The organism is Bartonella sp. TS82HLJMH, from assembly GCF_042193495.1.
In the GTDB taxonomy this organism is placed as follows: domain Bacteria; phylum Pseudomonadota; class Alphaproteobacteria; order Rhizobiales; family Rhizobiaceae; genus Bartonella; species Bartonella grahamii.
The window spans coordinates 115,344-173,014 of sequence record NZ_JBHILU010000001.1 but is presented as its reverse complement, the minus strand read 5'-3'; the positions used below and the strand labels follow the sequence as shown (position 1 = coordinate 173,014).

The window sequence follows — 57,671 nt, the reverse complement described above, 5'->3', positions numbered from 1 at the left end:
GTGGAAAAGAACAAGCAATTTCTGGTCAAATTGACCGTCTCTACATCACGCAAAACAGCATCATCTTTGCCGATTTTAAAACAGGAACCCCGCCAGAAAATGAAGCTGCGATTGCTTCCCATCACTGGTTGCAAATGGCTCTTTATCGAAAATTATTGCAAGCTATTCATCCCGATAAAGATATCCAGGCTCTGCTTATCTACAGTAAAGAAGCCAAAATTTTTAAACTTCCTCCAGAAAAACTTGAGGCATTTCTTAGTGAAGTTGCCTTATAAGTTATTCCTTTCCTTCAAAGTATCCTTACGCTTTTTTACTTTCATAAAATCGCTCAAACAAACACAACGCACAATCCCTGGTGTAAAAAAGTCCTTTAATAATTTATCTTTGCAATAACTTGATATGAATTGTTATCATACCAATCTATAAAGAGTGAATATAAAGGATAAATCAATGACGTGTATAAAAGTTGATAAGGACAATTTCGAAAGTGAAGTTCTAACCTCTTCCACCCCTGTTGTGGTTGATTTTTGGGCAGAATGGTGTGGCCCTTGCAAAATGATTTCTCCAATTTTGGATGAAATTTCAATGGAAATGCAAAATCAAGTTAAAATTGCTAAGGTAAATATTGATGAAAATCCGGAACTAGCTACCCAATACGGAGTACGTTCTATCCCTACATTATTAATGTTTAAAAATGGAAATATTTCATCGAATATGGTTGGCGCTACCTCTAAAGGACGTCTTTCTGAATGGATAAAAGATGGGCTTAGTTAATTCTACATATAATCACTATAAAGGAGAGAAGCTTTGTCTCTCCTGTTGATTTTTTTAAACATTCTTTTTTGCATTATATTATAATAAAAAGATAATAAAATCAAAATGTTAAATGAATTCAAGAATTCGTACTTTTATGCATGATTCAATTGACTATTTTTTATAAAAAATTGCCCTGTATGAATAATATAGGCAATTCTTTCCTTATGCGCGTCAAAAATATTGGGTGAATGATAATTTCATAAAGGTATTTTCTTCTTGAATAAGACTATAGAGATGGATAGTGCTTTCAACACATAAAAAGGCAATATCAATCTAGAAATAAGGAGATTTTTGTTTGGCGTCCTTAGCAATCATGAAAGGAGATTTTAAGAAAAAACTTTGCAAATTACTTTTCTGAAGTTCACAATTTTTAAGCAGAAAGAAGCAAGCAATTCACTACAGGTTATATAATGCTCTTCTAAAGGGTTACCACTTCAATTTAAAATTCTCTTACACTATTCTCTAGAATCAAAAGACTTTTTTTGAAGCCTTTACCAAAAATATGAAAGGCAAAAAACATTCTCTAAAATAAATTGATAAATTCCTGTAAATTAACGGATGTCCTTTGCAATTTATGTCATTGTTATATAAAAGAGTCAGTATTTCGTCTCATCTTCATGGTTGATACATCCATGAGGGGCTTCTTTATGTTGTTCATCATCTCAAATTTCGGTACGTATTGAAGTATTATCAATTAAAAAATGATGATGCCCATGCTCATGTCGATGTTTTTTAAAATATACGAATTGCAAAAGACTGTTGCAAACGTTCAATAGAATGTCGTGCTGATCTGAGTGTTACATGACGCCCATTTTCTTTATAGTGTAAGGTGAGTGCAAAAGTGGCGAGCTCTAAAAGAGCTGTATTTCTTTCTGGCCATTCAACAAGTAAAATATTTTTCTCACGAGCTTCATGAAGCCCTAATTCATCAATTTCTTCTGCCATAGAAAGGCGGTAAAGATCAGCATGAATAATTTCAAACTGTGGAAGTTGATAGCTTTGCACAAGAGTAAAAGTAGGGCTTGGAACATCCATAGTGTTATCATTCGCAAGTGTTTGGATGATTGTACGTGCAATAGTTGATTTTCCAGTTCCAAGATCTCCTTGCAACGTTACAAGATCCCCCGGCTTTAAAGAAAGGGTTAAATGTTGTGCAAAAAGCTTTGTTGCCTCTTCATTTTCAAGAAAAAAACTAAAATTCATTAAGAGTTCCATGAAATGGATGAAAAACTTTTGTTATAATAAAGATTAAAATTAAAAAATCTTATCTCCTTTGGGAAGTGGGAAAAAACATTTAACTGTTGTTCCTTTTCCAGAACCGGTAAGAATCTCAACATGTCCACCGTGTAGTTCAACGAAACTCTTCACAAGGGAAAGGCCAAGACCCGCTCCTGCACGCCCGCCATGGTGTGAATGAGAAGAAAAACGTTTAAAAATACGATCAAGGACGTCTTTTGGAATATCAGAGCCTTCATTGTGAACGCTAAAGACAATATTATCATCTTGTTCATCGACGCAAAATTCAATAGTGCTCGCCTCCGTTGCGAAATTAATAGCATTACTCAGCACATTCACAAAAATTTGATGCAAGCGTTTTTCGTCAGCAGAAATGGAATTTAAGGAAGGAGAAATTTGTTGTAAAAGCGTAATATGGCGTCCATTAAGGCGATCTTCTATACGTGCTACTGCTTGTATCATAGCATCTGCAATATTAACTGATTTTATTTCCAACTCCATAATGCCTGCATCAAGGGTAGCAAGATCAAGAATATCGTTAACAATATTTAAAAGAGTTCCTGATTCTGAATGAATATGCCCAAGATATTCTTGTTGACGTTTATTGATAGAGCCGAAAATTTGATCACGTAAAATATCCGAAAATCCAATAATATTGGTGAGAGGTGTACGCAATTCATAGGAAACATGTTGGACAAATTCATTACGCAAACGATCAGCACTTTCTAATGCTTCATTTCTTTCTTGAAGAGCACGCGCAACATGAACAGTATCTGTAACATTCACAAAAGTAAGCATCGTTTGTCCATCGGGAAGAGGAACCAGAGTATAGTCAATAATCATATCATTTTTAAGATCTATACGACCTGAATATGTTTCACGTTTTTCAGCAAAACCGGTAATGAATTTGGTAAATTGATCCCATTCTTGTCCTAAGGTTAAGGCTGAACAATGGCTTTGTAACTGTGTAATATGGGTCCCTTCGACAAGTAAATTATAAGGAAGGGACCACAATTTCGACAAGGCAGGATTCGATAAACGAAGGCGCCCATCAGTACCAAAAACAACCACGCCTTCGGAAAGTTTATCAAGTGTTTCACCTTGTATTTTAATAAGTGTATTATAACGGCGTTCAAGATCAATTTTTTCTGTAAGGTTTTCGTAAAGCCAAGTGACACCTCCTTGTGGATGGGGGTTTGAGACAACACGCACCGTACGCCCATCTGGAAGATTCCAAATTTGTTGGTTCGATTCTGTTTGTCGATAGGCTTTAAAAAGTTCTTCTTTCCACGCGCGCCAATCGGGGTGTTCAGCAATGAGCCCTTTTTCACGTAGACGTTCAAGAAATAATGTATGGCTTGGTTCACTTTCTAAAAAGGAAGTCTCCAACGGCCATAAAATTTTAAAAGCATGATTACAGAATTTTAATTTTTGGTTTGTATCAAAAATAGCTACAGCTGTTGAAATTTGGTCAAGTGTTTCACAATGGCTTTGAAGAACATAACTTAATTCATGAGCAAGATTTTCATATGCGCTGTCATCACGCGCAAAAGCTGCCATCCCTTCGGCTGTTGTAATACGTGTGAGATGAAAACGATGTCGTTCTCCATCAATAACTGTGTGAACATGTTCTTGAAAAATTGTTTCTGTTTCATCTGTTTTGCGTTGTGTATTTTCATTGAAAAGATCCCCCACTTCATCACTGCCTTCACGAAAATCTGTCATTTCTCTAAAGGCGCGATTGATAAAACAAACTTTTCCTTCACAATCTTTTATCCATACGGGCTCTTGAATAAGATCAAGAAGATTACGCTGCATTCTCAGTTCAGTAAGAAGGCGGGCGATATCTTTCTGTAAACGAGCATTTTCACTCTGTTGTTTTGAGATATCTTGAAAACGAGCAATAGCGACTGTTCCTGCGATGACTCCTGTAACTTGCAGCAGTACATTGTTTGTGGTGGTGATAGAAAGATCAAAAGGGTGACATTTACAAAGTAGTTGAGTCAATGCATAATCAAGTTCTCGCAGAGAATTTTCTTCAACCCAGAGCTCAAAACGCTGAAAATCTTTCTGGTCGATTCCTGTTTTTTGCAATGCAGAAAGGGCACCAACGATACGGGGTAAGGTTGTTGGATTTTCCCAAATAAGAAGGAATTGCTCGGTTTCTTCCAGAAGCCATTCATAATATTTAAGTTTTTCAGAAAAATTTGCCTGAATTATCTTCAAAGGCTTCTGTGCAGTTTTTTTTGCACGCATAATAACAGCTAGGCACGTGAGAAGTGAAGCACAAGAAATTCCTCCACACAGCGCTAAAAGCAGCCATGGACCATCTAGTAAAGTGAAGAAAAATGGTAGATAACCTTCCAGTGGCTGAGCAACAGCGCATGTTGGAGAAAAAAAGAAAAAAAGGCAAAATATATACGCATAGATTCGAATCATTTTTTGAGCTTTTTCTTTGGGGTTATAGTCACCAAAGCTGCGCACGACATCTTTCCCTTTTTTAACCCAAGGAAATGTTTAGTAACGGTAATGGTTTGATTTATAAGGTCCTTGTGGTGTGACTCCAATATAAGCGGCTTGTTCTTCTGATAAAACACTTAATTTTATTCCTAACCGATCAAGATGTAGACGTGCAACTTTTTCATCAAGATGTTTAGGCAAAACAGTGACTTCATTTGTATAGTGTTCTGCACGGGTAAAAAGTTCAATTTGCGCTAAAACTTGATTAGTAAACGAGGCTGACATGACAAAAGAGGGATGCCCAGTCGCATTCCCGAGGTTTAACAAACGCCCTTCAGAGAGCAAAATGATGCGTTTTCCATCGGGAAAGGTGATCATATCAACTTGTGGTTTAATATTTGTCCATGGCAAATTTCTAAGGGCTGCGACTTGGATTTCGTTATCAAAATGACCAATATTTCCAAGAATACACATATCCTTTACTTGTCGCATATGGTCTAAACGAACAACATCTTTATTGCCTGTTGTCGTGATGATAATATCAGCACTGGAAGCAGCATCATCCAAATTAACAACTTCATAGCCATCCATAGCTGCTTGAAGAGCGCAAATAGGATCAATTTCTGTTACTTTAACACGAGCCCCAGCACCAGAAAGAGATGCTGCTGAACCTTTTCCTACGTCACCATAACCACAGACAATGGCAGTTTTACCAGCGATCATCACGTCTGTTCCACGTCGAATACCATCGACCAATGATTCTTTACATCCATATTTATTATCAAACTTTGATTTAGTGACGCTATCATTGACATTAATGGCAGGAAAAGGCAAAAGCCCTTCTTTTTGTAACTGATAAAGACGGTTTACACCTGTTGTGGTTTCTTCGCTTACACCTTTAATTGCTGCGCGCTGTCGTGTAAAAAATCCTGGTGTTGCATCCATACGCTTTTGTATTTGTTTGAAAAAAATTTCTTCTTCTTCTGTTTTGGGATGCGATAGGATATCTTTATTTTGTTCTGCACGACTTCCCATTAAAATATAGTTTGTGGCATCAGCGCCATCATCTAAAATAAGATTGGAAGGATTACCATCTGGCCATTGGAAAATTGCATCTATATAAGTCCAATATTCTTCCAATGTTTCACCCTTAACGGCGAATACAGGAATACCAGTTGCGGCGATAGCTGCTGCTGCATGGTCTTGTGTAGAAAAAATATTGCTAGAGCTCCACCGTATATTGGCGCCAATCGCTTTTAATGTTTCAATTAAAACAGCTGTTTGAATTGTCATGTGCAATGAGCCAGAAATACGCGCTCCGCGCAAAGGTTGATTAGAGGAAAACTCCTTACGACAAGCCATCAAACCAGGCATCTCAGTTTCAGCAATATCAAGTTCTTTACGACCATAAGCGGCAAGTGTAATATCTTTGACAACAAAATCTTGAGCTGCCATTCTTTATTCCTTTAAAATAAGTTTTTCCAAGACGGTAGGAGAAATTAAAAAAAAATGCAAGACAAGAAGAGGACTTCTTTATGTGAAAAAGCTCTTTTAAAATCTTCATAAATTTGTGCAACAAATATGCATTTATGAATCTGAGTAATGATGTTACTGACAGAATAAGAGATCTTCATGATAAGTCTTATTATATAAACAAAACTCTATCCTTTTCACGTAACTTTAAAGCTTTTAAAAATATCCAAAGAGAATACCTTTTAAATAATAAAAATTGTGCATTGCTTCACAGTTTTTATATCAATTTTTTATGGGATAATATTAAAGTAGTGTACTTGTATTCTACTCGCTTATGCGGTTGTTGAAAAAGGAAGTATTACCTTACTTTAATCTCATTATTAAGCTTTCTACCAAAATAATATAATTGCAAAGCCATAGGTTATCATATTTATGAACAGGCAATTCAGAATCAGTTCTTTAGGATTCCAATGTTGCATCTGCTCTTGGATAAAGACAGTTTATAAGAAGTGCTTTTCTCCTGTTTTCAACGATTTTTATCAAAATAATATAGATATCCGATTAAACATTTTTTGTGATACTGAATAGAGCATTTAAAATGCAAAAACATTACTCTATTGAGCACTCTGATTTTAGAACCGCTAACAACGAGCTATGAGTTATAAATCAAATAATTAACTCAGTTTTGGAAAAATTTATTCTAGACGAATAAGTTTTGCGAAAATTGACCATGTGGACGAAATCGCCAAAGATAACTTGGCAAGAATGCAGCCATTGCTCTGGGGGTAATTCCCACACCTTCTAGAGTATATCCATTCTCTATAGCCTCTTTAGAAACAATGTTATCCATTTGTAAAAAACGTATCTGATTGGCTGTTACGATTGTTGGTAAAAAAGGCAATTTACCGATAGTTCCCAAAATTCCTCCAATCAATAGACCAGCAGAAAGGGGCATGGATAGGATTGTTTTTTTACGGTGAATAATTTTGAGTATATTTTCAAGAGTATTTTGGAAAGTGATAATCTGGGGACCACCAAGATCATAATTTTTTCCCCAAGCAACCTGTCCATCTAAAGTGCGCGCGATAAACTCAGCAACGTCACCAACATACACGGGTTGCAATTTGCTTTTCCCACCCCCAAAAAGAGGCATAATTGGTAAAAAACGTGACAAATCTGCTAAAGTGTTAAAGAAACAATCCTCTGGTCCAAAGATAACGGATGGACGGATAATAATTGCTTGAGGATGCTTGTTATGAATGATTTGTTCACCCATAAACTTAACACGTGCATAAAGACATGAAGCATTCTCGTTAGCCACAAGTGTTGACATATAGATGAGTGGAATAGCAGCTTGTGCTGTTAATTCAGCAACATTGTAAGCACCATCAATTTGTGTGTTTTTAAAATTCGATTGATTTGCTTGTTTTAAGCTACCAGGCAAAAATACTGCCGCATCAGCTCCAAGCAACGCGCGTGCAACAGAGGCACGATGCTTGATATCCGTTTTAAGCATTTGGGTTTGTCCTACTTCTCCTATTTGGAGCATATAATAAGCTTTTTGTGGACAACGAACAGCGATACGAACGCGATATCCCCGCTTAGTCAAAGTTTCAACGACATGTCGTCCTACAAAACCAGATCCGCCAAAAACAGTAATAAGTTTAGGATGTTGATAAAGTGCACAATCAAGTTGCATGATTAAAAAGTCTATCTTTCAAAGCTTTAAAATAATCAATTTCTAGCATGGAGGTGTTTTATTGTCACGTAAAATATCGCCCGCAAGATAAAGGGAACCACTAATAAGGACAATTGCCTCTTTATATTCGGCTCTAATCTTATGCAAAGCATCTTGTAGATGTGCTTGTGGAGTAGAAAAGATTCCTGCTTTTTGCGCTGATTCAGCTAATTTTATTGGAGAGATACTGGCATTATTGTTAATCAGCGGTATCGTATATATTTTATCGACAAGGTTCGCTAAGGAACGAAAATAACCGACAGCATCTTTGGTATTGAGCATGCCAGCAATCATAATAATGGGACGATCTGTTTTTTTTCTCCATTGTGTAAGTTCTGCCGCAATAACTTTTCCAGCAGCAGGATTGTGACCACCGTCTAACCATAAATCAATATTAGGAGACAGTTGATCAACCAAATGTCCTTGGATAAGATGTTGCATCCGTGCGGGCCAATAGATATTTTTCAAAGCGTCATTTATAGTTTGTTCTGAAAGTTGAAAACCCGCTTGACAAACTGCTTCAAGAGATGCGCCAGCATTGGCAACTTGGTGGTCTCCAATAAGGTTAGGAAGTGAAAGATCCATGAGACCTTGATTGTTTTGAAAAACCATACGTCCATGTTCTTTATAACTTTGATAATCTTGATCAAATAGAGAATAAGGTGCTTTATTTTTATCGGCAAGGGGTATTAAAGTAGCAAGAGTTTCTTCATAATTTTGCTTCCCGATGACTACTGGAACATTTGGTTTGATAATTCCCCCCTTTTGAAAAGCGATTTGAGCAATTGTGTTTCCAAGAAAGTTCTCATGATCATAATCAATGGGCATAATAAGCGATACAGCTGGTTTGTTAATGACATTGGTAGCATCAAAACGCCCTCCCAACCCAACTTCTAAAATGACAACATCAGCTGGATGTGTACTAAACAGTATAAAGGCAGCGGCTGTAAAAATTTCAAAAATAGTAATCGGCTCTTGACGATTTACTTTTATAATTTCACGGATTGTCTCAGCCAATTGGTTTTCTGTAACAAGTTGACCACCTCCTTTTTGACCTAACCGGCAGCGTTCATTCCAGTTGACGAGATGAGGTGAGCTATAGACATGAACGCAGTATCCTGCACTTTCTAAAAGAGCACGGCAAATCGCTGAGGCAGATCCTTTGCCATTTGTTCCAGCGATGTGAATAATAGGGGCAAGTTTTAAATGTGGATTACCAAGACGCTCTAAAAGGTGAATAATACGCTCTAAAGAAAGATCAAATTTTTTCGGATAATTTTTTAGTAAATCATCCACCACCCTTTGTATTTGGCTTTGTTGCATAAATTTAAACTGCTTTTGCTGTAGAAAGCGATGTTTGAGAGTCTGTTGGGGATGGATCGGAAGGGTTAAAAACAGCAGGGCGTTTCATCATCAAACGTAAAAGACGCGCAATTGTTGTTTTCATTTCTAAACGTGATACAACCATATCAATCATACCATGTTCGAGCAGATATTCACTACTTTGAAAACCTTCTGGTAGGGTTTCGCGTATAGTTTGTTGAATCACACGTGGACCAGCAAAACCAATCATAGCGCCAGGTTCAGCAATGTGAATATCACCAAGCATGGCGTAAGAAGCAGTAACACCACCGGTGGTTGGATTAGTCAGCACAACAATATAGGGAAGTTTTGCTTCTTTCAACATTTCAATCGCTACGGTTGTACGAGGCATTTGCATCAACGAGAGTGTTCCTTCTTGCATGCGTGCGCCACCAGAAGCAGAAAAAAGAACTAGCGGGCGCCTTTCGGCAATGGCAGTATCAAAAGCTTTAATAATAGCTTCTCCTGAAGCCATACCGAGTGATCCACCCATAAAGGCAAAATCTTGAACGGTTGCAATGATTGGTAAGCCTTCAATCGTACCACGTGCACTTAAAATATTGTCATCAACACCAAGTTTAGAACGATAATCTTTTAACCGGTCAATATAGCGTTTTTCGTCACGAAATTTTAAAGGATCTGTTACAACTTTTGGATTTTCAAGAGCTGTATAAACACCATCATCAAAAAAATGCATGAGACGATTTTTAGCGCTGATACGCATATGATGGCCAGAATTAGGAGCTACAAATTGATTAGCTTCCAGATCTTTATGGAAGATCATTTCACCACTGGTAGGATCTTTAATCCATAGATTTTCTGGAATTTCACGGCGCCCCAATATAGAGTTAATTTTAGGACGAACATAATTTGTAATCCAGTTCATCTTTATAACCTTCCTTTAAATATTACACATCTTTCGCATGATTTGAAAGAATATGAACCTAAGCAGTCACATTTGCTTTACCGGTGGAACAAAGGAGTCTATTTAATACTTTTATCAGTGTACGTATAGCTTGTTTTTTTAATTTTTAATTTTCCAATATCATAACAATCATATCTATGAAGAGTATATCCTATAACAAATTTGTCGTAAGTTTAAGAACTTACATGTTTTTATTTTTTTACTTTGGTATTAAAATTCACTCCTTGCGATGGTTAACAAACCCCTTATTTTTTGATAAAAATGAATATCCAATTAATCATTCGTATCGACAGTTTTGAAGAAAAGAAACCTTATAATATAAGGCGTTAACAAGGCTAAAATAATCCATTTAAGATAATGTATATGATAACACCATATTAGCGAAACGCTAACATCAGAGCAAGATTTTTTTCAAAAGGTTTCTTTAAAGCGCGCGCTTTTCACAATTAAAATAGAATACCCTCAAAAATGCTATTATACTACTCATTCATGTACTTGTTTTACACAGACATTTTTCAATAATCTCCGAAACTCTTTTATGACGGTGCTCAGAAGAGTATATACTCTCCATGAATGGTATAAAATACATTATGCTCTCCATTTTTACTGAAATAGAAGGTATAAATCGATACCATCATACTCTTTTCAAGTTTTTAATGTGACGATAATGTTTGCATTGAGAGGATTCATAAAAGATATTTCACGCCTTTTTGAAAGTACTTTTATCCACACACCACCTTCGTTTATGACATATTAACAAACGATTTCAATTGATCCAATATGAATAGGATTAAAAAGAGAAAGCCTCATGATATTTAGGTTTTTTACTCATGTTGTGAAATGATAAATTATCGTTGTAAATCAATATATTACTTTAATGAAAGATAAAGCATAAAATTTTATATTATGCTTTCTTTGGTTGGCAAGTTTTATTAGCCTTAAAGTCAAGTAACATTATTTTTGTGTAATGTGTTCCATGGTCTTTTGGGAAAGCATTTTGTGTAAATATGTCATAAAGGCGGCTGCAAAAAGCGGTGTTGCTAAATTAAGAATTGGAATCGAAACAAAAAGCGCTATCAATAATCCTGCACCAAAAACCGTTGTGTAATGAGTATGTAAAAAAGCACGTGCATTTTGCTCTGTTCGAAAACGATAAGCAGCAAACAAGAAATATTCATGACCAAGCAAATAACCATTAATAACATAAAAAGCGATTAAATTAATACCTGGTATGAAGAATAAAATAAAAGCAATTCCATTACCAAGAAGGCTTAAAATAACAAATTTAAAGGAAATGATAAGAGAACGCCGAAACGGCAAAGCTTGTCCAATAGGCTCGTTTGGGTAATCCTCTTTTTCAATGATTTCAGCAACAGAGTCAATGAAAAAACCACCAATCATAGCTGCGATTGGTGCAATCAAAAACGCCAACAAAAGAGCCAAACCAAGATTAAAAATGATAAGCATGCTAAAACCAATCCATCCCGCCCAACTAGGGATTCCAGGAAGAAACTGAGCAATCCAGGGCCAAAAGTAAGACACAAAAAGTTGGTGCACACATAACCATAAAATGGCGAGAATGAAAAAAGTAATCCCCAATGCTTTCAGTATCATAATACTATATTGCGAGGTCAGAAGACGTTGTAAAGCACGATAGGCAGCAGTAAAAATCATAGATTAATAAACTAAGGAAAGAAGCAAAAAAACAAGAAATATATTTAAAGAATGTGCAGTGTAATTTTTTCTTTTTTGAATTACAAGATTTCTTTTCAAGAACATTATAAAAAACGACTAAAGTTTCTTTGTTTAAAATAAAGTTTGAATAAATAGAAATTTTGATTTTTAAAAATCAAGAAGAATTTAAAAAGCAGCTGTTGTAGAAGAAATTTTAATATTTTTGTACAGAGTGTAGGTTATTGCGTTTATATGATATATGTGAAAAATTAAGGAATAAGAACTATTTTGGAGGAAAGTTGTTTACTTCTATTTATTCAGTAGAGTTGTATAACTTCATTTATCTACGTGCTTAATTGTTTTGCACAATGCCCAATACTCTGTACTTCTCTACTATTTGGCGGCATGCTTTTGCCTCTCGCTTTTATTCAAAACATATTGAGTTCAATGGAATAGGAGTAACGTAGTAGCTCGTAGATATTCTGATTTGAGCAACAGAATGATTAATATGATAGAAGTGAAAAAATAAGCTTAGGCGATTGACCGTTCATATCCCATGGAAGGGCAATTGCTTGAGAAGAAGCAAAAAGTGGGAGACGCCACTGATGATTAAAAATGATGAGATTTTGAATTTTAAAAGCTATAAGTGCAATGAAGTAAGAATTCATTGAAGTGCTTTTCGTACAAGCGGTGCACTGTATCAAATATTTTTTAGATAATAACACCACTAATTTATGAAGAGAATTGATCATTTTCAACTTGAATAAGAATCCAAAATATAGAGATATTCTTTAATTTCAAAGCCTCTATTCAACATCAAAAAATTATTTACTTGCACATTATACGCGAGACCAATGTGTGGATACAAAGCTTTCGATAAAGGAATAAAAATACTTCTCATAAAACATCACAATGTGCGGATATCATGGATCAAATTCTAGTCTTTGCGGTCTTGGTATGTTAGAGAGAGGACACACACATTTAATTTTAAAGACCGATCACTGAGGAAAATAATAAAGGCGTCAGTTTCATAAACTTATAGACAGTGGTGCAATGAATTTTGTCTACACTCTTTATGAACGTCAGTGTGAGATATGCTTCAAATTGTATCGAGATGTTATAATACATTGATTTATACATTGTTTTTCATAGTGAATAAGAGCTCCAAATAAAGTTGTCATATTTTCTCATTAACTGCTCTCATCATGAAACAATCAAAATCATGTATTTGCACATCATAAATAGGACCAATATGGGGATAAAAACATTGAAGAGAGAAAATGCTTTTATAAATTTTATCCAATGCAAGAGCTTTCTCAAAATTGATGATAGGCAAAGTGAATGATAGCTTGTTTTTTATAAGCTGGGGAGACAGTGGTGCAATAGATCCTACTTTTTATGAAGGCTATGGGTGAAATGGAATTTTTTCAAGAAACATTTCCCAACGCTCGTCACACTTATTTCGCAACAGTTCCTGTGAATAGTATAAGGGTAAAGCTCTCGTGAATAAATAAAACTTATAGAGCACCACTATCTTTATGCTTAATAAAAGAGCACGCTGGAGCCATCATCCTCAGTATTGCTCGACAGCCCTTTGTTCTTGAGACGGTCCATTATAAGCGTTTTTAGTTCTTTCTTAAACGTTTTGTATTCATACGGCTATCCTTGTTTACAACGTGCAAGAAAATGGTTTTTATTGATTCAACATGAGGGAGATTTGAAATGAGAGAATCTTACGATATTCGGGATTCTAATTTAATATGAACAACGCTAGATTATCATTATAAATCAAAATATTGTATACTAATCGAGATAGATAGGCACCTATTGTTAGTTCTATTTTATAAGGTGTTTTAATATGAATGCATTTGAAGAGTTATTATTTGAAATGGGGTATATTTTCCTCATGAGGAGTAGGTGTCTGGGGGGCAAAAAATGATACAATCATGTTCGCTAATTTTTGCGCTACGTGTTGTTTACTCATATGGGGCCATTGTTCAACTTTTTCTCTACTCACGAGATAAACTTGATTTGTATCAGCACCCATGACATTTGTGCCATCTAGTTGAAGAGAAATATCATTAGCAAGAATGAAATCAGCTCCTTTTTCAACACATTTTTTTTGCGCATTGGCAATGATATCACATGTTTCAGCAGCAAAACCAATGACCAATGAGGGGCGATTTGGAGCGTGTCCAATCGTTGCTAAAATGTCAGGATTTTCGATCATATGAAGGGATGGTGGTATTTTATGAGCATTCTTTTTAATTTTATGTAAAGACTGCGTTTGACTGCGCCAATCACAAACAGCGGCAACGAAGATGGCACCATCAGCAGGCAATGCGGCTTGAACGGCTTGTAACATCTGTTGTGCTGTTTCAACATGAATGGTTTTTACTTCTTGTGGGTCTGCAAGATTAACAGGTCCACAAATAAGTGTTACTTTTGCACCCAAATGCGCAAGAGCGGTTGCGATGGCATGACCTTGTTTGCCTGAAGACCGATTAGCAAGATAACGCACCGGATCAATTGGTTCATGGGTAGGGCCAGAGGTAACGATGAAATGGCGGTCAGAGAGAGGTTTTTCATGCACATTCAAAAGAGCCTCTATGGTAGCGACAATCGTTAAAGGTTCACTCATGCGCCCATATCCTATCTCGTCACGTTCAGCCATATTTCCGATTTCTGGTCCAATGATATGAACGCCATCTGCGCGCAGTTGTGCAACATTGCGAATAGTGGCTGGATGCGCCCACATGGACGGATTCATAGCGGGTGCAATTAAGAGTGGACAGCGTGCCGCTAAAAGGATGCAATCAGCCAGATCATCTCCTATACCATTGGCTATTTTTGCAATGCGATTGGCTGTAGCAGGGGCTAAAATAATAAGGTCAGCATTACGTGCTAATCGGATATGTCCAATATCGTGTTCTTCTTCGCGTGAAAATAAATCAGTATATACAGTATCACCGCTTAAAGCTTCAGCGGCTAAAGGCGTAATAAATTTTTGTGCTGCTTTTGTCATTACAACTTTTAAGTGTGCTCCACGTTCTTGTAAACGGCGAATCAAATCAAGTGCTTTATAGGATGCAATACTTCCCCCAATAATAAGAAGGAGTAATTTTGATTTCAATGATTGCACTTCAATAGCGCTAGTATGAGAGAGTTGTGTGGTGAGAGGAGTGGGATTACTTAAAAGGCGTCGGACTTCTTCTTCCATAGAAATACCATTTTGCGCGGCGCGTATGCGCAAAGCTTCTTTGGTTTCAGGAGACAGGTTACGAATAGTAATACTGGCCATAAAATACTTCCAAGAAATAAAATGATTGCAATGATTTCATTATTGATATTTTTAGCATATTAAGGAAATTAGAAAAGATGAAAAAAGTAAAAAGTGAGACAAACGCAACAAAGCGCAATGATGAAAAGGCTATAACGACCATAACGGTTTCTACGACTTTGTTCGATAGCAAGTTGTTTGAGGGTGGCAGGAGAAAGATTAAAACCTGTTTTTCTCATTTGATCGAAATCTTCTTCTATCCGTTGGAAATTTTGAACCAATTGTGGTGTTTTGCGTGCCAGCGAAAGGAGAGCTTGCGCTCCTTCACTAAAGTCTTTTGCAACGCCTACGGGTCCTAAATTTTTACTAATCCATTCTTTGACAACAGGTTCAGAAGCTTTCCACATATTAAAAGTGGGGTCTAATGTGCGGGCAACACCTTCCACGACAACCATCGTTTTTTGCAGCAATAAAAGTTCAGGTCGTGTTTGCATGTCAAATAATTCAGTGACTTCAAACAATAAAGTGAGCAATTTAGCCATGGAAATGCTTTGTGCTGATTGTCCGTGTATTGGTTCGCCAATAGCGCGGTTGGCTTGCGCAAAGCTTTCAATATTATGGTATGAAGGAACATAACCTGCCTCAAAATGGGCGCGTGCAACCCGGTGGTAATCGCGGGTAATAAAGCCGTAAAGAATTTCAGCAAGGAAATGCTTTTCTTTTTTACCAAGCCTTCCTGTAATGCCTAGATCAACAGCAACAATACATCCTTTTGCATCTACAAATAAATTACCAGGATGCATATCGGCGTGAAAAAAACCATCACGCAATGTATGACGAAGAAAAGATTGAATAAGCGTAATGGCAAGCGCCTGCAAATCAAAACCTGCTTCTTTGAGTTTGGAAATTTCAGATATTCTGATACCATCAATCCATTCCATTGTGAGAACATTACGTCCTGTCCGTTCCCAGTCAATACGTGGAACCCGAAAGCCTGTATCATGTTGAATATTTTCAGCCATTTCAGATATAGCTGCTGCTTCTAACCGTAAATCCATTTCAAGGCGTGTTGTTTGTGCTAAAGTATCCACCACACGAACAGGACGAAGCCTTCGAGAGGCAGGGATATAGCGCTCTTGTAAGTGAGCAATGAGATAGAATCCTCTAAGATCTTTAGAAAAACGTGCTCTGATATTAGGACGAATAACTTTTACAGCACATTTTTTCTTATGACCAGTTTCATCACTGTATTCAGCTGGGTGAACTTGAGCAATAGAAGCGGCAGCAATGGGGGGATAAAAATTTATGAATAAATCATCAATAGAGCGACCGAGAGAACTTTCAATTTGAGCAACAGCGGCAGTGCAAGAAAATGTTTGGACACGATCTTGTAGTTGTGACAAATCTTCCGCAATATCACGTCCAACAATATCAGGTCTTGTGGCAAGAAATTGACCAAGTTTTATGTAAGAGGGTCCAAGCTTATTAATGGCATACGAAATATTTTCAGATCGCTGTTTTTTTTTCGTTTTGCGTCGTGCTAATGCACTCGCTATACGATGACATAGCGCTGGAAATCCTTGAAGATCATCATGAGGAAGAGCACTTAAAACACCTTCACGTGTTAAAACCCATCCTGCACGCATCAATTGAAAGTAAGGGGAAATTTGCACCATTTTTAAATTTTCCAACCTGAATGCAGCGCTGCAATCGCACCGGTGAGATTGCGGTACGATATCCGCGAAAATCCCGCATGCTTAATCATATGGGCAAAATCATCTTGCTTAGGAAATTTGCGGATAGATTCAACCAAATAACGATAAGCATCGCCATCATTTGCAATAAATTGACCCAGCTTAGGGATAGCATGGAAAGACCAAAGATCATAAATTTTATCCAGCAGAGGCATCTCAACATTTGAAAATTCTAAACATAAGAAACGTCCACCGGGCTTTAAAACACGAAAAGCTTCTCTAAGAGCTTGATCAATATGAGGAACATTGCGAATTCCAAAAGCAATAGTGTAAGCGTCAAAGCTTTGATCTTCAAAAGGTAGATTTTCTGCATTGGCTTCAACAAAATCAATCAGAGGGGCAAGACCATTTTTTTTTGCGCGTTTTTTGCCAACGCTGAGCATTGAGCCATTAATATCAAGCACTGTAGCATGGGCTTTTTGGCGTGAAGCATTAAGAATACGAAAAGCAATATCACCTGTACCGCCAGCGACATCAAGAACTTTCCAATGAGAAAGTGCTGGTGGGGAAAGCCAAGCAATCATGGAATTTTTCCACACACGGTGTAGCCCTAAGGATAAGATATCATTCATCTTGTCATAATTTTCAGCAACAGAATGAAACACACCATCCACCATGGATTGTTTTTGTGTTTCATCTACTCTTGTAAAACCAAAAGAGTGCTCCATGCCACCTTTGGCTCCTACACGTTCTGTTTTAACTGCCATGTGTATGACCTTCCTTACTTTTTTATCGTAAATGAAATAGAGAGAGAATGTTCAAATACGAAAAAACAACGTATAAAACTGCGACATTTACACAGCTAAAAACAGAAGAGTACCTCTAGATATCAAGATTGGCAACGCTTAAGGCATTGTCTTGAATAAAAATACGTCTAGGTTCAACTTCATCCCCCATAAGACGAGAAAAGAGTGAATCTGCATCGGTTGCATCATTAATTTTTACTTGTAAAAGAGAACGTGCATTAGGATCAAGCGTTGTTTCCCAAAGCTGTTCAGCATTCATTTCCCCAAGACCTTTATAACGTTGAAGAGTAATACCTTTTTTACCATTTGTAAAAATGCTCTCTAAGAGGCTCATAGGACCAAAAATACGCTCTGTTTTATCTTTGCGACGTAAAAGAACAGGAGGATGATATATGTCGATAAAATTTTGGGAAATGCGATCAATTTGGCGTGCGTCAGTTGAATTTATAAGTCCAACATCAAGTGTAACAATATCTTTAACACCACGCAAAATACGCTCAAAACATAAGTTTCCATCTGCTGTATATTGTCCACTCCAACCTTGTTCCATATCATCAGCAATCAGATTAAGGCGGTGTGCTATAGTATCTGCTATTTTTTGCGCTTTTTCTTGTGTTGCAAAGACTTCAAGATTAAAAGCGCCAACAATTGCTGCTTGTTCAACAATATTACGGTCATAACGGGTATGAAGACCATTTAAAAGTTGACGTAATATACGAGCATCTTTAGCGAGTTGATACAAATCAGCCCCTGCACGAACTTCTCCCGTTGAAAGCTCAAGCGTTGTTTCTTCTAAACCAGTATCGATCAAGAATTCTTCAAATGCTGCTTCATTTTTAATATATTGGGAAGATTTTCCACGCGATACTTTATAAAGAGGAGGCTGAGCAATATAAAGATGTCCACGTTCAATCAACTCGGGCATTTGTCTAAAAAAGAAAGTGAGCAGAAGAGTACGAATATGGGCTCCATCAACGTCCGCATCTGTCATGATAATAATCTTATGATAACGTAATTTATCCGGTGAAAATTCATCTTTACCGATAGACGTTCCAAGAGCTGTAATAAGTGTTCCAATCATATCAGATGAAAGCATGCGGTCGAAACGTGCTCGTTCAACATTGAGAATTTTACCACGAAGGGGTAAAATTGCTTGATTTTGACGTGAGCGCCCACTTTTTGCTGAACCGCCAGCCGAATCCCCCTCGACAATAAAGATTTCTGATTTTGCAGGATCACGTTCTTGGCAATCGGCAAGCTTTCCTGGCAGAGAAGTGATATCAAGCGCCCCTTTTCGTCTTGTGAGTTCACGTGCTTTGCGTGCTGCTTCACGTGCTGTTGCAGCTTCTACCACTTTACTAATGAGAAGTTTTGCTTCATGAGGATGTTCTTCCAGCCATACTGAAAGACCTTCATTGACCAAATTTTCAACAATAGGGCGCACTTCAGAAGAGACTAACTTATCCTTTGTTTGTGAAGAAAATTTTGGATCAGGAACCTTGACAGAAAGAATAGCTGTTAATCCTTCACGGCAATCATCACCGGTTAAGTTCACTTTTTCTTTTTTAGCAATACCTGAAGATTCAGCATAGCCATTAATTTGGCGCGTAAGGGCACTTCTAAAACCTATCAAATGAGTTCCACCGTCACGCTGAGGAATATTATTGGTAAAACACAAGATCTTCTCATGATAGGAATCATTCCACCATAGGGCAACATCAACGCTCATACCATCCTTTTCACTTGCAATGTAAATAGGATTATCAAGCAGAGCTTTTTTTGATTGATCAATATATTTGACAAACTCCGTTAATCCGCCTTCATAATGTAATTCAACTGATTTAGTATCAGCATGACGCTCGTCAACAAGGAGAATATAAACCCCAGAATTTAGAAAGGCTAATTCTCGTAAACGGCGCTCCAAGGTTTCAAAATCAAACTCAACCATAGTAAAAGTTTCAGAACTTGGTAAAAATCTGATTTCTGTTCCACTTTCTCTATCGCAATCGCCAATAACTTTTAATGGAGCATCAGCCACTCCGTGGGTAAATGATATTTCATGAATTTTACCATTCCGTCTGATTTGCAATTTAAGCCAAACGGATAATGCATTCACAACTGAGACGCCAACACCGTGTAACCCACCTGAAACTTTATAAGAGTTTTGATCAAACTTTCCGCCGGCATGAAGCTGTGTCATAATAACTTCAGCCGCAGAAACACCTTCTGTTGGGTGGATATCTGTCGGAATTCCACGTCCATTATCACGAACAGAACAAGAACCATCAGCATGGAGTGTGACGTTTACAAGAGTAGCATGACCGGCTAAAGCTTCATCGATAGCATTGTCTACAACTTCATAGACCATATGGTGTAAACCCGATCCATCATCAGTATCACCGATATACATACCAGGACGTTTACGTACAGCATCAAGACCTTTAAGGACTTTGATAGAAGAAGCGCCATAATCATCACTTTGTGCCGCTAAGGTTATTTCATCACTCATAAGTTAGTCCATTCCTGTGTTCAATTTACAATATTTTATCTGCTTTTTTAAGCTCAATGTTCTGATCAGTTATTTATGGAATAACCACATTAAACATTTACCGTATATCAGAACTAGATTCAATATCTGTCGATATATAATGGAGAGAATGATGAAATGAGATTGTACTGTTATATCACAAAACTCCGTCATTTAGGGCGGTGATATAAGGAAAGTAAGCACTGCCTTGATACATTAAGTATTTTTAAAGTGCGTGGTGAATATTCGGAGCAGGGTTTATTTGTATAACCTTTAGTTAAGTTAAGCGCATGAGTGGATAGCTCCGAGGAATTAGTCAAGAGAAGCAGGACTGTCTAGACGTCAACCGCTAGTAGGAATCCTTTTCCTTTGAGGGTGGGGATGAGGTCAATTAAGCTTTACAATAATGATGCTATTTATTTTGTTATTTTTGCATATGCGTAATGTTCCAAAATTAGTTATGCATTTTTGTGTTAGACTAACAAAGGTCTTACTTGTTTTATCCATAAATCAATTTTCAATTCTAATGCTGCCGTATACTTAAAACAAAGGTTACGAGCTCTCTAAGCAGCTCAATCTTTTGTATGTTAGATTGAGGCGAAAATATTGTGTATATTGGTTTCATCTTTAAAATGTGGAAAATATAAGGCGTAAATGTAAAAACACGTTTCCACTATCATTCTTTTATTCAGTTTTACAACTTTTAAAAACGTCTACGGCGATGTTTTTAAATAATGAGGGTGATGACGCATTGTCTTACGCTTTTGATTTTCTCATTCCTATAATGGAGGTTACGTCCCTTATTTAAAACAAAACACCATTGCACTGTTATTCACGCGCTTTTTTAAGAAATAGCTCTCAATGTTCCTAAACTCATTTTACAATGATGTTTGAATAGCATAACGCAAAATACCCTGTGAGTACTACAAGATTCATGTACCTCATTTTCCCATATTAACAATAAGGCGCAAACCAGCATCATCATTTTATTTTCCAGTTCTTAAATGTTGATGCAACCTGAATGTTGAGAAAACCCTCAGCATTTGAAGGATATTTTTACTCTTTTCTTTAATAGTATTTATATACTCCCTCTGGTTGTGATACGCAAGAAAATGGTTTTGATATTTTTCAATATAAATAGATTTGAAATAAAGTTTTTTATTCAATACATAAATAATAAATTATCATTACAAATCAGTATCTTAATATTTTAAGATATGTGGGATTTTTTGATAAAATAGAGTGTGCCACTACAGTATGTATAGCTTATTTCTTATATCTAAAAAATCAAATCGCCTTTCTCTAAAATTACTTTTTATATATTCATTTGGGAAAATTAACACCAAAAGCTTAGGCATTTTCAATGGTTTTTAAAAATAGCAAGAATTTTATTTATTAAACGCCAGATATTTTGGTGAAGAGCGTTAGATAATAATTAAGAAGAGTTGCATCTTAGTTTTGAAAAATAGGGGAGAGATTTTGAAAATAAAAAAATCTATATATGTAAAATATCTTCAATTTTTTTTACGGTACTTTTTATTCAATAATCCATACAATATTTTTATTTGTATTTTATTTGTAGCAGGGGGGGGGCTGTTTTTCTCTTACGCAGAAGCTAAAAGGTTGCCTTCTTTTTTTGATTCGCATGAACATTTGGTACAACCTGATACAACGGATATTCTTCGTTTGCGTTTTGTAACAACTTTTGATTTTCCTCCTTTTAATTTCCTTGATCAAACGGGGCATCTGGCAGGTTATAATATCGATTTATTGCGCGCTATTTGCTCAAAATTAAAATTAGAGAAGCTTTGTGAAGTAGAAGTAATTCCTTGGAAAGAGCTTGTAGAACATGTTAAAAATGGTGGTGCAGAAGTCATTATTGCGGGTTTAAAAGAAACAAATAAAACCCAGCAAGATCTTGTTTTTACAAAGTCATATTTGCGCTTTCCAGCGCGATTTGTTGCTTCTCGACTTTTAAATCTCGATGAGCCAATAAGCGATCAATTGGTACATTTAACCAGTGGTGTTTTGTCTAAAAGTATTCACGAAAAGCTCTTTCATCATTATTTTCCTAAAGCAAAATGGCAAGGATTTAAAAAGAGAGAAGAACTCTATAAAGCATTACAAGAGCGTAAAATTGACCTTATTTTTGATGATGGATTTGCTTTATCGTTGTGGTTCAAAAAACAAAAATCTGTCGATTGCTGTCATTTTGTTGGGGGGGCATATATGGCGCCACAGTTATTGGGACAAGGAATGCAGCTTGCTGTTGCAAAAAAGAATGAAAAATTGGTTGATATACTCAATTATGCGCTGAAATCTCTAGAAGAGGATGGTAAACTTACAGAACTTTATTTGCGGTATTTTCCAATAAGTTTTTATTGATGAATAGTTTTTTAATTAAGAGCTGTTAATCTTTCTGTGCCTATTCGATAGGAAATAGCTTCTGCGAGATGATAGCGTGAAAGATTATCTGATTCGTCAAGATCAGCAATTGTGCGTGCAACTTTGAGAATGCGATGATAAGCGCGTGCAGAGAGGTGCATTTTTTCACTTACATCTCGTAAGAGTATGGTCGCACTTTTATCAGGAATGGCAATCTGTTCTATAATTTTGGCAGGGCAATCGCCATTGGTGCGAATATGATCAAACCCCATTGTTGCAAAACGTTTAGCTTGAATGGTACGGCATCGTGCGACGCGTTTGGCAACATCGCAGCTTTTTTCTGATTGTTCTGGTTGCATAAGGTCCATAGCTGTCAAAGCAGGGACATCGATCCGTAAATCAATTCGGTCAAGCAGAGGACCAGAAATACGGGACTGATAATCGATTTGACAGCGTATTCCTTTAGCGCAAACATGGTCTTTTTCGCCTGCCATACCACAACGGCAAGGATTCATTGCGGCAATGAGTTGAAAGCGAGCAGGATAGCTAATATGGTGATTAGCGCGGGCGATAACCGATTCCCCACTTTCTAAGGGTTGACGAAGAGAATCAAGAACCTGCGGAGAAAATTCAGGCAATTCATCAAGGAATAACACACCATTATGGGCAAGGGAGACCTCTCCCGGTCGTCCTTTAAGTCCCCCACCAATCATTGCAGCCATGGAAGCAGAATGATGTGGGGAACGAAAGGGGCAATGAAGTGAAATGGTATTATGAACCGTTTCTCCTGTAATAGAAGCAATCAGAGAGACATCTAAAAGCTCACGGCTATCAAGGGGTGGCAAAATGGAAGGTAAGCGTTGCGCTAACATAGATTTCCCAGCACCAGGAGGTCCTACAAACAAAAGGTTATGGCGTCCAGCAGCACAAACTTCTAAGGCACGTTTGGCTGTTTTCTGTCCTTTGATTTCGCAAAGATCTGGAAGTTCAGTTTCGATAGTATATTGGCGCGGTTGTGGACGTTTTTGAATTTGGGCTCCTTTGAAATGGTTGACTATAGTGAGCAGAGTCTCTGGGGCAAGAATATTTATTTCTGCATTTGCCCAAGCAGCTTCAGGCCCACATTGGAAGGGACAAATCAGTCCTTTATCGAGTGATAACGCTGTCATGGCAGCTGGTAAAACACCATTAACAGCGGTAAGTGAACCATCCAGTGATAATTCTCCTAAAATGATATAGTCTTGTGCTACTTCAGGAGGGAGGATTCCCATAGCAAGCATTAAGCCTACAGCGATTGGCAAATCATAATGCGAGCCTTCTTTAGGCAAATCAGCTGGTGCAAGATTAATCGTAATCCGTTTAGTAGGCATAGAAAGTCCACAAGCATGGAGGGCTGCTTGCACACGTTCACGGCTTTCTGCAACTGCCTTATCAGCTAATCCAACAATAGCCATTCCTATTTTACCAGACGAAATCATAACCTGTACATCGACAGGGACTGCTTCTAGACCGCGAAAAGCAACAGTTGTAACACGTGCGATCATTTATTTATTTTCCCCCTTTAGACTTTGTAGAGACAATCATATCTATGCATAAAAATCAAGAAGCTTCTCTATGGTTTTTTTTATAGAGAGATCTATATACAAAGGCAGTTTTTTAGCGTTCTCATGGAAAGTTATTTGTACAAATTTAACCATGATAGTATGGGACGCAATAAAACATTTATAATAAGCTAAATAAATATGTTAAGAAAAAAAGAATGAGGCTGTTCGTGTTATACAACAGTGCAGAATTTTATGAAAATATAAGGGGAGGGTGACGTTATGTATCGCAGAGTGTTATTTGATGTGATAAAACGTGTAAAATGTGCAAAGTAATTATATTTACCTTTCTTATTTTTATATTATTTAAAGTATAGTAGATGCAAAGTGTATTATAAGGTATCTGATTTTATGGTATACCAGACAAGAATTTTGTTAAAATCAGGGACTGTACGCTGTGTATTTATAGGTTTGTGTTTCGCTTTTGCTTTTCCACAGCCACTTGCTGCATTTGATTTTTTCGACATACCTTTTTTTGGTCAAAAGAAAACAAATTCTCCTTCAAATTATGCTAAAAGTACAGAGAGATTCTATAAAGTTGATGTTGTTGCACCGCCAGGCGCGCCATTAGAAGGTATAAAAATAGTTAAATCTGTTTCTTCTCTTGTTGCTGATAAAGAGAAAGCATCCGCCAGTTCTTCTGGTTTGCTAGCCAAGGCGCGTTCAGATTATCGAGCGATTCTTTCTGCTCTTTATGCTGATGGACGCTACGGTGGTGTTATTAGTATTAAAATTAATGGCTTAGAAGTCGCTGATTTAAGTCCGGTAACTCAGCTTCCAGCACAATCCAATATTGTTATTACAATTAATGCCGGTCCACAATATGTTTTTAGTATTGCAGATATCGATAAAGTAGCTCCGTTTGAAAAACGTAAAGCGCATAAAATGCCCACAATTGAAGAATTGGGCTATAAAGTTGGGGCTATTGCTAAATCTGAAACCATTTTGAAAGCAGAAAAATGGGCGATAGAAGGATGGCGTCAACAAGGTTATGCCAAAGCTAAAATTATGAAGAGTGAGGTCGTGGCTGATCATGCTGCGTTGCGTGTTGAAGGACGGATTGTTGTTGATCTTGGAAAAAAGGCTCATTATGGTCCTTTAAGTGTGCGTAATATAAGTAAGAAACCACGTGTAGATTCAGCTTATATCGCATGGATGACCGGATTGAAGCTAGGTCAGAAATACGATTCCGATGCGTTAGCTAAGGCAAATGAACGTCTTGCGCGCCTCGGTGTTTTTCGTGCTATCAATATACGTGAGGCTGATACCATTAATCTAGATGGCAGTTTACCTCTTGCACTTGTTGTACAAGAACGTAAACCGCGTCGTTTTGGTGTAGGCGGTAGCTATTCAACATTAGATGGCGCTGGTTTTGAAGCTTATTGGATGCATAACAATCTTTTTGGTCATGCAGAGGTTCTTAAAATTGAAACAAAAGTAAATGGTGTTGGTAGCAATAAAAAGCAATCGTATAATTTTAAAAATTTTGATTATCTTTTCGGTGGCACGTTTATAAAGCCTGGTGTACTTACGCCAGATACAGATCTCAGGTCAGAATTAAAAATACAACAAGATGTTCTAGAAAATTATACGACAAAAGCCATCAAAGGAAGATTAGGTATTACGCATATTTTCAATGGTAATCTATCGGGACGGGCTGCTGTAGAAGTTTCAAATGGTTATTCACGTGATATTTATTTTGGGAGCCGTAATTTTACAACAATAGGTTTCCCTAGCGGTTTGATTTACGATAGTCGTAATAATAAGTTTAATGCAACAAAAGGTTTATATGGTGAAGTTTTCATTGAACCTTTTTATGAGATGCGTTTTAGCAACTTTGTTGCAAAAGTAACAGTAGAAGGTCGTTCTTATTGGGCGTTGGATGAAGGGGATCGTTTTGTTTTTGCTACTCGGGCAAAGCTTGGTACAATTCTTGGGAATGATACAGCACAAATCCCCGCGAATACGCTTTTTTTTGCTGGTGGTGGGGGCTCTGTTCGTGGTTATGCTTATCGTAATATTGGTATCAAAACAGAAAATGATGCGGTTGTTGGTGGACGGGCGGTTGTTGAGGGATCGGCAGAGTTGCGTGTTTCTTTAAATGATAAAATAGGGTTTGTCGGTTTTCTTGATGGAGGTTTAGTAGGGGAAAAGGCGAATTTTGATTTTTCTCAAAAAATTAAATGGGGAGCCGGTATAGGAGGTCGTTATATGACGGGTCTTGGTCCTTTACGCGTTGATTTAGCTTTTCCTTTAAAGAGAGAGAAGGGTGATCCTCGCATTGGTTTTTATGTGGGTATAGGGCAAGCATTTTAATGAAAAAAGGTGTACATTTATCAGCTTTCTTCTTTGTATTTTTGTTTTTTTGGGTGGGTGGTTTTGTTTTTGCGCAAAGAGGAGATACTCTTCCCTCTAGCAAAATGAAAACAGATGATCGCTCATGGTTTGTTTCTTTAATTGAACGAAAGCTTTCAGCGCCCAATCGTCAAGTTCGTTTACACAATATGCAAGGGACACTGTCTTCTCAAACATCAATTGATGTTATTACTGTCAGTGATAAAAAAGGGGTTTGGCTTAAAATTACCAATGCTAAAATGGATTGGAATCGTCTAGCGTTGCTGAGAGGGCGGATGGATATTAACCAGCTTTCGGCAGAACAGGTTACATTTTTACGCAAACCGCAAGGCAATTCTTCTTTTGTTTCTTCCCTTGAGACGGGTAAGTTCTCTTTACCAAAATTGCCGCTTGCTCTTTCTATCAATACGCTTACAGCTCAACATGTGATATTTGAACAGAATCTTTTTGGTTTTTCTGCTGATATGTCCTTAAAAGGCAATTTCACTTTGGCGAGTGGTAATTTTGATGTCGATATAGCGGCGCATCGTTTAGATGCACCGGGTTCTTTTTCTGTTCTCACCAAGATATCTGATAGTAATCGTACAGCTCAAATTGATATTTCTGCTAACGAACCACAAAATGGTATTTTGGCGAATATTTTTAACATTGAACAACGTCCAGCATTAAATCTCGTCGTGAAAGGTGATGGTACTTTTGATGATTTGGTTATCAAACTTTCTTTAGAGTCCGATCATCATTCTATTTTAGATGGTAATGTTATTCTTGCAAGTGTTCCAGAAGGACACAGTTTTTCTACGAAACTAGAGGGAACACTGAGCCCTTTAATACCTTCTCAATATCGTAGTCTCTTCGAATCTGATATAATATTAAAAGCAAAGGCAAGAAGAACAAAAGAAGGTGTGACACACCTTGATCAGATAGTTATTCAGAGCAAAGCAATGAATGTTATAGCCAATGCTGAAATAACGGCAGATGGATTTTTGCGGCGGCTTTTTGTTGATGGTAAAATGGCTCTTGATAACGAACAGGAGTCTGTTCATTTGCCTGTATCAGAAGTGCCAAAATCTGCCAATACTCTTGCTTTGAACATTGACTATGGTAGCGAAGGGCAACAATCTTGGAATGGGCGGTTGGTTGTAGGTCATTTAAGCAATAAAAATATTTATATTCGCGATGCAATTTTTGATATGGGAGGAGTAAGCGAAAATCTTGATAATGCAGCTTCTCGTCATGTTGGTGTTCAGGTTAAAGGAACGCTTCAAGGGGTTAAAAAGATTAAGGGAGCGTTAGTAGAAAATTTAAGTCAAGCAGTTCATGTGCATCTAGATACGGATATTGTTTCGAATAAACCAATTTTGATTCATGATCTGAGTGTTACGGCTCAGGGTTTTTCTTCTTGGTTAAAAGGGACAATGGAGAATTTTGTTTTTAAAGGCGATCTCGGTTTAAAAGCTCAAACATTAACTCCTTTGGAAGTGTTCAGTAAACAATCACTTTCTGGTAGTGCAGATATTAAAGCCAAAGGAACGATCAATTTATTGAGTGGCATTTTTGATCTCCAATTATCAGGAATGGCTGACGATATGAAAATAGGCGTGCAGCCTTTTGATCGTTTATTCAAAGGAAACATCACTCTTTCAGGTGGTGCTACTCGAAATGCGAAGGATTTCATTTTTCGTCATTTTAATTTGAAAAATCAATATACAAACATAAAGGCTAATGGTTATTTTTCAGATGAAAGCGCTAAAATGGATCTATCTGCTGAAATATCTGATTTGTCCAAATTAGATCCAAAGATAAGTGGTGCGCTTACAATTAAAAGTACGGTGAGAGGGCGCAATAGCCATATAAAACTAAATACATGTGCCCATATTGCTGAAGCATTAATCGTAGGGAAGAAACTTCAAAACACAACATTTAACATAGATGCACTTGTAGATAATACAGCACCAGTTACTGCTTTAACGGGGGTGGTAAAAGGTGAAGGGATTTTTGCTAAGAAACCTTTGCATTTATCGGCCTCTTTTAAAGATTCTCATAAAATTCGAAAACTTGAAAATATCGATATTAGAGGGGGAAGTGCAAAAATAACGGGTGCTCTTTCTCAACAACTTGGCGGTTTTTTGAAAGGAGCGCTGCATATTGATGCCGATGATATTTCCGTACTTTCAGCGTTATTTTTGCAGGATGGTAGTGGGAAAGTAAACGGAGATTTTATTTTTGATGAACAAAATGGCAGACAAAAAACCAATGTGAAGGCGCATGTTAACCATTTGAATTTTTCCAAGAATAAAATAAAAAAATTGGCAATAGATGCTGACATATTCGATCCTTTTGGCATGACACAGTTTGAAGGAGTTATCAATGCAGAACATATTCAAACACCTTTGATAATGGTCAATCGTTTAAATGCTCACGCTGATAGAAATAATGGACAAACGGTTTTTACTGTCCAAGCAATGTTGCATGATACTCTCAATGCACAGTTTTCTGGTCGTTTAATGGTTGAGGAACTTCCAGACAGTATAAAACGAGAAGTGCAAATTGAAACGGTGGATCTAAAGCAACACACTTTTCATGCAACATTGCTGAAACCATCCATAATTGCTTTTGATAAAGATGGAATGACAATCAATGAATTAGGAATTGCAATAAATGGAGGCAACATCATCCTAGCAGGGAATATTCAAGATACCCTAAATTTGCAACTTACAATGAATGCGCTTCCTGCTACTTTAGTTAATCTGTGGAAAGCCGATCTTGGAGCAGCAGGGAGTGTAACAGGGCATGTTATGATTCGTGGTCATTTTAAAAAACCTGATATAACTTACGATATAAAAGGTGAGGGACTGACAACCGTTGCTTTTCAAGATAAAAAAATTATGCCTTTTTCTTTTTCTGCTACGGGGAAAACCTTAGATCAAAATCTTACTTTGAATGCAAATTTAACAGGAGAAGGAGTACAAGCACAAGCTCAAGGACGTGTATCTCTAGAGAAAAATAAGCTTGATCTTCGTATTAATTTACAAAATTTATCTGCACGTTTGGCAAATGGTTTTATTGCAGGACAAGCGCTTGATGGGACAATGATAGGCAAAGTTGATATTGGTGGAACAATGAAGGATCCATCTGCTCATTTTGAGCTTTCTAGTCAAAATTTAACCGCTATGACGCATAAAGGACCGATGTCAATCAATATAAATACTCGTGGTTCTTATAAAAAATCGACTTTTCATATTGAAAATATGATAGCTACTGGAGATAAAGGATTAGATCTTTCTATCCATGGGCCTGTATCTCTTAATGGTTCAGAGGCAAAATTAAATGTTAAAGGGGTAATGCCTCTTGATTTTGTTAATCTTTTATTAGCCAAGCGTGGTGCACATATAACGGGTACAGCAAGAATTGATACAGCTCTTAATGGGGCATTATCAAAGCCACAATTGATAGGAAATATTTCTATAGGCGACGGTAGTTTTTTTGATTCACAAACAAATGTAGGGTTGAATAATATAACGCTTGAAGGCAAATTGAACGGTGATCACATCCTTATAGAGAAAGCTTCAGCTTCTTCGTTTGAGGGGGGAAGAATTTCTGCTTCAGGTCGTATCTCTAATGGTCTAGAGACAAATTTGATATTTCATCTTGATAATGCCAATTATAATGATGGTTCTATGATTCTGGCAACATTATCAGGTGAGATGACAATGACAGGTCATTTTTTAAATGATCTTGTTCTTGGTGGTGATATCATCGTTGAAAAAGCTGAAGTTTTTGTTCCTGATCATTTTAAAAGTTCCAAGTTTCTTGATGTTAGAAATAAGAATTTAACTAAATTGATTCAAACAACACTTGAACGTGCTGATGTTAAGAACATGGACAAAAGCAAAAGCCGTATAGTTACACAAGAATCTTCATCTGTCGTGCTATCAAATATGCGTATTACAGCACGCAATCAATTTTTTGTACGCGGAAAAGGATTAGATGCTGAATTGGGAGGACGTATTAATCTAGCTGGTCCATTGAATGATGTGCATCCAGTTGGTGAATTTAGAATGATTCGTGGACGTTTTGATATTCTTTCGCAACGTCTTAATTTTGATCAAGGACAAGCGAGTTTTAGCGGTAATCTTAATCCTACGGTTTATTTTGTAACCAACAATAACAGTGGTGATATTCAAGTCACTGTAACTGTAAGTGGGACGATTGATAATCTTGATATTAATTTTTCTTCACAACCGAATTTGCCTCAGGATGAAATTTTGGCGCGTTTGATTTTTAATCGCTCTATTAATGAATTATCACCATTTCAGATTGCTCAACTTGCAGCAGCAGCCGCTGATCTTGCAGGTGCTTCTAATACATCTTTGTTGAATACTTTACGAACTAAAATTGGGCTTGATGATCTGGATGTTATTGTTAATGAGAAGGGTAATACGGGCTTACGTATTGGACGCTACATACACAATAATATTTATTTGGGCTTTGAAGCAGCGTCCGATGGAACGACGAAAGGAACAATTAATTTAGATATTTCGCGTCATCTCAAAGCTAAAGGTGCCATAGGAAATGAACAAAATTCTAGTATTGGTCTCTTTTATGAAAGAGATTATTAAAGATTGAATTTTAAAAAACAATTTCTTCGTTTTTTGTCTCTCATTTCTAAATCTGAGGAAGGAGAGATAGACTAGAAATCCTATAAAAGAAGAAGCTTTTTTTGAAGCGTGAAGAAATATATCTAAAACACTCGATTTTTGTTTATGCTATTCTCTAAAGGAGCAAAATCTTCACGGAAGATAGTATGTTATTTTGCTGTTATATATTTATTTAGAGAAATACCTTACCTTGTTCTCAAACTCATCTCGTACTGTTGCCTAAAGAATGTAATGTATGCAATATTGATTTATAAAGATAATTTATCTTTGTTCAACTTGAATTAGAACTTTGAATATCGTATGGTTCTCTCATTGCGCATTTCTCTCATGTTGAATCAATCAAAACCATTCGGTTTGCATGTTACAAGCGGGGAATCCTGTGTGGATAAAACTATTAAGAAATGACTAAAAATGCCTCTTATGAATTATCTCGAGAGCTAAGAGCTGTCGCAACATTAGGGGTTGGCAAAATAGTGTGAATAGTGCCAGCTTGTTACTCCATAAGCGTAAAGATGGGGGGCTTAATGGATTTATCGTTATACAATTCACAAACGTTATGGCGAAATGGTCTTGGAGAGGACTTTGAGAGAGGTCTCTTTAAAACAAGCACCTGAATTTGCAACACAATGGCATTCTGTTTTTACGTGAAGGACGTGATTCCATTAAAGAAAGCGATAAACAAAAGCGTAAGACAAGTGTAGAATTTATAAAATATCGATTTTATTTTCAAACGCATTTAAAGCAATATTTTTTAATAATAAAAATTACCTATTATTTTAGATTATTGTTTACTGTGTTTTTGAATGAGATCACTTTTCTTATGAATGAATCCCCCCCAAACAGAACACTCCAAAATATAACACTATTGTGTTGCAAATTCATGTGCTTGTTTTAAAGAAACATTTCTCAGTGTGCGCTTGAGCCTATTTCACAAGCAACCTTATGAAATGATATAAAGTACTTCTTATGAATAGTATAAAATCCATACTACCATTGTTAATAAAGGTATAAGTATTTATTAAAGATATAAGCTGGCATTATCATTCTATTTTCCAGCTTCTCATGTTGCCGACAATCTTTTCACATTGAAAATGTAGAGGTATTTTTATTGCTTATCTTAAGAGTTTTCATGCATATCCAATATCTCTTATGACGTACAACAAGTGCTTTTGATTGATTCATCATAAATATAAAGAAAATTTGCAATAAGCAAATTACATCATATCTTTTATTTAAGATATAAAGTAATAAATTATGATTATAAATCAAAGTATTAAAATGCAGGTCAAAAGATATTTTTGTAAAAATATTATCAGAGTTATATGTCATATTTTTTCTATTTAGGTGGTTAAAAGAAAGAGGAATGTCATTTTTTCTTCATCCGTTTTTTTCATATTGAAATCATAGCCTTATATAAGCACTAACGTTGTGCATTTATAAACTCTTCAAAAAGTTAAGATATTGGAAGAATATCACTTTAGTTTCAGATGTAGAAAAAACAGCAAAGCTTGCTTTAAAGCAGTCTACAATAGTAAGAAAGTTTTATAATAAATCCTCTCTTATTTTTTCAATGTTTTTCTTTTACGCTGAGTGTATCTATAATTTGCAGTACAATTTATAATTGTCAGCCTATCCTGTTACCATAAAAGACCGACATTTGAGGTTTGGTGATATAAAGCATGTAATTTTGACAAAGTATTTTGAAAGCACGTGGTGAATATTTAGTGTAAGCCTTGTACAAGTGAATCACATAAGTTGTTATCAAGTGGAACGAACTCAATAAAAATATGGATCGTTTACAGATCAGATTGGGTAGAATCTTTGTCCTTTAATAATGTGTGGAGAAAAAATTGTCAGTGTAGGGATAAACACGGATAAAGGTTGTATTAATCCAGATACATCATCATAATTCACGGCAATTTTTTTAAACCTTTATGCTCTCTCTTTTAGGCTTCACAACATTTATGAATATTTCAACACTTATTTGAGGAAGGGAAGGAGTTTTTAAAGTTTCATTTTTAAAGCCAATTGCATTCAACAAAATAGCGAGTAAAGTTTTCATCTAAATCCAAGAAGTTTATTTTCAATAAACCATAAATTCTTTGCCAATTTTTGATTGAAGCAATACTTTTGCTTGGTAACAAGCCTTTTTTATAAATGGAGCATTATCTTCTATCCATTTTTATTTCAAATCTTATTTAAGGATCTAGAAATTAGGAGGTATGTTTTTGAACTGGATATTATGAAGTTTTTTATAAAGCCCATGTTCTTTTGCTAGCAATTCTTTCTGAGTACCTTGTTCAATCAGTTGTCCATTTTGTATGACCACAATTTTATGAGCACGAGCAATCGTTGAAAGGCGATGAGCAATAATGATTGTTGTGCGTCCTTTGGTAAGGTGGTGAATGGCTTCATTAATTTGTGCTTCGGTGTGTGAATCAAGCGCACTCGTTGCTTCATCAAGAATCAGAATTTCGCTATCGTGAATCATTGCTCTAGCGATAGCGAGCCGTTGTTTTTGCCCCCCTGAAAGGTTACAGCCATTATCACCTATCTGTGTATCATAACCATTTGGCAAACTCATAATAAAGTCATGAGCATTTGCTGCTTTTGCTGCTTCGATAATTTCGTCATCACTAGCCCCTTCTTTTCCAAGCCCGATATTATATTTAACAGTTCCTTGAAAGAGAAAAGTATCCTGTCCTACATAGGCCATCAGATTTCTTAGAGAGCGAAATGTTGTGTAGCGAATGTCTTGATCATTAATCAATATGCGTCCTTTTGTGGGGTCATAGAGGCGCATAATAAGGTTGATAAGGGTTGACTTTCCCGAACCGGATGGTCCTACCAATGCTGTCATTTTTCCGGCTTCTATTTCTAGGTTTATGTCTTTCAATATCATTTTGTTATTAGTGTATGCAAAAGAAACATTTTCGAAACGAATAGTTCCTTGCGTTTTACTCAGATCTTTAGCTTCTTTATGTTCTATAACTGTAAGGGGACAATCGAGTATTTCAAACATCGTACGGATATTAACCAAGCCAGATTCAATTTTGACACGTACATTTGCTAGTCTTTTTGCAGGTTCATAAGCTAAAAGTAAAGCAACAATAAAGGACATAAATTCACCTTGAACACCTGCGCGTTGGGTTGCAAGATAACCGGAAAAACAAATAATACCTGCAATGGCAACACCCGTGAGTGTTTCCATAATCGGATTGGTAATAGCTTCGAGTATTGCAATATTGTTTGTTTGTTTTTCAACATCACAAATGGCTTTGTTCATCCGTTTTTTCATGACTTCTTCTAGTGAAAAGGCCTTGATGATTCGAATACCAACAGCCGTTTCCTGTACGATTTTGATAATTTCACCAAGTGAAAGGAGCTCTTTTTCCATCAGGCGGCGAACGCGTTTTAAAGCCATTCGAACGCCTAAAAAAGCGAGTGGTCCTACGATTAAAGTAATGGAGATTAACACAAAGTTTTGAATGAACATGACAAGCAACAGACCACTAACGGAAAGCAAATCACGTACAAAAGTTGTGATAATAGTATCAATTATATTACGTACAGCTGTCGCATTATGAGTTACACGAACAAGAAGATCAGATGAAGTGTTATTATGATAAAAAGAAACTCCTTGTTCCATAAGTCGTGCAAAAATTTTACGCTGTTGTTCAGCAATGATACTATTTCCTGCTTTGTTTAGAAAGTAAGTTTGGGAAAAAGTTGCGACTCCTTTGAGAATAAAGATAAAAGCAATGAAGCTAGAAATCAAAACAATCATAGGAAAATCTTGTGCACCAATAATCTGATTAACAACATCCCGCATAATCCATGCACTGGTTGCTGTGGTACAAGAAATGATGATCATTGAGAAGATAGCCGCACTATACCAACGCATATGTTTACGAAAATTTTCTCGCAAAAGGCGGATAATAAGATGTTTATCAAAAGAAGAAATTTGTTTTCTAGCCATGAAGTGCTTCTATATTCTCCATTATTTTATGCAAGATTGAAACATTCTTAATTAAAAAGCTCCTTAACCTTTTTTACAAAAATAGCCTTTTCTTTCAAGGTTCATCATATCAATTTCACGACGGCGAGAGTGAAAAATGTAGCGCAAAGTTTCTGTGAAAGGTATAACGAAAATTTGTTGTTCATCATTATTTTTAATTTTTAATAAAAGGTAACGGCGAGTTTCACCATTGTATTTACCAATTTCCATATTGTGATAGCCTTTGGCACTTGAAATGGCTCACAAAAAACATTTCTGCTCTTCTAATAATTTTTATGTATCATCTCCGTTTGTGATGTGTAAGCAAACAATTTTGCTGCATTGCATGATAAGAGAGCTTGAAATAAGAAGACCTTACGATGTTTGAACTTTCTCATTTAATATGCAAAATAACGAATTCTTCTTATAAATCGATAAAGCATTATTAAACTTTTAAAAGGATTTATACACATTTATAAAACCTTAAAAGCACCACAAAAACTCTATGTGGTGCCTCTAAATAATACCATACGCTCATTTTAACGAGTTGCATGCTGATGAGTTGCACGCAAATATTATTCCAATGCAAAACTATTTAGGTGCTATCACCATCATCATTTGCCGGCCTTCAAGCTTTGGCTCCAATTCGATTTTGGCAATTTCACTTGTATCTTCTTTCACACGCTGAAGAAGCTTTAATCCAAGATCTTGGTGAGCCATCTCACGACCACGAAAACGCAAAGTAATCTTTACTTTATCACCATGATCAATAAAGCGATGAACAGCTTTGAGTTTGACTCCATAATCATGGACATCAACATTTGGGCGCATCTTAATCTCTTTGATTTCTATGACTTTTTGCTTCTTACGTGTTTCAGCAGCTTTTTTTTGGGTTTGATATTTTAATTTGCCCAAATCGATGATTTTACATACAGGTGGCTCCGCATTTGGTACAATTTCAACCAAATCAAGTCCCGCATCTGCAGCCATAGCAAGAGCCTCTTGTATCGCAACAACTCCCTGATGTTGTCCCTCATCATTGATAAGCTGAACATGAGGTACTCGGATATCCTGATTTGAACGTGGTCCGTCTTTTTGGGTAGGTGTCATTTTAAATGGTTTACGAATGGTTTATGCTCCTTAATTTTGATTCAACTACAGTTAATTTAATATACAATTATGCGCCTAAAAACAACTATAATTCGCGCCTTTTTCATTATTTGATTTATTACTTTTTGGAATGATTTAGATTATAAAAGTTTTTTTCTTAATTTAAAGAAATTGTTTTATGGAGGATAAAGAATTATGGATCAAAATATTCCTTGTCAGTTTTTTTCGTTTGAGAACACCGCACTTGCAGTACGCTATCGCAAGGGACGGCAATCTCCAGGGTTGGTTTGGCTTCATGGCTATCTATCCGATATGTCAGGGGATAAGGCGATGTTGGTTGATAGTTTTGCTCAGAAGAATGATTTGTCTTGTTTACGTTTTGATTACTCTGGACATGGAGAATCAGGTGGTGATTTTTTTCAAGGAACGATTTCACGCTGGGTTAAAGAAAGTTTAGCGGTTTTTGAAACTTATTGTGAGGGTCCACAAATTTTGATTGGCACCTCTATGGGCGGGTGGATTGCGCTCAAGCTTGCTATGATGCTAGCACAGAAAAATAAGAAGCTTGCTGGCATGGTCTTGATTGCGCCAGCTCCTGATTTTACACAAACATTGATAGAATCAGGGTTGGGTCGAAAGGGGTGGAAAATTTTAGAAGAAACAGAGCATATTGAACGATCTGCGATTAGTTATACGGAGCCGGTTCCCTTTACAAAAGTATTTATTGAAGATGGCAGAGACAACTGCGTCATGAGGGGATGTATAGATGTTGGATGTCCAATCCATATTCTACAAGGGATGGAAGATGTGGAGATACCCTATCAGCATACATTGGCTTTACTGGATCATTTGCCTCTCCATGATGTAACATTGACACTTGTTCGTGATGCTGATCATCGCTTTTCTCGTCCGCAAGATTTGGATTGCCTCGAAACGGTATTGAAGTCATTGATTGACCGGATTAATTAATGCGGGAGAAGGGTCAAATTCATTGATGATGAAGATATAATGTATGAGCATTTCTAAACAGCATTTTATTTTTTCTGATCGCTCTGTACCTGTACAGGTGCGGGAAAATAAATGCGCGCGCCGTCTTACCTTACGTATTGATGCGAGCGGACAGAGGATTTGTGTAACAACACCACCAGCGATAAGTCTCTGTACAATTCAAGGTTTTATTGAAAAGCATCGGTCTTGGATTGAGGAACGTCTTGCTCGTGTAAAAATCTCTCATGAAAATGCTTATCTCAAAGAGGGAGCGACGATTCCTTTATTGGGTGTTTGCCATTCCATAAAGCATAGAGAAGGACGTGGGGTGACGGAAATTATTGCAGGAGATGCAGAACAAGAACCTCAAATTATCGTTTATGGTCAATTAGAATACCTCCCAAGACGCATTGCTGACATTTTGAAAAAACAAGCAGCACGTATTATAACACCTTTGGTGGTACATTATGCCCATAAAGTAGAGAGTAAAGTCAAATCAATTTGTTATAAAGATACGAGAAGTCGTTGGGGGTCATGTTCAATAGATAAGCGTCTTTCTTTTTCTTGGCGCCTTGTTATGGCACCAAAAGAAGTTGTGGAATATGTTGTTGCTCATGAGGTTTCTCATCTTGTTGAAATGAATCATGGTCCAAGATTTTGGGCTCTTTGTGAAGAACTATGTCCTGATAGTAAAACGTATCGTGCTTGGTTGAAGGAAAATGCTCATAGATTGCAAGCAATTAATTTTGATTCATATAATTTAAAGGCGTAAAAAACTTTCCAATGAAGGCAATATTTAACGGAACTTTTTATTGAGTGTTTTGTTGAGTGTGTACTTGCTCATGCATAATGAGGAAGCCATTGAAGCTCTCAGCACGATTGTTCTCCCCAGCTTGGTTTGCTGAGTGTCTTCAATGTTTTTGCTTTATCTTTTTTGTAATTCGGCGTAATAACCTTAAGTTCCGATGATTTATAAAAAATGGGAAGGGGAACTTATGCCTATTCTTACAGATCCACTTCAGCTATTACAGAGACTTATCCGTTGTCCTTCTGTTACACCTTATGAAGCAGGAGCTTTATCAACTTTGGAACAATTTTTGAAAAAAATGGGATTTCATGTTGAACGCCCTATTTTTACGGATAAAAATACAGATAATGTTGAAAATCTTTATGCAAAAATGGGAAATGAAGGACCCCATCTTATGTTTGCAGGTCATACAGATGTCGTACCACCAGGTGCATTGGATGAATGGACCTATTCACCTTTTGAAGCTGTCATAGATCAGGGGAAATTATATGGGCGGGGTGCTGTTGATATGAAGGGCGGAATCGCTTGTTTTATTGCGGCGCTAGCGCGAGTTCTTGAGAAACGGTCCATTAAAGGAATGGTAAGTTTTTTGATTACCGGTGATGAAGAGGGACCTGCTGTTAATGGTACCATCAAACTTCTCAAATGGGCAGAAAAAAAAGGCGAAAAATGGACTGCGGCTCTTGTGGGGGAACCAACAAGTGTAAAAACTGTTGGGGATGTCATCAAAATTGGTCGCCGCGGATCGCTTTCTGGTATCATTACTGTGAGAGGTCGCCAAGGTCATGTTGCTTTTCCAGAGCGGGCTGCTAATCCCTTGCCTTTAGCAAGTAAGCTTATTCAAGCATTGACACAAACTGCTTTAGATAAAGGGACAGAGGATTTTCAACCCAGTAATTTAGAGCTAACAAGCATCGATACCGGTAATTTAGCGGTCAATGTTATCCCAGCGCAGACCACAGTTCATTTTAATATACGCTACAATAATCTTTGGACAAAAGAAACACTGATGGAGGAAATTAAAAAGCGTCTTGCTTTGGTGCAATCAAAAAACAATGATGATCAATATCCCTTTTATCAGCTTGAATGGATTCCAAGTTTAGGGGATGTTTTTTTGACCAAAAATGATAGACTCATTCAAACTTTATCCAATGCTATTAAAAGTGTAACAGGGAATATACCAGAATGTTCCACTTCTGGTGGTACTTCAGATGCGCGATTTATTAAGGATTATTGCCCAGTGGTTGAATTTGGCTTACCAGGGCGAACGATGCATATGGTAGATGAGTGTGTAGCTCTTGATGCAGTAGAAACGCTCACTACTATTTATGAGCGTTTTATTGTCGATTTTTTTGCATGAAGAAATGATTGCTGGTTCAAAAATACCTTTATCTTATTGTGCCATAAGATATTGCCATTTGAGGTGTGGTAATATGAGACACGTAAGACTTAATATATTAAGTGGGTTTAGAATAAGTGATGAATATTCTTAAGTTGTGATTCTTGCCTGTAGAGTCTTTAGTTAAGTAAATTACATAACTGGAAAGCCAAGTGGGACCTGCTTTAAGAAGTAGAACTGTTTACAGACCATATTGGGTTAAAAATATTCGTTCTTAAAGTGTAGAAAGGAAGTCAATACGCAATCATATATGGAAAACAGTGAATATTATATCATAATTGTGTTATGACAGGGTGAAGCTATAGAGACACACAAAAACATGCTGCTATTGTAAAAAATTCGTACAACATAAATGCACTCATTCACAGCTCATGCCTTAATATGGTTTCTGCACTCTCATAAAAGGTACTTTTTGTTTCAATTAGCCTCTCTTGGAGTAAAGCCCATAGAAATGCGCTTTAAGTTTGTTTTATTTCATATATTTTCCCCTTCTTTTTTGTCCCCAAAAACTTCCATTGCAAAATCATTACGAGATAGAAGGTGAGCTTATTTAATCAGCTGTAATATTGGTTATGATAAAGATACACAGAAATTCTTTAGTAGTAGTACGTTTAATTCTTTAGCCAAGGAGTGTCCTAGTATTATTCTCAATTTTTTAATAAAATAACCTTAAAGGACGCGTACAGATACTCATAAGCATGTACGCAAGTAAGATCATATGGGATTAATATCGTTTTGCTTTCTAACAAAGTAATCTCGATTCATATCTGGTATATTTGCCATTTGAGTGCATTATTTGTTTAATAAAGCCCATGATTTTGCTGTGATCTATAAATCAATACCAATCATACAGCCGCGTATCTCAAATAAATATTGGTTCGGTATTTTTTGCGACAACAGCTTTTATATGCCAGAATAGAATAAAAGTATTGTGTATCTATTTTTTGTAATCTCTGAAACAGACATACAACCACAACCTGATTGAGGGAAAATATAAAGGTATAAAGGTGAAAATCAACGTGCTTTTTTACTCGGTTTTACGGTTTTCAAAATTATCTAGAGTAATATCATTTTTAAATGATTAGAGATTGATACATGGTTTCATGCTTATTTCTTTAGTTCTTTAAATGGTGCCACGATTTTATAAAGAACAATACATTATCGTATTATGCATTCACGTACTTGTAGCAATTTTCTCAATACTTGTCACATTCGTGCCACTACGGTGCTTATGAATAGTGTAGTATAAAATTTTCCGTGAAGTGTATAAAGTCTACAGTTCCTAACCATCTTTACGTTTATGAAAAAGAAAGTTAGACCACCATACACTTTCTAGCTCAAAATATTGTGATAGCTTTTATCCATACGCTTCTCTACTTTTAAGGTGTAAGGAAATGGTGGTAACTAATTTACTATAAATAGTTTTGAAATGAGAGAATCTCACGATATTCTAATCTGGCCTTTTTTATGAAAAATGATGATTATGATTAAAATAAGTATGTTGTTATAAAAACTTTAGTTTGCGAGTTGGCTGATGATGTGATCAAGAACAATACGTCCTTTGGTTGTCGCTTTTAAGCGTTGGTTATCCACCATTTCTATCAATTCTTGGTGTTGTAAATCGATCAGTTTTTCCATTGGGATGCGTTTAGGACTTAAGGTTTCATAGCGTATAAGTTCTAAGCCTTCGCAAAGACGTAATCCCATAAGGAGCATTTCATTTGCCTGTTGTTCAGTGGTTAAATATTCCGTTTCAATACAGCCATGTCCTGTTGTTTCTACCAAATTAAGCCACTGTTCTGGATGCTTTTCATTTATTGTGACATAACGTTTGCGGTTTTCAAGGTGTGATGACAATGTTTTTGAACAGGCAGAGGAATGATTCGGTGTGTGCTCAATGAAACGTCCATGTGCTCCTGGACCAAATCCTGCATATTGGTGATAACGCCAGTAAAGAAGATTGTGTGCTGATTCAGCACCGGGTATTGCATGATTTGAGATTTCATAGGCAGGAAGTCCATGCAGTGCTGTTATTTCTTGGGTAAGATGATACAGATCTGCTGCTAGCTCTGATGGGGGAAGGATAAGTCTTCCTGCATCATGAAGCCGTTTAAAGGCAGTTCCTTCTTCGATTGTCAATTGATAAAGAGAAAGATGGTCCGCTGCCAAATCAATTGCTTGTACGAGTTCAGATTTCCATTGTTCAAGGGTTTGTTCGGGGCGGGCATAAATGAGATCAAAGGATAAACGTGGAAAAATTTGCCGTGCTAAAACAATGGCACAAAGAGCTTGTTCCACATTATGGAGTCGACCAAGTTTGCGCAATGCTTTATCACTGAGCGCTTGTATCCCTAGAGATAAGCGGTTAACACCTGCCGCACGGTATCCACGAAAGCGCTCTGCCTCCACACTGGATGGATTAGCTTCTAATGTAATTTCAACTTTATCATCGACTACCCATTTTTTTGCAAGTGCTTGCAATAGGGCATCGACAGTTTGCGGCTCCATAAGAGAAGGGGTTCCTCCACCAATAAAAATACTTGTAATATGGCGTGGGCCTATTTTGTGGTGTTGCGTTTCTATTTCGCGCTTAAAGGCGGTGACAAAACGTGGTTGATCAACACCATGGATGCGAACATGCGAATTAAAGTCACAATAAGGACATTTAGCTGCACAAAAGGGCCAATGAATGTAAATGCCAAAAGGTTCATTCATGAAAATGCTAAAAGGTTTTCTGCCAAAAGTTTGAAAGCACGTGCACGATGTGAAAGAGGGGGATCATTACGTTTCCAGTTGTGTTTTTGCTCTGTTGACATTTCTCCAAAGGTATTTTCATACCCATCTGGTAAAAAAATAGGATCAAAACCAAAGCCTTTGTCTCCCCGTGGAGGCCAAATGAATGTTCCTTCAACGCATCCGCGGAAGTAATCTGCATGAGCATCAGGCCATGCAATGCAAATGACGGATATAAAACGGCATTTTCGTTGGCTTTTTTCTCGCGCTCCGACTTTTTGGAGTTCATTTTCTATTTTTTTCATAGCTTTTAGAAAATTACGTGTGCCATCGGCTTGAATTGCCCAATCAGCGGTATAAACGCCTGGCGCACCTTCCAATGCATCTACCTCTAAGCCTGAATCATCAGAAAGAGCAGGAAGTCCTGTCTTTTTTGCTGCTGAAAAAGCTTTAATATAAGCATTTTCTTCAAATGTTTTTCCCGTTTCTTTTGGTTCTGGCAAGTCCAGTTCTTTTGCTGATTGTATTATTAAACCGAAAGGCGTAATTAAAGTAGTGATTTCATGTAATTTGCTGGTGTTATGTGTAGCAATGACAAGTTTTCTATCTGCTATGCTTCTCATATAGATTTCTCCAAAAATGAAAGGGGAACTATTTTTGTGCTAAAACTAGCTTAAATACTCATATACACACATTCTGCTTAATTTTACATGATATGGTTATTTTACACGTTTTATGATAGTTTTATTCCAATAAAATTTTTTATCTTGTATGAAGATAACCTTGCAAAGATATGAAAGACATGTTTATAATAGCATTTTAATGGTAAATTTTCAATTTCCTGCTTGCTCTAAAGGGTAAAATTTTCTATTTACAGTGGTTTTTAAATAATCTAGATTCTCTTGGCAAGTCCCTACAGCAGACCACTTTACAGATCATCTCTTATCTTAAATATTTCTCACACACTCTAACAAAAAATACCTCTTGCGTAATTTATCAATCATCACTCTGAAAGGTAGCATTTTACGACTCAATAGGATAATATATTTTTATACTACTTTAGACTATTTGACCAAACCTTGGCAAAACTTATATAAGAGATGAGGATTTTAAAAGTAGTGAAACAATTGTGATGAAGCACAAAACTATTGATAATGAACTAAAATATCTTGATGAACGTTCGCGTGATATTTTTCGCCATATTGTCGAAGCTTATCTTAATGATGGTGAACCTGTAGGGTCACGCAATCTTTCGCGGCTTTTACGACAGACATTATCGCCTGCGACGATTCGCAATGTGATGAGTGATCTTGAACATCTCGGTTTGATTTATGCACCACATGTTTCTGCGGGTCGAATGCCGACACAATCAGGTTTACGTTTTTTTGTTGATGCATTTATGGAAGCGGGTGATTTGCCAAACGAAGAGCGAGAAAATATTGAAATGCAAGTCAAAGAGGCTGGTCATGCACAATCGGTTGAACATTTTCTTGTTCAAGCAAGCCGAGTTCTTTCAGATCTTTCACGTGGGGCAGGGCTTGTTTTAGCAACAAAACAAGAAGGAACATTGAAACATATTGAATTTGTGCGCCTTGATAGGGAGTACGCTCTTGCCGTTTTGGTGACTCAACAAGGTGAAGTTGAAAATCGTATTGTTCATTTGCCAGAAGGGGTTACCCATGCACAATTGACGGAAGCAACGAATTTTCTCAATGCCCATATCCAAGGGCGTACATTGAGTGAAGCTAAAGGGGAAATTGCCCGCTTATGCGCAGAAACACAGGCAGCACTTGATGATTTATCGCATCATCTTGTTGAAACGGGATTAGCTCTTTGGGGAGGAGAAGGTGCTGATCATAAAATACACCTCATTGTTCGCGGGCGTAGCAATTTACTTGAAGATGTGAAAGCAGAAGAAGATTTAGAACGGTTACGCCATTTGTTTGATGATCTTGAAACGCGTGAGAGTATGGCACAGCTTCTCGATTTAACGGATGAAGGTTCTGGGGTTCGAATTTTTATTGGTTCAGAAAATAAGTTATTTTCACTTTCTGGTTCTTCTTTAGTTGTAGCACCTTATCGTGATTCACAACAAAGAGTCATTGGTGCTTTAGGCGTTATTGGTCCTACACGGCTTAATTATGCAAGGATTGTGCCCATGGTTGATTATACAGCTCAACTTGTGTCACAGTTATTGCGTTAAAATGATGCAGGTAAGTATTTGTACTATAAAAGCTCATTGTATTATATACATCGATACCCCTTGATTTTTGTCTGTAGAATTTCGATATCGAGAATAACGAATCTTATGAAGGAATAAAATTTTTATGTCTGATGAAAAAAACAAATTTACTGACGCTTCATTTGAAAATTGTGATTTAAAAAATCCAGCTGATCGTAATACACTTAAACAGGCAGCCGATGAATTTTTAAAAACACATAAAACAGAGGAACATGAAGACGTTGAAAAAGAAAGCAATGAAGTGAGTGATCTTTTAGCGTCTTTGCAGGATGAAAATAAAGAACTGAAAGATCAGCTTTTACGTCTTGTTGCAGATATGGAAAATCTTCGACGCCGTACTATGCGAGATGTGGCGGATGCAAAGGCTTATTCCATTGCTAATTTTGCACGGGATATGTTATCGGTTTCTGACAATCTCAATCGTGCTTTAGAAGCTATTCCAGAAGGGGCAAAGGAGAGTGATGCTGGTTTGAAATCATTGGCAGAAGGCGTTGAAATGACTGAACGTGCCATGATGGCAGCATTAGAACGTCATGGGGTGCAAAAAATTCATCCAGAGGGACAAAAATTTGATCCTCATTTTCATCAAGCGATGTTTGAAATTCCTAATGCCGATGTTCCAGATAACACTGTTCAACAAGTTGTTCAGGCAGGTTACATTATCGGTGAGCGTGTTTTACGTCCAGCGATAGTTGGTGTAGCTAAAGGGGGAGCAAAAGAAGCTTCTGTTGAAGCTGATTCGGTATAAATGTTTCAACAGAAACATCTGTAACGCGAGATAACAGCATTACAACATATACCGCTTCAAATTTTGAAGCAGTTCATCAAAAAGGTTTTAAAAGGGTGTAAAAACACCCTTTATTTTTGAAGTAGCCAAGTGCCTTTTACAATATAAGGAGCATTGCTTTCAGGAGATGGTGATAACAGTAAAACGAATCGGTCAACCTCAAAAGGAAGAAATGAAAAATCACCTCGAGAAGATAGATAAGCAGGAAGATCTTCAGGTCTAATATCGAGTAACCGTGCAAGAGTGATATGAGGCATAAATTGTTTTTCATCAGGAGCTAATTTCAAGCGGCTCCGGATTTTTTGCATCTGTTCGTGTAAAAGATTAAGAGTTTCACAAGGTTCAATGCGGACAACAAGAGAGTGGGGAGCATCTTTTGAACCAAAAACTTCAAAACCTCTCGTTTTTAGCGCAAAAGGTGGAAGCTTTATTGCTTCAAAGGCACAAATAATCTCATCTGCTACAGAGTTCTCAATTGCACCAAAAAAAGATAAAGTGATGTGGAAGTTTTGCGGGTTAATCCACTGCGCATTTGGCAAGCCATTTTGCAGCGATATGAGAGCATTTGTTGCTTCTTGTGGAATTTGAAGTGCACTAAACAAACGTTGCATGTTATCTCCTTATAATTAGAAAACATCACTACGAGCGCAATGATGTATGAATGAATAATGGATTGCTCTACTAGGAATGAGTCAATCATATAGAAAAAGAAGAGCTAAAAAATGGCTAGCATAATTATAAATTGAATTTATAAAGCTTATAAATCTGAAATAATGCTCATAAAAACCATGTTTGCATGAAGTTATTGCAAAGATATCGAGTTAGAGTATCACTCATGCCTTCATTATCAATTCCATAAACACAGCCTAAATAAAGCAAGTCGATAGATTTTTGATTGTGGGGTCATCTTTACAGCGGTCAAAAAGAGATTCAAAGCCACTTTAAGCATATCTCTATAAACATTTAATTATGTGTTTTAAACGTGGCGACAGCCATTAATGTTTAACAAACATGCAAATTCATCAAATAACAATGGAAAAGAAAACTCATACAGATATTATGTATAACACAATTGCTACAAGTATTTATACCTACGATAAATCCAAGGCCAATTTAAACGAATATGAACTCAGATATTATTAAGAAAAAACGAAGAAGTTAACAAAATAATTATTAGAAGAAGTCTCTTTTTATCTTAGGGATGATCACACTTCTTTTTTTGTGAGAAGTTTTAGTTCTCTTCTCCAAAGTTATTATTGATAAGCTTTTCAAGAGCATTAAGAGCATCTGTTGCTTCTGGTCCTGAAACACGAATGGTGAGGTTGCAACCGGATGAAGCCGCTAGCATCATAAGTCCCATAATTGATGATCCGCCAACGATTTTTCCATCCTTTTCAACTTCAACAGTAACATTAAAATTGTCAACAGTTTGTACAAATTTTGCAGAAGCACGTGCATGCAACCCACGTTTATTACAGATATTGAAATGACGACTTATACATGGGAGGGTATCTTTGGAAAACATTGGTATTTTATTATCCGCTATAAAATCATACTTGGTACATTAATATATTTACGTCCTGCTTCTTGTGCTATTCTTAACGCGTCTGATAATGAAATATCAGGACATTTGCGAATAGAAATCAGTTTAATAAGCATGGGCAAATTAACACCCGCAATCATTTCAACGCGTCCTTTTTCAATAGCAGGAATAGCTATATTTGATGGTGTTCCACCGAACACATCTGTTAATATGATTACGCCATGATCCGTATCTGTATCAGTCACTGCGGCTATAATATCACCCCGGCGCTGATCTATATCGTCATCAGGATAAACGCATATTGTTGCGAACTTTTCTTGCGCTCCAACAACATGTTCCACAGCATGTAAAAATTCAACAGCCAGCTCACCGTGCGTTACAAGCACGAGTCCAATCATTTACGCAAACTCCTGTTAACTAATAAGATCCGACCATATTGGTGGGAAAGACATTTTACAAGGCTTTGTCTTGCTGCCAAGAAAAATTTGCAAAAAAAAGGCAAAAATTGTGATTTTTTTATCTTTAGAAAAAATTAGACAGATTTTTGCCATATTTTTCTAAACAAAAATGCTTCAATAGCTTGACAAATGGCTGTACAATCGGCTTCACGAAGAGAGGGAAGTTTTAAAAGAGGAATATGCAAATCTTCAAATTGAAAAGTTTTATTTGTGGAAAAACGTTCATATTCCGGACCGAGAAAAATAACGCAATCGATAGTTGTGTGCTTTTCAAATTCTATCATATAAAGACCAACGCCACGAATCTCGATACCGCCCTCTAAATTATCAGGAGTGTATCCGTGAAGTTTTCCATTTTCCGCACGCAACATTGTATAATCATCACTGATAAACTTCGCTTCACGTTTTGACCACTCAGCACGGTCGAGCAAAGAAAGGGTAAGGGTTGATTTTCCTGATCCCGATGGACCTATAATTAACAGCCCCTTACCGCCCAATTGAAGGCAATTTGCGTGGAGTATTTCACATTCTGTTGTCATGCATTTTACTTTGGATAAAAGATTTATTTAGCGAGGGGAAGCATAATAATAAAACGTGCACCAGTTTTACACTTTCCAAGTGTAAGATCAATAATATTTTCGGCTGTAATTGTCCCATTATGAGCCTCGATGATTTGCCGACTAATAGAAAGGCCAAGTCCAGAGTTTTGTCCAAAAGCATCTTCGTTTGGTCGATCTGTATAAAAACGCTCAAAAATACGTTCAATATTTTCTGAACGAATACCTGGGCCATTATCTTCAATGGTTAAAATAAGGGTTGAAGCATGACTTTTCATAGTAATGCAAATTTTGCCACGATTCCGAGGAATAAAAGAACGTGCATTTTCAAGAAGGTTTGAAATCACTTGCCCTAAACGGAGTTCATGTCCCAATACAAGATAGGCTTTTCCATGAGGACGTGGGACAATATTAAGGCTTATATCAATGGTTTGCGTATTACGATACACTTCCTGAACAGCATGAACAAGACTTTCCAAAAGCGGTGTCATATCAACAATCTCTGCGGTTTCTCGTGCAAGCTCTGCGTCGAGCCGCGATGCATCAGAAATATCTGTAATCAACCGATCAAGACGGCGCACATCATGTTGAATAATTTCAAGCAATTTCTCTTGTGCTTCTTCATTTTTAGCCAGAGGGAGAGTTTCAACAGCACTGCGTAGGGAGGTGAGAGGATTTTTTAATTCGTGGCTTACATCAGCAGCAAAGCGCTCAATGGCTTCAATACGCATATAAAGGGCATTAGTCATATCACGAATAGAGGTTGAAAGGTGGCCAATTTCATCTTCACGCATTGAAAAATCAGGAATTTCTACACGCTGATTATTGCCATTACGCACTCGATTAGCCGAGGCAGATAATTTACTTAATGGATGGGCAATCGTATGGGCCAAAAAGAGAGAAAGAACCAAAAGTACGCTGCCTACAACGGCAAAAACTTTAAAGATAACCAGTCTTTCACCTTTTACAATGTTATCAATATCAGAACCAGTGGTTGAAAGAAGAAGAGCTCCAACCACTGCGCGATAGCGTTGTACAGGAACAGCAACAGAAACAATTAATTGACCTTGTCTGTTGCGTCTTTTAGCCGTAGCAAGAGATCCGTTTAATGCGCGGTACACTTCTGGATAAGCAATACCACTGGTTTTTGTTTGTTCTCTGTCAAGAGCAATACCTTTGCCATAAAATGTGCTTGAATACCATGAAGTAAGGCGATCCCACATGCTTTGTTCTGTTTTAAGTGGGGGTAAATCATAACTAAAAACTTCTCCACTAGAATAAAGAACGCGCGAATCAAGAAGGAGAGTAGCATCACGATCATAGATACGTGCTCTTGTCGTTTTAGGGGTGATGAGACGCCGTAAAAGAGGGGCAACTTGCTCAGGGTTAATAGGGAAATCCCAAGAATCGGTTGATTGAGGGGCGGGTGTAACGCTTTCACCAGTTTGTAACTCTAAGAGTTTTTGGGGGTCAATGAGGATAGAATTTGTATCTACTGTTGCAGAAGCAGCAATAGCTCCAGCAATAATTTTTCCTTGGGTACATAAACTTTTAATTTTTGCTTCAATTAAACCATCGCGAAATTGGTTAAGGTATAAAATGCCTGTAACTAAAACAGCAAGGGCAGCAATATTTAATATAACAATACGACGTGTGAGGCTGGAAAAAAGCAATTGTCTAAAGAGACGTTGTGTTCGAAGATGCAAACGGGCAAACATAAGAAATGGCGTTGAGGATGTACCATTAACAGTTGTTTTTTGTAAAGTTTCCAGTTGAGAATTGTCTGTCATCGATTTGATGGCCGTTCAAATTTTTGCGACAAAGTAGTTTTATACCTCGTGGAAACGATAACCTACACCATAAAGTGTTTCAATCATTGCAAAATCATCATCCACTTGTTTAAACTTTTTACGCAGACGTTTAATGTGACTATCAATGGTGCGATCATCTACGTAGACTTGATCACTATAGGCAGCATCCATTAAAGCATCACGACTTTTTACAACTCCTGGTCTTTGTGCTAAGGTTTGCAGAATCAAAAACTCCGTAACGGTTAAAATAACAGGTTTATCTTTCCATGTACAGGTGTGGCGTTCTTGATCCATTACAAGATCTCCACGTTTGAGAGAAGAGGTGGAAGAAGTTCCTGTAGAAAGCGGTTGGTTACGTGCATTAGAACGGCGCAAAATAGCTTTCACGCGTTCAATAAGAAGACGTTGGGAGAAAGGTTTAGTAATAAAATCATCAGCTCCCATTTTGAGACCAAATAATTCATCAATTTCATCATCTTTAGAGGTGAGAAAAATAACTGGAAGATCAGATTTTTGACGTAAACGACGCAAGAGTTCCATCCCATCCATTCGGGGCATTTTAATATCAAAAATAGCTAAGTGTGGAGGGTGAAGTGTGAGACCCTTGAGTGCAGATGCTCCATCTGTATAGCTTTCAACCCGATAGCCTTCTGTCTCAAGCGCAAAAGATAAAGATGTCAAAATATTGCGATCATCATCAACAAGTACAATCGTTTGCGTGATTGTTGGTGTATCTTTCATGGTTTCTTAGACCTTTCTATTGCTGTGGTAGCAAATTACCCACACTTATTTATATGGGAGTTCATATTTTTTTTGCAAAACAAATATGATACAAATTGTAGCAAAGTAAAAAACCTTTTGTCATTACTGTAAAATCTTGTTTTGCTTTCATAATTTATAATGTTTCTACGTCTATTAAGATCCCTTCATTTGAGAGAAAATTTTCATAAAGGCTTTTTTAACAAGGTTTATTACAAAGTTTATTATTGTATTTGTCTCATAATTGAACAGATGTAGTTTTGATTGTTGAAGTTTAGAAAATCTGCCTATGTGTTTTAAGAGCAAAGAAAAGAATGTGGCAATATATGCACAAAAATTTGTTTCTGCTACACGAAAGGAGGTCGTAATGGGATTTTTTAATTTTATTAAAACTGTAGGGGAAAAGTTAGATATTGGGGACCATGACCCAAAAGAAAAAGATTTTAAGAGAGCATTTGATCATTTTCAACTCGGTACAGAAAAAGTCAATATTCAAGTTGAAGACGGTAAAGCTATTTTAAGCGGTGAAGTTCCAGACAGGGAAACACTTGAAAAAGCACTGCTGGTTGTTGGCAATTCACAAGGTATCTCTTCTGTAGATGTTGATCAATTAAAGGTTACAAATACAACGCCTAGAAAACCTTCTCGCTTATATGAGGTTAAATCTGGTGATAATCTTTGGAAAATTGCTGAAGAGGTTTATGGAAAAGGGCAAGGTAATAAAAACACATTTATTTTTGAAGCCAATAAGCCAATGCTAAAATCTCCCGATAAAATTTATCCTGGACAAGTTTTACGTATTCCTGAAATTGACCATAGTTAATTCATTAAAGGGGAGAATTTGTTACTGATGGCATTAAACAGAAAAAGAAGAAGCGTACAAAAATTTCACGCTTCTTCTTAAAAGTGTGTATTATAAAACAAGGAGCCTAGTGCCTATGAGAGGATTTAGAAGGTGATGGTGCTTTCATAGCGTTTACAGAGAAATCAACATCAATCGTTCCTGCTTTCTCAAATGTCAATTGTGCGCTAATTTTATCACCTAACTTGAATGGTTGTGAAAGCCCCATAAACATAATATGATCACCGCCAGGCTTAAGCGTGATTTCGCCATTTCCCGGAATTTCAATGCCATTGTGCATTTTTTCCATTTTCATAATATCATTAACGACAGCCATAGAGTGTATCTCTGTTGTTTTTACTCCGTTTGTGGAAATAGAAATCAAACGGTCTGGGGTATTACTGTGATTAATAATGTAGAGATAACCGCTACCAACTCTTATACCTTCAGGTGTTTCGCGTGTCCAAGGATTGAGAATTTCTATGTCGCCAAGTTTATATTGCTGAGCACTTGCTGGCAGGGTTACACTAGCAAAGAGAAGAGCACACACGATATTTATGATAAGCTTTTTGTATGAATATTGTGTATGTATTATATTCTTAAAGATAAGATTTGTTATTTTCTTAATAATAGATGTCATCATTGATTTACCCTCCTTCATAAGATTCTCACTTTGAATAGCTTTTTATTTTAGCAGAGCTTTTATTTAAAATAAAAGAAAGAAATGCTAAAATGAAATTGATTTGAATATGAGAATAAAAATCATAGAATTCTTGGATTTTAAAGGAAGACAATAAAGTTTACAATGACAACACACCTCTCAATGCTTCCGTATTCACCTCATAATAGTATTTGTAAATGGTATAAAATCTATGATGCACTACTATTTTACTTAATAAAGATATAATACAGAACAATTATAAACCACTTTACCAATTTTTAATATTACGACATCTCTTGGTATTTTAAAGCGTTTATACAGAGGCATTTTTATATATTTTCAAAGTTCAAAATTATATAGTTAAGAAAAAACGCTTTAGGTGAGTTTAAAGCATATCTTTCAAATAGCAGTAAACAATGAGAGCGTTAAAAGGAGAATTTTTGAAAGGATATCGATAGATAATACTTCTACTGATATGAGCATTAGATATGATGACTATTTTAGTCCAAGGAAAATTTATAATATTCGTGATATAAATTATTCGCCTTTTAAAAAGCTTTTACGTGAGTATCATTTTATTAATGATGAGAAGATCAAGAGCGAGAGTGCAATCACTCTTTTGTTCTTTTAATTTTTATAGAAAGATATATTTATTGAGAATTGCAAGAAAAATATATTATAATCTCAAGTCTCTCATAAATATGGTATTTATGGGTCATTAGAGCGCCTATTTTAAAATAAATTTTTTATTTTGGAGATGTTTCTCTCATTATTCTCTTGTAGCAATAAAAGCCTGTTCTTATATACGAGGCAACAAGGCTTATTGCGACTTGCAATTTATTATTATTTTATGTTGCTTGAAGCAATATATGGGTTTTGAGTGTTATGAGGAGCTGTCTTAAAAAGATGCTTTATGAAGGTTGAGGTAGCTTGCTGAATGGAGATTATAATATGGCAAAAGTAATTGGTATTGATTTGGGGACAACGAACTCTTGTGTGGCTGTTATGGATGGCAAAAACGCAAAGGTTATCGAGAACTCAGAAGGAGCACGAACAACACCTTCCGTTGTTGCCTTTACTGATGGGGGAGAGCGGCTTGTTGGACAGCCTGCTAAACGGCAGGCGGTAACAAATCCTGAAGGGACAGTTTTTGCAGTTAAACGTTTGATAGGACGTCGTTTTGATGATCCTATGGTTGAAAAAGATAAAGCGCTTGTGCCTTATAAAATTGTTAAAGGTGACAATGGTGATGCATGGGTTGAAGAAGCGGGGAAAAAATATTCTCCATCGCAAATTTCGGCTATGATTTTGCAAAAGATGAAGGAAACAGCTGAATCTTATCTGGGTGAAAAAGTTGAACAAGCGGTTATTACTGTTCCGGCTTATTTTAATGATGCGCAACGTCAAGCGACTAAAGATGCGGGTAAAATTGCTGGACTTGAAGTTTTACGGATTATTAATGAGCCGACTGCTGCTGCTTTAGCTTACGGTTTGGATAAAAAAGACGGAAAAACAATTGCTGTTTACGACCTTGGTGGTGGTACATTTGATATTTCAGTACTTGAAATTGGAGATGGCGTTTTTGAAGTTAAATCAACTAATGGAGATACGTTTTTAGGGGGTGAAGACTTTGACATGCGCTTGGTTGGTTATTTTGCAGATGAATTCAAAAAAGAGCAAGGAATTGATCTGAAAAATGATAAATTAGCTTTACAGCGCTTAAAAGAAGCGGCAGAAAAAGCAAAAATTGAGCTTTCTTCGTCACAGCAAACAGAAATCAATTTACCATTTATCACGGCAGATCAATCAGGTCCCAAGCACTTAACAATGAAATTGACTCGAGCAAAGTTTGAATCTCTAGTTGACGATTTAGTGCAGCGCACCATCGAGCCTTGTAAAGCTGCGTTAAAAGATGCTGGATTAAAGGCCGGTGAGATTGACGAAGTTGTTTTAGTGGGTGGTATGACACGTATGCCCAAGATTCAGCAAGTCGTGCAAAGCTTCTTTGGTAAGGATCCACACAAAGGCGTTAATCCTGATGAAGTTGTTGCAATGGGTGCTGCCATTCAAGGGGGGGTATTGCAAGGCGATGTCAAAGACGTGTTGCTTCTAGATGTAACACCTTTATCCTTGGGGATCGAAACCTTGGGTGGTGTTTTTACACGTCTCATTGAGCGCAATACCACTATCCCAACGAAAAAATCTCAAGTTTTTTCAACAGCTGATGATAACCAGAGTGCTGTGACTATTCGTGTTTTCCAAGGTGAACGGGAAATGGCGAGTGATAATAAGTTATTGGCTCAATTTGATCTTGTTGGTATTCCTCCAGCACCACGTGGTATACCTCAAATTGAAGTTACTTTTGATATTGATGCGAATGGTATTGTTAATGTTTCGGCCAAAGATAAGGGAACTGGTAAAGAGCATCAAATTCGTATTCAGGCATCAGGTGGTTTAAGTGATGCTGATATTGAAAAAATGGTACAGGATGCGGAAGAGCATGCAGCTGAGGATAAAAAACGCCGTGAAGGTGTTGAAGCTAGAAATCAAGCGGAAGCTCTTATTCATTCAACTGAAAAATCACTCAGTGAATATGGCGATAAAGTATCAGCTGAAGAAAAAGGACAGATTGAAACAGCGATATCTGATTTGAAATCTGCGCTTGAAGGCAGTGATACTGAAGAAGTAACAACAAAGATGCAAAAATTAGCTGAAGTCAGTATGAAGCTTGGACAGGCTATGTATGAAGCTTCACAAGCAGCGAGCGCTGACACTGAAACAGAAGCAAAGAATGACGATGTTGTTGATGCTGATTTTGAAGAAGTTAATGATAAGAAGAAATAGTGTCAGCATATGTGTTGATTAATTTATAAACCCGGCCTTTGAAATATAAGGCTGGGCTTTATTATTTGAGTGAGTTGCAACTTTGTTGCTAAAAATATAAATTAAAAGCAATCTTATCCATAAAGATGGATGACAGAGAAATTATCAGGAATACATGATGAAGGTTGACTATTATGAAATTCTTGGCGTGACTCGTGAATGTGATGATAAAAAGTTGAAATCTGCTTTTCGTAAGTTGGCAATGCAATATCATCCTGATCGCAACGCCGGGGATAAAGAGGCAGAGCGAAAATTCAAAGAAATTGGCGAAGCCTACGAAGTCCTTAAAGATCCCCAAAAGCGTGCTGCTTATGATCGATTTGGTCATGCGGCTTTTGAAAATAGCGGTAGTCAAGGAGGAGCAAATCCCTTTGGAGGTTTTGCTTCTGGTGGTGGCTTTGCTGATATTTTTGAAGATTTTTTTGGCGAAATTATGGGAGGTGCGCACCGTAAGCGTGGTGATGGTCGCGAACGTGGTGCAGATCTGAGTTATAATATGGAAATAACCTTAGAAGAGGTATTTTCAGGAAAAACTGCAGAAATTACTATTCCCAGTTCCGTTACGTGCGATGTTTGTGAAGGATCAGGAGCGAGAAAGGGCTCTAAGCCGCAAGTTTGTGGAACATGTCATGGATCTGGTCGTGTGCGTGCTGCACAAGGTTTCTTTTCTATTGAGCGAACATGTCCTTCATGTCATGGACGTGGTGAAGCTATTACAGATCCATGCCCAAAATGTCAGGGGACACGACGCATAGAGAAAAAACGTTCATTGAGCGTGAATGTTCCAGCTGGTATTGAAGATGGAACGCGTATTCGCCTTTCTGGTGAGGGTGATGCTGGTATTCGTGGTGGCCCCAATGGTGATCTTTATATTTTTCTTTCCGTTAAACCGCATGAATTTTTTCAGCGAGAAGGAGCAGATCTTCACTGTCGCGTTCCCATTTCAATGGTAACAGCTGCTTTAGGAGGAGAGTTTGAAGTTTCCGATCTTGATGGTGTTAAAGCGCGTGTTAAGATCCCAGAAGGGACACAAAATGGACGTCAGTTCCGCCTTAAGGGCAAGGGTATGCCCATGTTGCGTCGGCAGCAAGCAAGGGGTGACCTTTACATCCATATCACGATTGAGACACCACAGAAATTAACGCAAGAGCAACGTGAACTATTGCAAAAATTTGAAAAACTTTCAAATCATGAGAACTCACCGCAATCACATGGCTTTTTTTCACGTATGAAAGAATTTTTTGAAAATATTTCTGGTTAAATATGTGAATGTTCTCAGAATAGATTAGAAAAAACTTTTGGAAGGTTATTTTAATTAAGCTTTCTATAGTCTTATCATCTGTGAAAAGCATTTTTTTCTTGAAAAGAAAAGAGAGAAACGATTAATTTAGGGTAAGTGCCTGCCGCTGATAGTTTTTTACATTTCACGAGTTTTATGGATAAGTCTTATTTTTGAGTATCTATGATATTTTAAAAAGGGCTTATCCATACAAGAGGAACGCAATTGAGTGACTAATTTCCAGTGTCATGATAACTGCCTTTATGCATTCAGCATTTTTTGTATTTATTGTTTTACTCAAAATGCCTTTTTAAAAGCCCTATACTAAAACTGTCAAATAGGGTAGTAGCCTACCAAGAAGTAGCTAAATAAGCTATTAGACAATCCATCTTTTTGAAATAAAATATCAATTCCTCATAACCAATTTTATTTTTGGCATTTTTGATAGTCTTAAAAATTTCTTGGATAAGGTTACAGTGCTAAGTCAATCTACTTCTTATCTTGGTGATCTGTTAATTTTATTATTATAAGAAAATTTTGTTTTTACCTTACAAAATCAATGGTTGTATATATTCTTATTCATTGTTAAGTATCCATAAGCGTAAACTAACGAGTCGAATGTACGGCATAACTTTAAAATTTTTTCAGAACTTTGCTTTTCAATTTTATACATAAAATCATAAAATAATAACGTTTTGTACGCCTGTTTTGTTTAATTTTTCGCTGTCAATTTTTTGAGGAAGTTGTTTTCTTATTTCATTTCGTTATTACTTTTCCTAAATTCCACTAAGAGATGGTAAAAAGTGATGAGGAGGCTCTATTAATGGATGATGCTAAAAACGGTGCTGTAGATGTTTTAGAAAAACAAGCAGCATTTTTATCGTCTGCTTTACCATATATGCAAAAATACGAAAATGAAACGGTTGTGGTAAAATATGGTGGTCATGCTATGGGTAATCCTGCCTTGGGGCGAGCGTTTGCGCGTGATATTGCTCTATTAAAGCAATCGGGGATTAACCCTGTTGTTGTTCATGGTGGAGGACCTCAAATTGCTGAAATTTTGATGAAAATGGGGATTGAATCACGATTTGAAAACGGTTTACGGGTAACCGACGAGCGGATCGTTGAAGTCGTTGAAATGGTTTTGGCCGGTTCCATAAACAAAGAAATTGTTGCTCTCATCAATGCAGAGGGTGAATGGGCAATAGGATTATGTGGCAAGGACGGCAATATGGTTTTTGCCGAAAAGGCTTATAAAACTGTCATTGATCCTGATTCGAATATTGAACGTGTTTTAGATTTGGGATTTGTTGGTGAGCCTATTGAAGTTGATCGCACATTGCTGGATCTTTTAGCATGTTCTGAAATGATACCAGTTCTTGCTCCTGTGGCTCCAGGACGCGATGGAAAAACCTATAATATTAATGCTGATATTTTTGCTGGGGCTATTGCTGGTGCATTAGAGGCTAAACGCCTTTTATTTCTTACTGATGTTCCTGGTGTTTTGGATAAACAGGGCCAACTTTTAAAAGAATTGACAGTTTTTGAAGCAGAGAAACTTATCAAAAATGGGACAATTTCAGGAGGCATGATTCCAAAAGTAGAGACTTGTATAAAAGCCCTTCAAAATGGTGTGGAAGGTGTTGTCATTTTAAATGGTAAAACTCCTCATTCTGTTTTACTAGAACTGTTTACCGAACAGGGAGTTGGAACGCTTATTGTTTCATAAATTGTGCGGAAAATTGGAGGAGAAAGTCTTTCATGACAAATATAAAACAGCTTAAATATCCTTTATTAAGTAAGCCAGAATTGGCAATATTTGCTGC

The 57,671-nt window shown here is 36.8% G+C and carries 39 protein-coding genes (2 of these 39 cut by a window edge); 15 read left to right on the top strand and 24 right to left on the bottom strand.

The features are described from left to right. Together addA and trxA are read left to right on the top strand one after the other, a co-directional pair. Positions 1-275: the final stretch of a double-strand break repair helicase AddA gene (gene addA / locus ACFIKO_RS00615; RefSeq protein ID WP_375673055.1), read on the top strand. 3,202 nt of this gene lie to the left of the window's left edge; 275 of the gene's 3,477 nt are visible here — the last part of the coding sequence; its start codon lies beyond the left edge, outside the window; it ends in the stop codon at positions 273-275. A 175-nt stretch (positions 276-450) separates the two neighbouring features. Further along, positions 451-774 carry a thioredoxin gene (gene trxA / locus ACFIKO_RS00610; RefSeq protein WP_375619210.1) on the top strand — a complete coding sequence of 108 codons (324 nt, stop codon included), beginning with the start codon at positions 451-453 and terminating at the stop codon, positions 772-774. A 774-nt stretch (positions 775-1,548) separates the two neighbouring features. Here trxA and tsaE read toward each other — a convergent pair. The 11 genes from tsaE to gyrB all read right to left on the bottom strand — a co-directional run bounded on the left by tsaE (position 1,549) and on the right by gyrB (position 19,973). Next, the gene (gene tsaE / locus ACFIKO_RS00605) at positions 1,549-2,019 is read right to left on the bottom strand and encodes a tRNA (adenosine(37)-N6)-threonylcarbamoyltransferase complex ATPase subunit type 1 TsaE (RefSeq protein ID WP_375619211.1); all 471 of its coding nucleotides are present in this window, start codon (positions 2,017-2,019) and stop codon (positions 1,549-1,551) included. 51 nt (positions 2,020-2,070) lie between these two features. Next, positions 2,071-4,536: a PAS-domain containing protein gene (locus tag ACFIKO_RS00600; RefSeq protein ID WP_375673054.1), complete on the bottom strand. Its 2,466-nt coding sequence runs from the start codon at positions 4,534-4,536 to the stop codon at positions 2,071-2,073. A gap of 33 nt (positions 4,537-4,569) precedes the next feature. Continuing rightward, positions 4,570-5,967 carry an adenosylhomocysteinase gene (gene ahcY / locus ACFIKO_RS00595; protein WP_375673053.1) on the bottom strand — a complete coding sequence of 466 codons (1,398 nt, stop codon included), beginning with the start codon at positions 5,965-5,967 and terminating at the stop codon, positions 4,570-4,572. Positions 5,968-6,685: 718 nt separating this feature from the next. Beyond that, positions 6,686-7,684: a complex I NDUFA9 subunit family protein gene (locus ACFIKO_RS00590; protein WP_375619214.1), complete on the bottom strand. Its 999-nt coding sequence runs from the start codon at positions 7,682-7,684 to the stop codon at positions 6,686-6,688. A gap of 42 nt (positions 7,685-7,726) precedes the next feature. Next, positions 7,727-9,046, bottom strand: a complete 1,320-nt coding sequence (locus tag ACFIKO_RS00585; protein WP_375673052.1) for a bifunctional folylpolyglutamate synthase/dihydrofolate synthase — start codon at positions 9,044-9,046, stop codon at positions 7,727-7,729. Between the two features lie 4 nt (positions 9,047-9,050). Further along, positions 9,051-9,971, bottom strand: a complete 921-nt coding sequence (gene accD, locus ACFIKO_RS00580) for an acetyl-CoA carboxylase, carboxyltransferase subunit beta (protein WP_375619216.1) — start codon at positions 9,969-9,971, stop codon at positions 9,051-9,053. Positions 9,972-10,964: 993 nt separating this feature from the next. Further along, complete coding sequence (locus ACFIKO_RS00575; protein WP_375619217.1) at positions 10,965-11,684, bottom strand: sulfate transporter family protein; 720 nt, start codon at positions 11,682-11,684, stop codon at positions 10,965-10,967. 1,879 nt (positions 11,685-13,563) lie between these two features. Continuing rightward, positions 13,564-14,985, bottom strand: a complete 1,422-nt coding sequence (gene coaBC, locus ACFIKO_RS00570) for a bifunctional phosphopantothenoylcysteine decarboxylase/phosphopantothenate--cysteine ligase CoaBC (RefSeq protein WP_375673051.1) — start codon at positions 14,983-14,985, stop codon at positions 13,564-13,566. A gap of 68 nt (positions 14,986-15,053) precedes the next feature. Continuing rightward, positions 15,054-16,640 carry a 2-polyprenylphenol 6-hydroxylase gene (gene ubiB / locus ACFIKO_RS00565; RefSeq protein ID WP_375673050.1) on the bottom strand — a complete coding sequence of 529 codons (1,587 nt, stop codon included), beginning with the start codon at positions 16,638-16,640 and terminating at the stop codon, positions 15,054-15,056. A 2-nt stretch (positions 16,641-16,642) separates the two neighbouring features. After that, entirely contained in the window at positions 16,643-17,425 is a 783-nt protein-coding gene (gene ubiE, locus ACFIKO_RS00560) for a bifunctional demethylmenaquinone methyltransferase/2-methoxy-6-polyprenyl-1,4-benzoquinol methylase UbiE (protein WP_375619220.1), read from the bottom strand. A 115-nt stretch (positions 17,426-17,540) separates the two neighbouring features. Then, a complete protein-coding gene (gene gyrB / locus ACFIKO_RS00555) occupies positions 17,541-19,973 on the bottom strand; it encodes a DNA topoisomerase (ATP-hydrolyzing) subunit B (RefSeq protein WP_375673049.1) in 2,433 nt (810 codons plus the stop codon). Positions 19,974-21,470: 1,497 nt separating this feature from the next. Here gyrB and ACFIKO_RS00550 point away from each other — a divergent pair. Beyond that, positions 21,471-22,376, top strand: a complete 906-nt coding sequence (locus ACFIKO_RS00550; RefSeq protein ID WP_375619222.1) for a transporter substrate-binding domain-containing protein — start codon at positions 21,471-21,473, stop codon at positions 22,374-22,376. A gap of 11 nt (positions 22,377-22,387) precedes the next feature. On the opposite strand, the gene ACFIKO_RS00545 is transcribed toward ACFIKO_RS00550, so the two are convergent. After that, positions 22,388-23,920, bottom strand: coding sequence for a YifB family Mg chelatase-like AAA ATPase (locus tag ACFIKO_RS00545; protein WP_375673048.1), 1,533 nt, complete (start codon positions 23,918-23,920; stop codon positions 22,388-22,390). A gap of 408 nt (positions 23,921-24,328) precedes the next feature. On the opposite strand from ACFIKO_RS00545, the gene ACFIKO_RS00540 reads away from it, so the two are divergent. Both ACFIKO_RS00540 and ACFIKO_RS00535 read left to right on the top strand, forming a co-directional pair. After that, complete coding sequence (locus ACFIKO_RS00540; protein WP_375619224.1) at positions 24,329-26,293, top strand: autotransporter assembly complex family protein; 1,965 nt, start codon at positions 24,329-24,331, stop codon at positions 26,291-26,293. Continuing rightward, the gene (locus ACFIKO_RS00535) at positions 26,293-30,951 is read left to right on the top strand and encodes a translocation/assembly module TamB domain-containing protein (RefSeq protein ID WP_375673047.1); all 4,659 of its coding nucleotides are present in this window, start codon (positions 26,293-26,295) and stop codon (positions 30,949-30,951) included. The genes ACFIKO_RS00540 and ACFIKO_RS00535 overlap by 1 nt, the downstream gene beginning before the upstream one ends. A gap of 2,245 nt (positions 30,952-33,196) precedes the next feature. Here the strand turns inward: ACFIKO_RS00535 and ACFIKO_RS00530 are convergent. From ACFIKO_RS00530 to infC, 3 genes are all read right to left on the bottom strand, one after another. After that, complete coding sequence (locus ACFIKO_RS00530; protein ID WP_375673046.1) at positions 33,197-34,969, bottom strand: ABC transporter ATP-binding protein; 1,773 nt, start codon at positions 34,967-34,969, stop codon at positions 33,197-33,199. Positions 34,970-35,032: 63 nt separating this feature from the next. Further along, positions 35,033-35,218 carry a hypothetical protein gene (locus tag ACFIKO_RS00525; RefSeq protein WP_375619227.1) on the bottom strand — a complete coding sequence of 62 codons (186 nt, stop codon included), beginning with the start codon at positions 35,216-35,218 and terminating at the stop codon, positions 35,033-35,035. Positions 35,219-35,578: 360 nt separating this feature from the next. Beyond that, complete coding sequence (infC, locus tag ACFIKO_RS00520; protein WP_026500140.1) at positions 35,579-36,097, bottom strand: translation initiation factor IF-3; 519 nt, start codon at positions 36,095-36,097, stop codon at positions 35,579-35,581. 195 nt (positions 36,098-36,292) lie between these two features. Here infC and ACFIKO_RS00515 point away from each other — a divergent pair, with 195 nt between their 5' ends. The 3 genes from ACFIKO_RS00515 to dapE all read left to right on the top strand — a co-directional run bounded on the left by ACFIKO_RS00515 (position 36,293) and on the right by dapE (position 39,252). Then, entirely contained in the window at positions 36,293-37,066 is a 774-nt protein-coding gene (locus ACFIKO_RS00515; protein WP_375619228.1) for an alpha/beta hydrolase, read from the top strand. A 43-nt stretch (positions 37,067-37,109) separates the two neighbouring features. Continuing rightward, entirely contained in the window at positions 37,110-37,856 is a 747-nt protein-coding gene (locus tag ACFIKO_RS00510; RefSeq protein WP_375619229.1) for a M48 family metallopeptidase, read from the top strand. 223 nt (positions 37,857-38,079) lie between these two features. Then, on the top strand, positions 38,080-39,252 hold the full coding sequence (dapE, locus tag ACFIKO_RS00505; protein WP_375673045.1) for a succinyl-diaminopimelate desuccinylase: 1,173 nt from the start codon (positions 38,080-38,082) through the stop codon (positions 39,250-39,252). Positions 39,253-40,806: 1,554 nt separating this feature from the next. On the opposite strand, the gene hemW is transcribed toward dapE, so the two are convergent. Together hemW and rdgB are read right to left on the bottom strand one after the other, a co-directional pair. Beyond that, positions 40,807-42,006, bottom strand: a complete 1,200-nt coding sequence (gene hemW / locus ACFIKO_RS00500) for a radical SAM family heme chaperone HemW (protein ID WP_375673044.1) — start codon at positions 42,004-42,006, stop codon at positions 40,807-40,809. Continuing rightward, complete coding sequence (gene rdgB / locus ACFIKO_RS00495) at positions 42,003-42,647, bottom strand: RdgB/HAM1 family non-canonical purine NTP pyrophosphatase (RefSeq protein WP_375673043.1); 645 nt, start codon at positions 42,645-42,647, stop codon at positions 42,003-42,005. Before rdgB ends, hemW begins: the two co-directional genes overlap by 4 nt. Positions 42,648-43,156: 509 nt before the next feature. Here rdgB and hrcA point away from each other — a divergent pair. Then, positions 43,157-44,227, top strand: coding sequence for a heat-inducible transcriptional repressor HrcA (hrcA, locus tag ACFIKO_RS00490; protein WP_375619233.1), 1,071 nt, complete (start codon positions 43,157-43,159; stop codon positions 44,225-44,227). A gap of 124 nt (positions 44,228-44,351) precedes the next feature. Then, a complete protein-coding gene (gene grpE, locus ACFIKO_RS00485) occupies positions 44,352-45,014 on the top strand; it encodes a nucleotide exchange factor GrpE (RefSeq protein WP_375619234.1) in 663 nt (220 codons plus the stop codon). Between the two features lie 110 nt (positions 45,015-45,124). Here grpE and thpR read toward each other — a convergent pair whose 3' ends face one another. The 6 genes from thpR to ACFIKO_RS00455 all read right to left on the bottom strand — a co-directional run bounded on the left by thpR (position 45,125) and on the right by ACFIKO_RS00455 (position 50,163). After that, positions 45,125-45,664, bottom strand: a complete 540-nt coding sequence (gene thpR / locus ACFIKO_RS00480) for an RNA 2',3'-cyclic phosphodiesterase (RefSeq protein WP_375673042.1) — start codon at positions 45,662-45,664, stop codon at positions 45,125-45,127. Positions 45,665-46,284: 620 nt separating this feature from the next. Then, positions 46,285-46,578: an HPr family phosphocarrier protein gene (locus ACFIKO_RS00475; protein ID WP_012754483.1), complete on the bottom strand. Its 294-nt coding sequence runs from the start codon at positions 46,576-46,578 to the stop codon at positions 46,285-46,287. A gap of 17 nt (positions 46,579-46,595) precedes the next feature. Continuing rightward, on the bottom strand, positions 46,596-46,994 hold the full coding sequence (locus ACFIKO_RS00470; protein WP_375619236.1) for a PTS sugar transporter subunit IIA: 399 nt from the start codon (positions 46,992-46,994) through the stop codon (positions 46,596-46,598). A 134-nt stretch (positions 46,995-47,128) separates the two neighbouring features. After that, positions 47,129-47,593, bottom strand: coding sequence for an HPr kinase/phosphatase C-terminal domain-containing protein (locus tag ACFIKO_RS00465; protein ID WP_375619237.1), 465 nt, complete (start codon positions 47,591-47,593; stop codon positions 47,129-47,131). Positions 47,594-47,616: 23 nt separating this feature from the next. Next, positions 47,617-49,401, bottom strand: a complete 1,785-nt coding sequence (locus ACFIKO_RS00460; protein WP_375619238.1) for a stimulus-sensing domain-containing protein — start codon at positions 49,399-49,401, stop codon at positions 47,617-47,619. 39 nt (positions 49,402-49,440) lie between these two features. After that, on the bottom strand, positions 49,441-50,163 hold the full coding sequence (locus ACFIKO_RS00455) for a response regulator transcription factor (protein WP_005774392.1): 723 nt from the start codon (positions 50,161-50,163) through the stop codon (positions 49,441-49,443). A 385-nt stretch (positions 50,164-50,548) separates the two neighbouring features. Here ACFIKO_RS00455 and lysM point away from each other — a divergent pair, with 385 nt between their 5' ends. Next, complete coding sequence (lysM, locus tag ACFIKO_RS00450; RefSeq protein WP_375673041.1) at positions 50,549-51,004, top strand: peptidoglycan-binding protein LysM; 456 nt, start codon at positions 50,549-50,551, stop codon at positions 51,002-51,004. Between the two features lie 106 nt (positions 51,005-51,110). Here lysM and ACFIKO_RS00445 read toward each other — a convergent pair whose 3' ends face one another. Then, the gene (locus ACFIKO_RS00445; protein ID WP_375619240.1) at positions 51,111-51,665 is read right to left on the bottom strand and encodes a copper chaperone PCu(A)C; all 555 of its coding nucleotides are present in this window, start codon (positions 51,663-51,665) and stop codon (positions 51,111-51,113) included. Between the two features lie 969 nt (positions 51,666-52,634). Between ACFIKO_RS00445 and dnaK the strand changes: the two genes are divergently transcribed. The 4 genes from dnaK to ACFIKO_RS00425 all read left to right on the top strand — a co-directional run. Continuing rightward, complete coding sequence (gene dnaK, locus ACFIKO_RS00440) at positions 52,635-54,527, top strand: molecular chaperone DnaK (RefSeq protein ID WP_375619241.1); 1,893 nt, start codon at positions 52,635-52,637, stop codon at positions 54,525-54,527. A 157-nt stretch (positions 54,528-54,684) separates the two neighbouring features. Further along, positions 54,685-55,827, top strand: a complete 1,143-nt coding sequence (dnaJ, locus tag ACFIKO_RS00435) for a molecular chaperone DnaJ (protein WP_375619242.1) — start codon at positions 54,685-54,687, stop codon at positions 55,825-55,827. An 841-nt stretch (positions 55,828-56,668) separates the two neighbouring features. After that, the gene (gene argB / locus ACFIKO_RS00430) at positions 56,669-57,574 is read left to right on the top strand and encodes an acetylglutamate kinase (RefSeq protein WP_375673040.1); all 906 of its coding nucleotides are present in this window, start codon (positions 56,669-56,671) and stop codon (positions 57,572-57,574) included. Between the two features lie 32 nt (positions 57,575-57,606). Continuing rightward, positions 57,607-57,671, top strand: partial view of a DMT family transporter gene (locus ACFIKO_RS00425; protein ID WP_375673039.1) — the 5' end (the start) only. 829 nt of this gene lie beyond the right edge of the window; only the first 65 of its 894 coding nucleotides appear in the window; it begins with the start codon at positions 57,607-57,609; its stop codon lies beyond the right edge, outside the window.

Bases quoted from the DNA above. Each gene is read 5' to 3' on its own strand.
- trxA (WP_375619210.1), top strand. From the start codon at position 451: ATGACGTGTATAAAAGTTGATAAGGACAATTTCGAAAGTGAAGTTCTA.
- ACFIKO_RS00455 (WP_005774392.1), bottom strand. From the start codon at position 50,163: ATGAAAGATACACCAACAATCACGCAAACGATTGTACTTGTTGATGAT.
- ahcY (WP_375673053.1), bottom strand. From the start codon at position 5,967: ATGGCAGCTCAAGATTTTGTTGTCAAAGATATTACACTTGCCGCTTAT.
- ACFIKO_RS00445 (WP_375619240.1), bottom strand. From the start codon at position 51,665: ATGATGACATCTATTATTAAGAAAATAACAAATCTTATCTTTAAGAAT.
- ACFIKO_RS00475 (WP_012754483.1), bottom strand. From the start codon at position 46,578: ATGTTTTCCAAAGATACCCTCCCATGTATAAGTCGTCATTTCAATATC.
- gyrB (WP_375673049.1), bottom strand. From the start codon at position 19,973: ATGAGTGATGAAATAACCTTAGCGGCACAAAGTGATGATTATGGCGCT.
- argB (WP_375673040.1), top strand. From the start codon at position 56,669: ATGGATGATGCTAAAAACGGTGCTGTAGATGTTTTAGAAAAACAAGCA.
- ACFIKO_RS00465 (WP_375619237.1), bottom strand. From the start codon at position 47,593: ATGACAACAGAATGTGAAATACTCCACGCAAATTGCCTTCAATTGGGC.
- thpR (WP_375673042.1), bottom strand. From the start codon at position 45,664: ATGCAACGTTTGTTTAGTGCACTTCAAATTCCACAAGAAGCAACAAAT.
- accD (WP_375619216.1), bottom strand. From the start codon at position 9,971: ATGAACTGGATTACAAATTATGTTCGTCCTAAAATTAACTCTATATTG.
- ACFIKO_RS00575 (WP_375619217.1), bottom strand. From the start codon at position 11,684: ATGATTTTTACTGCTGCCTATCGTGCTTTACAACGTCTTCTGACCTCG.
- infC (WP_026500140.1), bottom strand. From the start codon at position 36,097: ATGACACCTACCCAAAAAGACGGACCACGTTCAAATCAGGATATCCGA.
- ACFIKO_RS00460 (WP_375619238.1), bottom strand. From the start codon at position 49,401: ATGACAGACAATTCTCAACTGGAAACTTTACAAAAAACAACTGTTAAT.
- ACFIKO_RS00515 (WP_375619228.1), top strand. From the start codon at position 36,293: ATGGATCAAAATATTCCTTGTCAGTTTTTTTCGTTTGAGAACACCGCA.
- ACFIKO_RS00545 (WP_375673048.1), bottom strand. From the start codon at position 23,920: ATGATCGCACGTGTTACAACTGTTGCTTTTCGCGGTCTAGAAGCAGTC.
- dnaJ (WP_375619242.1), top strand. From the start codon at position 54,685: ATGAAGGTTGACTATTATGAAATTCTTGGCGTGACTCGTGAATGTGAT.
- ubiE (WP_375619220.1), bottom strand. From the start codon at position 17,425: ATGGCAGTTAAAACAGAACGTGTAGGAGCCAAAGGTGGCATGGAGCAC.
- ubiB (WP_375673050.1), bottom strand. From the start codon at position 16,640: ATGGTGCAAATTTCCCCTTACTTTCAATTGATGCGTGCAGGATGGGTT.
- grpE (WP_375619234.1), top strand. From the start codon at position 44,352: ATGTCTGATGAAAAAAACAAATTTACTGACGCTTCATTTGAAAATTGT.
- ACFIKO_RS00535 (WP_375673047.1), top strand. From the start codon at position 26,293: ATGAAAAAAGGTGTACATTTATCAGCTTTCTTCTTTGTATTTTTGTTT.
- tsaE (WP_375619211.1), bottom strand. From the start codon at position 2,019: ATGAATTTTAGTTTTTTTCTTGAAAATGAAGAGGCAACAAAGCTTTTT.
- lysM (WP_375673041.1), top strand. From the start codon at position 50,549: ATGGGATTTTTTAATTTTATTAAAACTGTAGGGGAAAAGTTAGATATT.
- ACFIKO_RS00530 (WP_375673046.1), bottom strand. From the start codon at position 34,969: ATGGCTAGAAAACAAATTTCTTCTTTTGATAAACATCTTATTATCCGC.
- rdgB (WP_375673043.1), bottom strand. From the start codon at position 42,647: ATGAGAAGCATAGCAGATAGAAAACTTGTCATTGCTACACATAACACC.
- coaBC (WP_375673051.1), bottom strand. From the start codon at position 14,985: ATGGCCAGTATTACTATTCGTAACCTGTCTCCTGAAACCAAAGAAGCT.
- ACFIKO_RS00470 (WP_375619236.1), bottom strand. From the start codon at position 46,994: ATGATTGGACTCGTGCTTGTAACGCACGGTGAGCTGGCTGTTGAATTT.
- ACFIKO_RS00540 (WP_375619224.1), top strand. From the start codon at position 24,329: ATGGTATACCAGACAAGAATTTTGTTAAAATCAGGGACTGTACGCTGT.
- ACFIKO_RS00525 (WP_375619227.1), bottom strand. From the start codon at position 35,218: ATGGAAATTGGTAAATACAATGGTGAAACTCGCCGTTACCTTTTATTA.
- ACFIKO_RS00585 (WP_375673052.1), bottom strand. From the start codon at position 9,046: ATGCAACAAAGCCAAATACAAAGGGTGGTGGATGATTTACTAAAAAAT.
- hemW (WP_375673044.1), bottom strand. From the start codon at position 42,006: ATGAATGAACCTTTTGGCATTTACATTCATTGGCCCTTTTGTGCAGCT.
- ACFIKO_RS00510 (WP_375619229.1), top strand. From the start codon at position 37,110: ATGAGCATTTCTAAACAGCATTTTATTTTTTCTGATCGCTCTGTACCT.
- dnaK (WP_375619241.1), top strand. From the start codon at position 52,635: ATGGCAAAAGTAATTGGTATTGATTTGGGGACAACGAACTCTTGTGTG.
- hrcA (WP_375619233.1), top strand. From the start codon at position 43,157: ATGAAGCACAAAACTATTGATAATGAACTAAAATATCTTGATGAACGT.
- ACFIKO_RS00590 (WP_375619214.1), bottom strand. From the start codon at position 7,684: ATGCAACTTGATTGTGCACTTTATCAACATCCTAAACTTATTACTGTT.
- dapE (WP_375673045.1), top strand. From the start codon at position 38,080: ATGCCTATTCTTACAGATCCACTTCAGCTATTACAGAGACTTATCCGT.